The organism is Accumulibacter sp. (assembly GCF_029255145.1).
Taxonomy (GTDB): Bacteria; Pseudomonadota; Gammaproteobacteria; order Burkholderiales; family Rhodocyclaceae; genus Accumulibacter.
This window is the reverse complement of sequence record NZ_JAPUVQ010000127.1, coordinates 56826-108126: the sequence shown is the minus strand read 5'-3', so window position 1 is coordinate 108126 and position 51301 is coordinate 56826. Positions and strand designations below refer to the sequence as shown.

The following is a 51301-nucleotide window of genomic DNA, read 5'->3' as shown; positions in this document are numbered from 1 at the left end:
GTCGAAGCCAACCGCGTGTACACCGAAGGCAAGGGCGAGAAGCAGCCGGTTACCAAGCCTGGCCAGTGCGCGGGTCCGAAGAGCAAGAAGGTCATCGAGTGCCTGCAGCCTGACCGTCGTGTCGACATCGAACTGATCGGCACCAAGTAATCCGTCAGTCTTACGGGAGGCCCTGCTTCGGCAGGGCTTTTTCGTTCTGCCAGCCCAGACCGTGTGCGTCGGTGGGCGCTGACCGCCACCCCGGCTCGCAGTCCGCTGATCGCCCGGTGCGCACGTTCGATCGACTGCACGGTGTGCAGCACGGCGGCGGGCAGACGGTGGACGGGAGTCTGCCTGTTGCGCACCATTTGCCATGGATACCGCCAGGATCATGATCAACGCCGACCAGCACGAACTCGACAAATTCAGTCAGCTTGCCCACCGCTGGTGGGATCCGAACAGCGATTTCAAGCCGCTGCACGACATTAACCCGCTGCGCCTCGACTGGATCGATGGCCACTGCCAACTCGCCGGCAAGGCCGTGCTCGACGTCGGTTGCGGCGGCGGGCTGCTGGCCGAAGGAATGTGCGAAAAAGGCGCGGCGGTGACCGGCATCGATCTTTCCGAAAAAGCGCTGGCCGTTGCCCGCTTGCACCTGCTGGAGAGCGGCCGAGAGCTTGACTACCGCCAGATCTCGGCCGAGGAGCTGGCGACTCAGGAAGCCGGCCGCTACGATGTGGTGACCTGCATGGAAATGCTTGAACATGTTCCCGATCCGGCCAGCACGGTCGCTGCGTGTGCGGCGCTGACCAGACCCGGAGGGCATGTCTTTTTCTCGACCATCAACCGCAACCCGAAGGCCTACCTGCTGGCCGTGGTCGGCGCCGAGTACGTCCTTCGGATGCTGCCCAGGGGCACCCACGACTATGCCCGGTTCATCAAGCCGTCGGAACTCTCGCGCTGGGTGCGAAATGCCGGTCTCGATCCGGACGAACTGCGAGGGATGACTTACAACCCCTTGACCAGACACTGCGCGCTCGGGAAAAACACCGACGTGAACTACCTCCTGCATGCGTTCAAGGATGTTTGAAGCGGTTCTTTTCGACCTCGACGGGACTTTCGCCGATACCGCGCCAGATCTTGCCGCGGCGCTCAATCGATTGCGTGCCGACCTGGCACTGCCGGGCGTTCCGCCCGGACAGCTCCGCTCGCTGACCTCGCAGGGGGTTCGCGGGATGCTGAAAGCCGGACTGGACATGCGTCCGGGGGACGCGCGCTACACCGAGTTCTACGAGCGCTTCCTGCGCTACTACAGCCAGGACATCTGCGTCGAAACGACGCTGTTCCCCGGCGTGGATCAGCTTCTCGGGGCTCTGGAAGAGAGCGGGTCGCCATGGGGGATCGTCACCAACAAAGCGCAACGGTTTACCCTGCCGTTGCTGGCCCGCCTCGGCTACGCGAAACGAGCGGCCTGCGTCGTAAGTGGCGATTCCGCGCCGCGCGCCAAGCCAGCTCCGCAACCGATGCAACTGGCGTGTACGCTGATCGACCGGGAGCCCGGGCGTTGCCTGTACGTTGGCGACGATTTGCGCGACATCCAGGCTGGGCGGGCAGCAGGCATGGTCACCGTGGCGGTACGCTACGGCTATCTGGGCGACGGCGACCCGATCGAGGCGTGGGGTGCCGATCATCTGGTTGACCACGCCCACGACATTGCCGCCCTGGTCGGGATCGATTGAGGACTACCCCACGGCCGGCTGGCTCCGGCTGCGCCGCTGCCCGTGGCCGTCAAAGCGAAGGTCGCGCCCTGAGCTGGCGATGGGTTAAAGTGTAGGCATGAGCAAAACCGCCCTAATTCTTTTCGCCCATGGTGCGCGTGATCCCGAATGGGCCGAGCCGATGCGTCGTCTGCGCACGACCCTGCGCGAACAGGCACCCGGGATGCGCGTCGAACTGGCTTTTCTCGAGTTCTTGAAGCCCGAGTTGGGCGACTGCGTCGAGTCGCTCGTCGGTGAAGGTTTTCGACGTGTCGTCGTGTTGCCGATGTTTATTGCCCGTGGCGGACACCTTAAACGCGACTTGCCGCTGCTGCTCGAGGAACTGCAGCAAAGGCATCCGCAGACACGCTTTGAGCTGGCCGGGGCGATTGGCGAAGCTGAGAGTGTGCTGCAGGCCATGGCCAGGCATGCCCTGGACCTACTCGCCACTGGCTGAGCAAGGTGCGCCGCCCGGCATCGCGCGAGGCTCCGGCCGGCCGGCTTCGGCGCTTGCCGGTGCAAGCCTGGCGGCGCCTGGACCAGGATCGTGCCTGACGCCGCCTTTTCGCCGATCGGCTACCTGGCAACGCCGTTTCGCGACCGGTTCGGGATTCCACGGCAGCCGCGGCTGGCACCGCACGCACGTGGTCAGCTACGCCTCCTGCGCCCCTACGACCGCGAGGAGGCAGTGCGCGGGCTGGAGGCGTTTTCGCATGTCTGGCTCAGTTTCGTCTTTCACCGGACAGCGGGTCGTTGGAGCCCGACAGTTCGTCCGCCGCGGCTCGGGGGTAATGAGCGGGTGGGCGTGTTTGCCAGCCGCAGCCCTTTTCGCCCGAACCCGCTGGGCTTGTCGCTGGTCGAGTTGCTGAGTATCGACACTCGCGACGGCGTGCTGCTGACTTTTGGCGGCGTCGACCTGCTCGACGGCACACCCGTTCTCGACATCAAACCGTACCTCGCCTTCATCGAAAGCGAGCCGGCCGCGCGCGGCGGTTTCGTCACTGCGCCGCCGCCGCTGCGGACCGTCTGGTTCACTGCCCGGGCGGCCAGCCAGGCCTCGCGGCACGAAGAGCGGTGGCCCGACCTGACGGCGCTGCTGCGCGAAGTGCTGGCGCAGGATCCGCGTCCCGCTTACGCCGACGACCCCATGCGGCGGTACGGCTTTCGTCTTTACGATCTCGAGATCAAGTGGCGTTGTACGGCGACGCTAGTGATCGTCGAAGAGGTTCGTGGGCCGCTTGTCGACGGCGGGCGATGACCGGCACGACCTGCCCCGGATGCGCACCAACTATCGGCTGTGGTCGGCCGGCGTGTGCGCCGGCAGGGTGTCGGCGTAAGCGGCGCTGCTGCGTTACTATGTGATCGTCGGCACGACTCTGATCGCGCGCAGCGCCGAAGCGGTCGCGATGCGGTCGAAACACTGACTGGTGCCCGCTGCCTATCGCCCGAGAGAGTCCTCACCTTGGAGAGAAGCCCATGAACAAGTCGATCATCATGCTGCTGGTGCTGGCTCTCTTCGAAGCGCCCGGCGCTTTGGCGGACGGTGCGCCGCGCGGCGCGTATCAGGGGGCCGGAACGGTCGTCGTGGGTGGCGGTTATCGATACGGTTACGGTCCCCGCGGCGGCTATCGCGGCCCGGGATGGGGCTACGGTGGCGGCTCCAGCGTCGGCGTCTATCTTGGCGCGCCGATCTTCTGGGGGTGGCCGGGACCTCCTGCGTACTATCCGCCGCCGGTGATCTATCCACCCGTGGTCGCTGTGCCACCGCCGGTGGTCTATGTCGAAAGGGCTGAGGTGACCGCGCCGTCCGCGTCGGGCGGCGAGCAAACGCTGGAGCCGGGGTTTTGGTACTACTGCCGGGAACTGGCCGCGTACTACCCGGCAGTCATGCAGTGTCCAGGGCCCTGGACGAAGGTTGCGCCGCGCGCCGAGTAGCGGTCGGCGCGAACGTGGGGGTCGCGCGTCACGGCGCGAGTCGCTCACGGATCCAGCGCTGGTCGCTACCCTGCCGGTAGCGCAAGCGATCGTGCAAGCGGCTCTTGCGGCCTTGCCAGAACTCCCAACGGTCCGGCTGCAGGCGGTAGCCGCCCCAGTGCGGAGGGCGAGGCGGGTTCAGCAGGAACCGCGCGGCATAGCGAGCGGCGTTGGCCAGCAGCACCGCGCGGCTGGCAATGACCTGGCTTTGCGGACTGGCCCAGGCGCCGATTCGTGAATCGAGCGGACGGCTGGCGAAGTAGGCATCGCTTTCTTCGTCGCTGACCAGGTCTACCCGGCCTTCGATGCGCACCACCCGCTCCAGTTCCACCCAGTGAAATTGCAGCGCTGCCCAGGGGTTGACGGCCAGTTCCCGGCCCTTGCGGCTGTCGCGGTTGGTGAACCAGGTGATGCCGTTTTCATCATAGCCCTTGATCAGCACCACCCGGGTCGACGGGCGCAGGGTATTGTCCACCGTCGCCAGCGTCATCGCGTTCGGTTCGGGCACCTGAGCGGCAATCGCTTCCGCCAGCCAGCGCGCAAACTGCGCAAGGGGGTCGACGTGCGACGCGTCCTCGCTGAGTTCGGCTCGTTCGTAACTTTTTCGGAGGTCGGCGAGAATGGTCATCGTGGATCAACGGTCAACGTAGGGGCGGTTAGGGCCTGCTGGCTGCCGGCGCGCCTACGCGGTACGGTGGCCAGAGTTTGATTATCGTTCACCGGGAAGCGGGTATGTGACGATTCCTTTGCGCGGAGCGGCCCTTACGCTTGCAGCCAGTCCTTGCGCAGCACATTGCTCTTCTTGTCCAAGAGGAGTTGGTGTTTGCCGAGGGTGGGCGACCCGAGTTGGACCGAAAACTCCATCAGCACGTCACCCCTGAAGGCCAGCACGCTGGCTACTTCGCCGGCCTTTCTCCGGGACAACAGGCGGTCCACGGTGGCTGGCATGACACGCAAACCGTCGATCGCTACCAGCAGGTCGCCGGCCGACAGCCCGGATGTTTGTGCGGGGCCGCCGTGATAGACCGTGCTCAGTCTCAGCTCGTCGCCAGTCGCTTTCGTCGTTACGCCGAGCGTCGGTGTTCCCGATCCCTCTGCACGCTGCAGCCGGATACCGAACGGCTTCAATAGTAGGGCCAGCGGCAGCTCCGCGGTGCCATCAATCGCGTTGGCAAAGAAGCGATCGAGGTCGAGGCCGGAGAGTTCCTCGGCTAGCAGCCGGATGTCATCGTCGCCGACGCCAACGCTCCGGTGCTGATCGTACTCGCCGTGGCGCTGCCAGAGCGTCCGCATCACCGCGTCAAGTGAGCAATGGTTTCTGGTCGCGGCGCGCAGGGTGAGATCGAGTGCCAGCGCTACCAGCGATCCCTTGGCGTAGTAACTGACGACGGCATTGGGCGTATTCTCGTCTGGCCGGTAGAACTTCGTCCACGCGTCGAAGCTCGATTCGGCCAGCGTCTGCCGATGCCGGCCGGGGTCACGGTCGACTTTGTCGATGGTCGCGGCGACCAGGGCCAGCCAGTCCTCCACCGGGATGACCCCGCAGCGCAGGAGCGCCAGGTCGTCGTAGTACGAGGTGAAACCCTCGAAAGCCCAGAGCAGGGTGGTGTAGTTCTCGACTGCGAGATTGCAGGCGGTGAACGCGGCCGGCTTGATCCGTTTGACATTCCAGCTGTGAAAGTACTCGTGGCTGCACAGACCCAGCAAGGTTCGGTAACGCTCCGGTGTGCCGGTCATGCCGGGGTAGGGCAGGTCGTCGCGCGCGCAGAGCAACGCCGTCGAGGCGCGGTGTTCGAGGCCGCCGTAGCCATCGCCGACGGCAGTGATCAGAAAGACGTAGTGCGGCATTGGCGCCGGTTCACCGAAGAGCCGGATCTGCCATTCACAGATTCGCGTGAGGTCGGCTGTAAGGCGCGTCAGGTCGCAGTCATGGTGGCCGCTGATCGCGACTTCATGGAGCACGCTGCAGGCGGTGAAGCTGGCCAGCGTGAGGACGCCCATTTCGACCGGGTGGTCGATCAGTTCGTCGTAACAGCTGGCGCCATGGAGGCCGAAGCCATGGTCTTCGGCGCAGCCCCTCTCGCCGTGCGCTGGAGCCATGGCGGTGGCCACCCGCCAGTCCCGATATCGCGTGCCGACTGGTGGCTGAATGTCGAGCAGGCACGGCCGTTGTTCGTGACCGAGCGGGCACAGGAAGACGCTGCTGCCGTTGAAGAAGGCGTGCGTCTGGTCGAGGTGCGCGCCGCGTACCGAGAGGTCCCAGGCATAGACCTCGCAGATGACGGTCAATGGCGCAGCCTCGTCGACCGGTGCCGCTCGCCAGGTGTGCTTGTCGATTTTGTCGAGGGCGATGCGCTGGCCGGCGGCTTCGGCGCGGATTGACACGATGTGCCGTGCGAAGTCCCGGATCAGGTAGCTGCCGGGGGTCCAGGCCGGCAGCGCAAAGCGCTGGCCCGTCGGGTCGGCTGCGGCAAGCGTGCAGCGTACTTCGAAAAGGTGCGCCTCGGGATGGCTCGGGCGGATGCTGTAGAAGATCGGCGCGGCTGTCATCGGCGGCTGTTTCTGGCAAATTGGCGGCAAGGGTGGAATTGTACGGCTTCCAAGCTGTCCGATAAGCTGTGGTCCCAGCCGGACGGGCGTTCCCGCGAGCAGGAATGGGCCCACCCATTGCTGGTGCCCTCGGCGTCGTTGCGCCACAGCGTCATGACTCGATCATCGCTAGGATTCACCCGCAAGTCATGCCACAATGCTCTGATCGGGCGTAGACCCGACAACAAGTTCAGACCACTAGAGAGGAAGGAGACATGATGGTGATTGGAAATTCAAAGCGCTTGTTGTTCGCCGCGACGCTGGCCACGGCATTTCTGGCGGCGCCCGCCCTGGCGAAGGAACTGACCGGCACCCTGAAGAAGATCAAGGATACCGGCGGAATATCGCTGGGGCACCGGGAGTCGTCGATTCCCTTCTCGTACTATGATGACAAGCAACAGGTCATCGGCTATTCGCAGGATCTGATGATGAAGGTCGTCGAAGCGATCAAGGCCGACCTGAAGATGGCCAAGATCGACATCAAGATGTTGCCCGTCACCTCGTCGAACCGAATCACGCTGATCCAGAACGGTTCAATCGACATCGAGTGTGGCTCGACTACCAACAACACCGAGCGCCAGAAGCAGGTCAGCTTCTCGAATACGATCTTCATCATCGAGACGCGGCTGTTGACCAAGACCACCTCGGGGATCAAGGATTTTCCTGATCTGGCCGGCAAGAACGTGGTCACCACCGCCGGAACGACCTCGGAGCGGCTGCTGCGCAAGATGAACGAAGACAAGAAAATGAACATGAGCATCATCAGCGCCAAGGATCACGGAGAGGCATTCCTGACCCTTGAAACGGGCCGTGCGGTCGCTTTCATGATGGACGACGCCCTGCTCTATGGGGAAATGGCCAAAGCCCGCCGCGCCAGCGATTGGGCCGTGGTTGGCACGCCACAGTCGTTTGAGGCCTACGGTTGCATGCTGCCCAAGGACGACGCACCGTTCAAGAAAGTCGTCGATGCGGCCCTGGCCAAGGCGATGACCTCGGGCGAAGCGGAGAAGATCTACGCCAAATGGTTCCTGCAGCCGATCCCGCCGAAAGGCCTGAACCTCGATTTTCCGCTCTCGGATGCCATGAAGGCGCTGTACAAGGCGCCGAACGACAAGGCGTACGAGTAGTCGCCTGATCGTCCAGGGGCCGCCGGGCGGCCCCTGGCTCCTGCATTGCCTTTAAGTGGAGGACTCCCCATGTTGAAGACTACCGTTACGCGCTGGTTGGTTGCCATGCTTGCGACGCTCCTGGTGAGCGGTGCTGCGCTGGCTGCAGACAAGCCGAATGTCGTGATCCTGGCTACCGGTGGCACGATTGCCGGTGCCGGCGCCGATGTCACCAACAGCGCGACCTATCAGGCGGCGAAAGTCCCGGTCGACAAGCTGATTGCCGGTGTTCCGCAGTTGTCGGCGATCGCCGATGTGCGCGGCGAGCAGGTTTTCCAGATTGCTTCGGAAAGCTTCACCAACGACAACCTGCTGATCCTGGGCAAGCGCGTCGCGGCGCTGGTCAAGCAGAATGACGTCGATGGCGTGGTGATCACGCACGGCACCGACACGCTCGAAGAAACCGCCTACTTCCTCAACCTGGTGGTGCACACCGAGAAGCCGATCGTTGTCGTCGGTTCGATGCGCCCCGGCACCGCCATGTCGGCTGACGGCACCCTCAACCTGTACAACGCGGTGAGTGTGGCAGCCAGCAAGGATGCGCGCGGTAAAGGGGTGCTGGTGACGATGAACGACGAAATCAACAGTGGCCGCGACGTCGCCAAGACGGTCAACATCCGCACTGAAGCCTTCAAGAGCCCCTGGGGCCCTTTGGGAATGGTCGTTGAAGGCAAGAACTACTGGTTTCGCCTGCCCGCCAAGCGGCACACCATGAACTCCGAATTCGACATCGAGAAGATCGACACGCTGCCTGCGGTCGAGATCGCGTATGGCTATGGCAACGTCCCGGATACCGCCTACCGGGCCTTTGTGGCGGGCGGTGCCAAGGCGATCGTCCATGCCGGCACCGGCAACGGTTCGGTGAGCAAGGCGGTGGTGCCCTTCCTGGTCGAGGCTCGTGGCAAGGGCGTGCAGGTCATTCGTTCGTCACACGTCAATGCTGGCGGTTTTGTCCTGCGCAACGCCGAGCAACCGGACGACAAGTACGACTGGGTGGTGGCGCACGACCTCAATCCGCAAAAGGCGAAAATTCTTGCCACAGTGGCATTGACCCAGACGCAGGACAGCAAGGAGCTGCAGCGGATGTTCTGGGAGTACTAATCACCGATCGCTGTTTGTAGCCGATCGCAGGGCGGGCGCCGACCAGGCCGCTCGCGTCTTGCTCCGAGGAGAAGCACCGATGGCTTACAACTGGAACTGGGGCGTTTTTCTGCAGCCGACGGCGACCGGCGACGACACCTACCTCGGCTGGATGTTTTACGGCTTCAAGATGACCATCACCTTGTCGCTGTCTGCCTGGCTGATCGCGCTGGCGATTGGTGCGGTGGTCGGCGTCTTGCGGACGGTTCCGAACAGGTGGTTGTCGGGTTTCGCGACGGCCTACGTCGAGGTCTTTCGCAATATCCCGCTGCTGGTGCAGCTGTTCCTCTGGTATTTCGTGATGCCCGAGTTGCTGCCCGTCGCTTGGGGTGATGCCTTGAAGCAGACCAACCCGATCGTCCAGCAGTTTCTTGCGTCGATGGTCTGTCTGGCTCTGTTTACCAGTGCGCGGGTCGCCGAACAGGTCCGCTCGGGGATCAACTCGCTGCCGCCGGGGCAGAAAAACGCCGGTCTGGCGATGGGCTTCACCTTGCCGCAAACGTACCGCTTCGTTCTGCTGCCGATGGCCGTCCGCCTGATCGTGCCGCCGCTGACGTCCGAATTCCTTAATATTTTCAAGAACTCGGCGGTCTGTTCGACGATCGGCTTGCTGGAGCTGGCGGCCGAGGGCCGGCAACTGGTGGATTACACGGCGCAGCCCTACGAATCGTTCATCGCGGTGACCCTCGCCTACCTGCTGATCAACGTGGTGGTCATGTTCGGGATGCGCTGGGTTGAAGCGCACGTCCGCGTTCCCGGTTACATCGGAGGCAAGTGAGATGCATGAATTCGACTGGTCTTCGATTCCCGGTGCGCTGCCGTTTCTCTGGGACGGCATGGTGATTTCCTTGCAGATCACGGCGACCGCCGTTCTCGTCGGGATCGTCTGGGGTACGCTGCTGGCGCTGATGCGGCTGTCGTCGATAACGCCGCTGTCGTGGCTCGCCGCTGCTTACGTGAACCTCTTTCGGGCGGTGCCACTGGTGATGGTCCTGCTGTGGTTCTTTCTGATCGTGCCGAGCCTGCTGGAGAGTCTTCTCGGTTTGCCGCGCGGATCCGACGTTCGTCTGGCCTCGGCGATCACCGGTTTTGCGCTGTTCGAGGCCGCCTACTACTCGGAGATCATCCGCGCTGGTATCCAGTCGGTTTCGAAAGGCCAGATGGCGGCGGCCAGCGCACTCGGCATGACCTACGGCCAGTCGATGCGCCTGGTGGTCCTGCCGCAAGCCTTCCGGAACATGGTGCCCTTGCTGCTGACGCAGGGGATCATCCTGTTTCAGGATACCTCGCTGGTCTATGTTTCGGCGCTGGCCGACTTCTTCGGTGCCGCCTACAAGGTTGGCGACCGCGACGGGCGGCTGGTCGAGTTGCTGCTCTTTGCCGGCGCGGTTTATTTCGTGATCTGCTTTACCGCGTCGCGAATCGTTCGCCACTACCAGAACAAGCTCAAGGTGGCCTGAGGCCGCTTGCGGTAATGACTTGAGGAGATTTCCGATGATTTCGATGAACAAGGTCAGCAAGCATTACGGTTCCTTCCAGGTGCTCGCCGATTGCACCACGCAGGTGCAGAAAGGCGAAGTGATCGTCGTCTGCGGTCCGTCGGGTTCAGGAAAGTCGACGCTGATCAAGTGCGTCAATGGCCTCGAGCCCTTTCAGAGTGGCGAAATCATCGTCAATGGCGTTTCCGTCGGCGATCCGAAGACCAATCTTTCGAAGCTTCGTTCGACGGTCGGCATGGTCTTCCAGAACTTTGAGCTGTTCCCCCACATGAGCATCATCGACAACTTGACTATTGCCCAGCTCAAGGTGCTCGGGCGCAACCAGGAAGAGGCTCGCGCCAAGGGGGCGAAGCTGCTCGAACGAGTTGGTCTGAGCGAACAGGCGGGCAAGTTCCCGGGGCAACTTTCCGGCGGACAGCAGCAGCGGGTGGCGATCGCCAGAGCGCTGGCCATGGACCCGATCTGCATGCTTTTCGACGAGCCGACCTCGGCGCTCGACCCGGAGATGGTCAACGAAGTGCTCGACGTGATGACCGAACTGGCGAAGGAGGGGATGACCATGATGTGCGTGACGCACGAAATGGGATTTGCGAAACGCGTCGCGACGCGCGTGATCTTCATGGACCAGGGCCGGATCGTCGAGGACGACAGCAAGGACGCCTTCTTCGAGGCGGCTCGTTCGGAGCGCGCACAACAGTTCCTGGCCAAGATCCTGCATCACTGAAAGCTTCGTCACAAGTCGATCGGCCGCTGGCCGGCCCACCGGCGATCAGCGTCCACACGGGCGATCAGCGTCCACCACTGCGCCTGCACTGGTAAAGCTGCCCACCTGGCTTCACATCACACCAGGGATCCAGAACGAGGAGAGTTGCATGGTCATGCTTACAGAAACCACCCTTAACCTGCGCCGCAATCTGCGCGAGATCGCCGAGGAACAGAATCTGCCGGCGCGCGTAGACGAGTTCCTGGAGTGCTATTTCGGCGACGTCGAACTGAACGACGCGCTTGACGCCAGCCCGGAGGAGCTTCTTGGCGCGGCCGTCCAGCATTTCCGGCTGGGCGAGTCGCGACTGCCGCAAAAAGCCGCCATCGCTCTCTATACGCCGGACTTCGACCGTCACGGCTGGCACTCTCCGCACACCGTGATCGACATCGTTACCGACGACATGCCCTTCCTGGTCGATTCGATCACCATGCTCGTCTCGCGTCATGGCCTGGTCATTCACCGTCTGCTGCATCCGGTACTGAGTGCCGAGCGCAGCGCCGAAGGCGGCTTGCAGCGTACGCAGGCGCGTGGCGCCGCCGGCAGCCGTGCGGAATCCTGGATTCACCTGGAGATCGATCGTGTCGGCGATGCCGCGCTGCTGGCGCAGTTGCGTCAGGAAGTCGCGGGCGCTCTCGCAGATGTCCGCGCTGCGGTCGAAGATGTGTCGACCATGCATCAGCGCATGCGCGAGGCTTACGACGAGATGGTCGCCGCGAAGACCGCCGACAGTGACGAAGTGGCGGCCTACCTGCAGTGGATCGGCGTCAATAACTTCGTTTTTCTCGGTTACGCCGACTACCGCGTCGCTGCCGGCGAGAACGTCCTGGCGCGCGTTGCCGACAGTGGCTTGGGGATCCTGCGGCACGCCGACCACCCGGGCTTTGGCCGGTGCCTGGCTGGAATTCCGGGCGCCGTCGTCGAACTGGCGAGAGACCCGCTGCCGGTGATTCTGGTCAAGACCGACGCCCGATCGACCGTTCATCGCTCGGCCTACCTCGACTTCATTGGCGTCAAGCGCTACGACGGCACTGGCCAGCTGGTCGGCCTGCGGGCTTTGGTTGGCCTGTACACGGCGCACGTCTACCACGTTGCCGCGACCGACATACCGCTCCTGCGGCGCAAGATTGCCGCTGCCAGGGAAGCGATCGGCTTCGCCGCGCGCAGCCACCGCGACAAGACGCTGGTCAACGTCCTCGAGACCTATCCGCGCGATGAATTGATCGAGATCGGCGAAGAGGATCTGGTGTCGATCATGCGCGGCATCGTTTCGGTGTACGAACGCGAGCAGGTACGCGTCTTCATGCGCAACGATGCCTGGGGACGCTACGTCTCGGCGATGGTCTATATGCCGCGCGACCATTTCGATACCAAGCTCCGCAAACGGATATCGGCGCTGCTGCACGAAACACTGGCTGCCGACCACGTCGAATTCTTCGTGATGCTCGGCGAGTCGCGGCTGGCTCGGCTCCATTTCATCGTCCACACGCCGGTCGGCACCAGTTATAGCTACGACGCCGATGCGATCGAAAGGCAGGTCGCGCGCATCGTTCGTGGCTGGGCTGACGAGCTAAAGCACAACCTGATCGGGCATTACGGCGAGGAGCGTGGCAACGTCCTGTTGCGTCGCTACGCGCCGGAGTTGCCGTTGTTCTATCAGGAGCGGGTTACCCCGGCGTCGGCGGTTTCCGATCTCGAGCGCCTCGAAGTCGCCGAGCACAGTGGTCGCGTCGAAGTCAAGCTGAGCGCGGCGCAAGGCGACGACGGTGCCCACCAGCACCTGAAACTGTTCCGCCGCGGCCGCCCTCGGCCGCTGTCGGCGATTCTGCCGATTCTCGAAAACCTCGGGTTGACGGTGCTTTCCGAGCAACCCTTCAACCTCCCCCAGAGCGACCTGCATATCGCCGATTTCGCTGTGCAGTTGCCGGATGCGGCGGCGCTGGACGACGATACCACCCGGCAGGCCTTCATCGAGCTGCTCGAAAGACTGCTGCGCGACGAGGCCGAGAATGACGGTTTCAACCGCCTGGTGTTGCTGGCCGGTCTCAACGGCCGGCAGATCAGCATCCTGCGTGCCTACCGGCGTTACCTGCGGCAGGCCGGGCTACCGTTCAGCCAGGTCTATATCGAGCAATGCCTGGCAAGTCATTTCCGGATTACCCGCGGACTGGTCGACCTGTTCGAAGCGCTGTTCTCGCCGGCGGCGGACGACGCGCGTGCGAAAGCGATTTCCGACGAACTGAGCGCGGCCTTGTTGCAGGTCAGCAATCCCAACGACGACCGCATCCTGGCCGCCTTGCAGACGGTCATTGAAGCGACCCAGCGGACCAATGCCTATCAGTCGGCGATTGACGGCAAGAGCCGGGACTACCTGTCGTTCAAGCTGTCGTCGAGAGACATCCCGTTCCTGCCCGCACCGGTGCCGCTGTACGAAATCTTCGTCTATAGCGAGCGTGTCGAAGGCGTGCACCTGCGCGGTGCGAAGGTCGCCCGCGGCGGCTTGCGCTGGTCCGACCGGATGGAAGACTTCCGCACCGAGGTGCTCGGTCTGGTCAAGGCACAGATGGTGAAGAATGCGGTGATCGTTCCGCTGGGCTCGAAGGGCGGTTTCGTCTGCAAGCGCTTGCCACCCGTCTCCGAGCGCGAAGCCTTCCAGGCCGAGGGCATTGCCTGCTATACGACCTTCATTCGCGGCCTGCTCGACCTCACCGACAATCTGGTCGATGGCCAGGTGGTGCCACCGCGCGGCGTCCGTCGTCGTGACGGCGACGACGCCTACCTGGTGGTCGCCGCCGACAAGGGAACCGCGACTTTCTCGGATATCGCCAACGGGATCGCCATCGATTATGGTTTCTGGCTCGGCGATGCCTTTGCCTCGGGTGGTTCGGTCGGTTACGACCACAAAAAGATGGGGATCACCGCTCGCGGCGCCTGGGAGGCGGTCAAGCGGCACTTCCGCGAACTGGGCCTCGATATCCAGACGCAGCCGTTCAGCGTCGTCGGTATTGGTGACATGTCCGGCGATGTCTTTGGCAATGGCATGCTGCTGTCGCCGGTGATCAAGCTGCGCGCCGCCTTCGATCACCGCCATCTGTTCCTTGACCCGGACCCGGATCCGGCGCGCAGCTTTGCCGAGCGGCAACGGCTCTTTGAACTGCCGCGTTCGTCCTGGGCCGATTACGATGCGACGCTGATTTCCAGCGGCGGCGGGGTGTGGTCGCGCGCCGCCAAGACTATTCCGCTCTCGCCCGAAGTGCGCACCTGGCTGGGGACCACAGCGATCCAGTTGCCGCCCCACGAACTGATCAAGATCCTGCTGCAGGCGCCGGTCGATCTGCTCTACAACGGCGGCATAGGCACCTACGTCAAGTCCAGCAGCGAGAGTCATCAGGAGGCCAACGACCGCGGTAACGACCTGTTGCGGGTCGATGCCAGCCAACTGCAGGCACGGGTAGTTGGCGAAGGTGGCAACCTGGGGCTGACACAGCCGGGCCGGATCGAGTTTGCGCTCGCTGGCGGCCGGATCTTCACCGATGCGATCGACAATTCGGCTGGCGTGGATTGCTCAGACCACGAAGTCAACATCAAGATCCTGCTGGCCGGGCTGATCCGTCGTGGCGACGTCACCGGCAAGCAGCGTGACGCCTTGCTGGCGTCGATGACCGACGAGGTGGGGCGCCTGGTCCTGGCCGACAATTACCACCAGACGCAGGCCATTTCGCTCGAAGTCGCGGCCGGTGCCGAATTCATCGAAGCGCATGCGCGCTTCATCCGCGCTCTGGAGGCCAAGGGCTCCCTGCACCGCAGCATCGAATCGCTGCCCGATGACAAGCGCCTTGCCGAGCGGGCGCAGCAGCAGCGCGGCCTTACCGCACCGGAGATCTCGGTCCTTCTGGCCTATGCCAAGATCACGCTGAAGGAGGCCATTCTGGCTTCCGCACTACCCGATAGCGAAGATGTTTACGAACTGCTGGTGAATTACTTCCCGGCCGCCGTCCTGGGTCAGTGCCGTGAGCTGTTGCCGACGCACCCCCTGAAACGGGACATCATTACCACCCAGCTGGTCAATCGGCTGGTCAACAGGATGGGAACGATCTTTGTCATGCAGCTCGGTGACGAAACCGGCGCGTCGCCGGCACAGGTCGCCGGCGCCTGGTACGCCGCCAGCAGCGTGCTGGACGCCGAAGCGCTGTGGCACGATGTCGAGTCCCTGGACCTGCTGGTCGACGCCAGCTCCCAGATCGCGCTGATGACCGGCCTGCGGGTGATGACCGCGGAGGCGACGCGGCAGTTGTTGCCGCAACATGTCGGCGGCGCATCGATTGCGCGGATGGTCGCCGATTACCGGGCGGCGGTGGTCGACAGCATGGACCGCATTCGCGCCGGGGGCAGCGGCGCGGAGGTGGTTTCGGCACTGATCGAGGGGCGTGCCGAGATCGTCGCCGCTTTTGAGCTGGTCAATCTGGCGCGCGCCTGCGCTCGTCCCCTGGACCAGGTCGCACACGCGCTGAGTGGGCTCGCCGAGCACCTCGATCTGAACTGGCTGGGCGGCGCCGTCGAGCGTCTGCCGGCCGGCAACCGCTGGCAGGCGAGGGCGCGTGCGCAGCTTGCCGCCGAGCTGAACGCTCTTCGGCAGCACCTCTTGCAGCAGCTGCTGGGCGGCAGCTTGCCGCCGGTGGTTGACGCCGCGGCGGTGCTCGACGAACTGAAGAGCAACGTCCCGCAGGACCTGGCGATGATCTCGGCCGGTCTGGCCGAGATCAGGCGCGTGCTGGCGTCCTGACGCGGCTGGCGAACTGCCCCTTGCCCCGGCCGGAGAATGGCCAGGGCAGCTCTTGCGCAGGCGGGGGCAACAGATGAGCACTCGAATCGATCCTCGCGACTTGCTGCAGAAGATGCTGGCGGCGGCCATCGAAAGCGCGCAGCCTGCGCGTTGCGTTCCCCCGCACTTGCCCGGGGCGCCGGCCGGCCGCCTGCTGGTCATCGGCGCTGGCAAGGCATCGGCGGCGATGGCCAGAGCCGTCGAGGATCACTGGCATGGGCCGCTGTCGGGGCTGGTGGTCACCCGTTACGGCTACCGCGTGCCTTGCCAGCACATCGAAATTGTCGAAGCGGCACACCCGGTGCCGGACGCGGCCGGTTTTCGTGCCGCCGGCCGCATCCGTCACCTGGTCGCGCAGTTGTCCGCCGACGACCTCGTGCTGTGCCTGATTTCAGGGGGAGGTTCCGCCTTGCTGGCGCTGCCGCTCGACGGCATTACGCTGGCTGACAAGCAGGCGCTGAACCGCCAACTCCTCGCGTCGGGTGCCAGCATCGGCGAAATGAACTGCCTGCGGCGCCACCTTTCGGCGATCAAGGGTGGGCGCCTGGCGGCGGCCTGTCATCCCGCCAGGGTGCTTACCCTGCTGATTTCCGACGTGCCGGGGGATCTGCCCCGCGACATCGCCTCCGGTCCGACGGTCGGTGACGCCAGCACCTGCGACGACGCGCTGGCCATTGTCCGTCGTTACGGCATCGATCTCCCGACGCAGGTCAGGGCCCTGCTGGCGAGCGGCCGGGGAGAATCGATCAAGCCCGACGATGCACGCCTGGCAGGCAGCGAAACGCGGCTCATCGCGACCCCGCAGATGGCCCTGGAGGCGGCGGCGAAAGTCGCCCGCGCCGCCGGCGTCGTGCCGCACATCCTCGGCGACAGCATCGAAGGCGAGGCCCGTGAGGTCGGCAAGGTGATGGCCGCGATCGCTCGTCAGGTGGCCGTGCACGGGCAACCTTTTGCGACGCCCTGCGTCCTGCTCTCCGGTGGAGAAACGACGGTGACGGTGCGTGGCCACGGGCGTGGCGGGCGCAATGTCGAATTCCTGCTGTCGCTGGCGGTGGCGCTCGACGGCCAGCCCGGCATCCACGCTCTGGCTGCAGACACCGACGGGGTCGATGGGCAGGAAGAAGTCGCCGGCGCCTGCCTGGCGCCCGACTCGCTGGCGCGCGCCTGGGCTCAGGGCATCCGGCCTCGCGACAGCCTCGACAACAACGATGGCCATGGGTTTTTCGGAGCTTTGGGTGACACGATCGTGACCGGTCCGACGCTGACCAACGTGAACGACTTTCGCGCCATCCTGATCGAGTCGCTCTGACCGATGGCCGAGCAGTCGCGGCGTACCACGAGCCGGTTTGGCGCCCGGCGTGGGTTACTGCTGGAGCGCGAGCGGGCGCGCGGATGGCACCCGGACTGGCCGTGAAAGCGGCGCACCGGGCGGCATAATTATGAATTTCGCGGGGGTGGCGAGACATTCTGGTGTACAATTGCGTGCCAGCTGCGAAGCCTTGACGGGCTCGCCAATCCCCTCTGGATCCTTGATGCCGCTGCCCCCACCCACTGCCCTACGCACCCGCATGCACGTTCGAAACGTCCAGCTTGACGGTTACAAGCGCGACGACGGCTGCTGGGATATCGAGGCGCGCCTGGTTGATGTCAAGGATCACGACTACCCCTTGTCATCGGGCCTGCGGCTGCAGGGCGAGGCGGTGCACGAGATGTGGGTGCGGGTGACCATCGACTACCAGATGAACATCCTGGACGCTGCCGCCAGCATCGATGCCATGCCCTACGTCGGCTATTGCGACCGGATCGTCCCCGACTACGCGCAGTTGATCGGCCTCAATCTGTTCCATGGCTTCCGCACGGCAGTCAAGAATCTGTTCCGCAGTACGCACGGTTGTTCGCATCTCAGCGAACTGGTGATGTTCCTGCCGACCGCAGCGCTGCAAACCTTCGCCAGTGACGTACGCGACAACGACGATAGCGGGCACAAGCCCTATCAGCTGGACCGTTGCCACGCGCTGGAGTCGCATTCGGACGCGGTCCAGCGGTTCTACCCGCGCTGGTACCGTGGCCAGAAGCCAGGGTAGGAAGGCCTGCTCGTGGTTCCTTACGTCTGGTACGTTTCGCAACCTTAACTCAAGCAAGGAAAGCGCATGAAAATTCACGAATATCAGGGCAAGCAACTCCTGAAGAAATTCGGCGTCGTAGTTCCGCGCGGGGTGTTCTGTCAATCCGTCGATGAAGCGGTCAAGGCAGCCGAGTCCCTGGGTGGCAAGCTCTGGGTGGTCAAAGCCCAGATTCACGCGGGTGGTCGCGGCAAGGGCGGTGGCGTGAAAGTCGCCAAGTCGCTGGACGAAGTTCGCCAGTACGCCGGCCAGATCCTCGGCATGCAGCTGGTCACTCACCAGACCGGTCCGGTCGGCCAGAAAGTGCGCCGGTTGCTGATCGAAGAGGGTGCGGACATCCGCAAGGAATACTACGTCGCCGCGCTGACCGATCGCACGACGCAGACGGTGGCCATGATGGCGTCGTCCGAAGGCGGCATGGACATCGAGAAGGTTGCCCACGATACCCCGGAAAAAATCCTCAAGGTCTTCGTCGATCCCGAGGACGGGCTGTCCGATGCGCAAGCGACCGAGCTGGCGACCGGTATCGGCGTTCCAGCCGAGTCGGTGGGACGCGCTGTCGCGGCGCTGCAGGGCCTTTTCAAGTGCTACATGGAGACCGATGCGTCGCTGGCCGAGATCAACCCGCTGATCCTCGAAGGCGACGGCAACATCAAGGCTATCGACGCCAAGTTCAACTTCGACTCGAACGCACTCTATCGCCAGCCCGAAATCATGGCTTTCCGCGACCTCGACGAAGAGGACCCGGATGAGCTCGAGGCCTCCAAGCACGATCTGTCGTACATTTCGCTCGACGGCAACATCGGTTGCCTGGTCAACGGCGCTGGCCTGGCCATGGCGACCATGGACACGATCAAGTATTTCGGTGCCGAGCCGGCCAACTTCCTCGACGTCGGCGGTGGCGCGACCACCGAGAAAGTGACCTCGGCGTTCCAGATCATGCTCAAGAATCCCAAGGTCAAGGGGATACTGGTGAACATCTTCGGTGGCATCATGCGTTGCGACACGATCGCCACTGGCGTCGTCGCCGCGGCCCGCGAGACGCATCTCTCGGTGCCGCTGGTGGTTCGCATGAAGGGGACCAATGAAGACATCGGCAAGAAGATCCTGAGCGACTCGGGTCTGCCGATCATCACCGCGGATTCAATGGCTGACGCCGCCACCAAGATCGTTGCTGCGGTCAAGTAAGGAGCCAACATGTCGATTCTGATCAACAAAGACACCAAAATCATCACCCAGGGCATGACCGGCAAGACCGGACAGTTCCATACCGAGAAGTGCCAGGAATACGCCAACGGCAAGAACTGCTTCGTTGCCGGCGTCAACCCCAAGAAAGCCGGCGAGAGTTTGCTGGGGATCCCGATCTTCGGCACGGTGAAGGAAGCCGCCGCCGAGACCGGCGCCACCGTCTCGGTGATCTACGTGCCGCCGCCAGGCGCCGCCGCGGCGATCTGGGAAGCCGTCGAAGCCGACCTCGACCTGGTGGTGTGCATTACCGAGGGAATTCCCGTTCGCGACATGCTGGTCGTTCGCAACCGGATGAAGAAGCGCGAAGCCGCCGGCGGCAAGAAGACCCTGCTGCTCGGCCCGAACTGCCCCGGCGTGATCACCCCGGATGAAGTCAAGATCGGCATCATGCCCGGTCACATCCATCGCCAGGGGCGGATTGGCGTCGTTTCGCGTTCGGGAACACTTACGTACGAGGCGGTCGGCCAGTTGACCGAAATCGGTCTCGGCCAGTCGACGGCAGTCGGTACCGGCGGTGACCCGATCAACGGGCTCAAGCATATCGACATCATGCGCATGTTCAATGACGACCCCGATACCGACGCGGTGATCATGATTGGCGAAATCGGCGGCCCCGACGAAGCCGACGCGGCGGTGTGGTGCAAGGCCAACATGAAGAAGCCGATCGTTGGTTTCATCGCCGGCGTCACCGCTCCGGCGGGCAAACGCATGGGTCATGCCGGCGCGCTGATCTCCGGCGGCGCAGACACCGCCGACGCCAAGCTGGCGATCATGGAAGAGTGTGGCTTCACAGTGACCCGTGATCCGTCGGAAATGGCCAAGCTGATCAAGGGCCTGATCTAGGCGCGCCTGGTCCTCGCTGAGGGCCAGGCAGGAAGGGCAGGCCGCGGCCTGCCCTTTTTTGTTGGCCATGCGCAGTCGCCGATTGCTGGTCATTTGCCGGTAGAATCGTCGGTGCGGTTCAGCGCGTCAGCTGGGCAGGCATGCCGGTCGTTTGACGGGAGTTAGATCGAGAAAGAAATGGCCCTTTTCCTGACTGAAAAAGACGTTGCGCAACTGCTGACCATGCCTTTGGCCCTGGAGGCGGTCGAAGCGGCACATCGTCAGCTCTCGGCGCCGGACGCCTGCGACGTGCCGCGGCAACGGACGCGCTTGCCGCAGACGACGCTGCATCTGCTGCAGGGTGCCTTGCCACAGCTCGACGCCATCGGCTACAAGGCCTACACCAGCAACCGTTCGGGCGTGCGTTTTCTGGTGCACCTGTTCCAGGCATCGACCGGTCGCCTGCGGGCGGTGTTCGAAGGAGACCGGCTGGGCATGATGCGTACCGGCGCGGCATCGGGTCTTGCCACGCGCTGGCTGGCCAGACCCGATGCGCAGGTGGCGGGGGTCTTCGGCGCCGGCTGGCAAGCCGAGGGACACCTTGAAGCGCTGGCTGCGGTACGGCCGCTGCGGCGGGTGAAGGTACATGCGCGCCACGCCGAGCGCCTGGCGGCCTTCTGCACGCGGATGTCCGAACGGCTGGGCATCGACGTCGTCCCCTGTGCCTCACCCGAGGAGGTCGTGCGTGGCAGCGACATCGTCAGCACCGTCACCACCGCGGCGACGCCGCTGTTCAGCGCTGACTGGCTATCGCCCGGCACCCATCTCAATGCCGCCGGATCGAATTCGCTGATTCGCCGCGAACTGGGTGAAGACGTCCTCAAGCGCTGTTCGCCGATCGTCGTCGATAGCGTCGAAACGGCGCTGCGAGAGGCTGGCGATCTGCTGCCCATGCTCGAGAAAGGGCGCTTGCAGCCGCGCGGCCTGGTCGAACTCGGCGATGTGATCTGCGCTCGCCGGCCGGGGCGTACGACCGACGACGAGATCACCTTGTTCGAATCGCAGGGCATGGCCGTGCAGGATCTGGCGGTCGCTGTCCGCCTCGAAGCGCTGGCCCGGGCGCGTGGTCTGGGCGTCGAATTGCCTTATGGCGACTAGTGTTGGCAGAATGCACCAATGATGCGGCGATTGACCGGTCGCGTCCGGGAGTTTTTCCGGGAAGGTGACGCCGGCAAAGTGCGACCAGCGTGCGTCGGCGACTGCTGCGGCAAGCGCTTGCGGCCTGATGGCGAGCTAGTCATGGGTCGCTGACGCATCGCGCTGGTGGTCAGCGAGGATCGGCTCCGCGCCGGCCGCGATGGTCAGGGGCCGGCAACAGCAGCCGCTTCGGCCCGTTGGGCAGTTATCTGGAGGATATGTGGCAAACAGTCTCTTGGGCGCGCTGGAAATCGCCATCCGCACCGACCCCGGGCAGGTGCGGGGACAGAACGAAGATTCGGTATTTGCCGACGCCGACCACGGCATGGCCATTCTCGCCGATGGCATGGGCGGCTACAACGCTGGCGAAGTGGCCAGCAGCATGGCGACCAAGATCCTGGCAAGCGGCCTGGAAGACGCTCTCCAGAGCGCTACGGCAGACGCAGCCGACGGCCAGACCGGACTGCTGTGCGCGCAGCGCTCGCTGGTCGAGCATATCGCCGAAGCGAACGCGGCGATCTATCGGGCGGCCGAGGAACAGTCGCGCTTCGGCGGGATGGGCACCACCCTCGTGGCGACGGTATTTTGCGACAACCAGCTGATTGTCGCGCATATTGGCGATTCGCGTCTGTACCGTCTGCGTGGTGAGGAGTTCGTGGCCTTGACTCACGATCACTCGCTATTGCAGGAGCAGATCGACAGTGGGGAAATCTCGCGGGAGGACGCGCGCTACTCGGTCAACCGCAATCTGGTGACGCGAGCCGTTGGAATCGATCCGCAGGTGGAGGCCGAGGTGCACGTTCATCCAGTGCGTCCGGGCGACGTCTATCTGCTCTGTTCGGATGGCCTGTACGACATGGTTGACGATGCCGACATGCAGCACGTGCTGGAAATGTCCGCCGCCAATCTTGAGCTTGCCGCAACGCAGTTGATCCAGATGGCCAATGACAATGGCGGCGACGACAATATTTCGGTGGTAGTGGTCAAGGTACTGCACGAATTCCCGGCAAGCCGGGGACGCTGGTCGAAACTCTGGTCATGGTTTAGATAAGGACGAAAACGGCGATGGCAAAGCTCATACTCAGCATGGACGGTCTGGTTCTCAAGGAAATCCCGCTGCTCAAGGAGCGCATGAGTATCGGCCGCAAGGCGCATAACGACATCCAGATCGACAACATGGCGATCAGCGGCGAGCACGCGGCGGTGGTGACCATTCTCAGTGATTCCTTCCTCGAGGACTTGAACAGCACCAACGGCACGCTGGTCAACGGGCAGTCGGTCAAGAAGCATTTCCTGAAAGATGGCGACGTCATCGAGCTTGGCAAGTACAAGATGAAGTATCTGGCCGTGCCGGTGGCTCCGGGAGAATCCTCGGACTACGACAAAAGCATGATGTTTCAGTCTGGCCCGTTGCCCGACGTGGCCAGGCTCGGCGGCCCCATGGCGGCGGCCGTGGAGTCGGTGCCTGCGCCGGCAAGCGTGCTGCCGGCGGCGGCCATCCAGTTGCTTACCGGCTCCAATGCCGGCCGCGAGCTGCAGCTCACCAAGACGCTGACGACACTCGGCAAACCTGGCGTGCAGGTGGCGGTGATTGCCCGGAGGCCGCACGGGTATTTCCTGACGCATGTCGAAGGGAACCGCTTTCCGCTGGTGAACGGCAGGTCTCTTGACGCGCAGGCGCACTGTCTTCAGGACCACGACGTGATCGAGTTGGCGGGGGTTAAGATGGAATTCTTTTTGAAGAGCTGATGAACGTGCACCTTCGCTTCCGATGGCGTCGGCGGCGCTGTCGCCCGTGCTCCGGCCAGGCACCAGGCGGTAGCGGCGAGGATCGGGCGGTGTGCTCATGAAAGTCAGGATACTGGGCTGTAGTGGCGGAATCGGCGGGCCTCATCTGCGGACCACGGCGATGCTGGTTGACCATGACCTCCTGGTCGATGCGGGAACCGGCGTGGCCGACCTGTCGCGTGACGAACTGGCCGGCATCGACCATGTCTTCCTGACCCATTCCCACCTCGACCACATCGCCTCGCTCCCCTTGCTGATCGACTCGGTGAGCGACCTGCGCGAGCAGGCACTGACCGTCCATGCGACGGCCGCGACCCTCGAAATCATCCGCAAGCACATCTTCAACTGGGCGATCTGGCCGGACTTCACGCTGATCCCGAGTCGCGAAAAGCCGCTGATGCAATATCGGCCGATCACTCTCGGGCAGTCGGTCTGCCTTGGTCAGCGGATGATTACCGCATTGCCAGCCGAGCATACCGTGCCGGCGGTCGGTTATCAGCTTGACTCGGGCGCTGCAAGTCTGGTGTTTACCGGCGATACGACGGTCAACGATGCCTTCTGGCCGGTGGTTAATCGCATCGGTAATCTGCGTTACCTGCTGATTGAAACCGCTTTTGCCAATCGTGAACAGCGGCTCGCTGAAATCTCCAAACACCTGTGTCCGAGCATGCTGGCCAGCGAATTGCGCAAACTGGCGATCGACGCCGAGATCTATATCAGTCACCTCAAGCCTGGACAGGCCGAGCTGACCATGGCTGAAATCCAGCAGAGCGCTGGTGATCTTGCGCCGAAGATGCTGCAGAACAATCAGGTTTTCGAGTTTTGAGCAGCCGACAGTGCACTTGATCGCGACCATCAGCGCGGACTTGCCGACCGCGGGTTTTACTTCGCTGGCCGAAGTTCGGCGCCGCTGCGCCCCTTGGTCAATGACGGCCTGGACATGAGCACCTCCTGGTCTCTCGACAACAATCTCGGCGACATGAGTCGTCGGCTCGGGTTCTTCAAGAACCTGCAGCGGCTGACCAACAAGATCCACGGAACCGACAACGCCGACGAGATCGTGTTCGAGCTGTCCGAGGACATCTGTGGCCTGTTTCACTGCGAACGGCTGACCATCTACCTGCTCGGAGACGACCGGCAGAGCATCGTCGCCAAGGTAAAGACGGGGCTTGCAGCGGAGCACGAAATCCGCCTGCCGATCTGCGAGCAGAGCATCGCCGGCTACGTGGCGGCGACCGGCAAGACGGTCAATATCCGCGACGTCCACGATCAAGCCGAGCTGCTTCGCCACAGCCCGAGCCTGCGCTTTCTCGATGCGGTCGACCGGCGCACCGGTTACCGGTCGCGGCAGATGCTGGTTGCGCCGATCTGCAGCGCTGCGAACGGCGAGTTGCTGGGCGTCGTGCAACTGCTCAACAGCCGCTCGGATGCGCCGTTCCCGGTGGTCGCCGAGGAAGGCGTGCAGGCGCTTGCGCAAACCCTGGCGGTGGCCTTCGCGCAGCACCAGAAAGCACGTCCGACACTCCCGGGCAAGTACGATGCACTGGTCAGCGACGCCGTGATCTCGACCGCTGAACTCGACCGCGCCAGGCAGCTGGCCCGCCAGCAGGACGTCGAGCTTGAGGAACTGCTGAGCAGCCAGTTCGCCGTCAAGCGGCCGGCCATCGGCGCGGCGCTGGAGAAATTCTTTGGCGTCCCGTATGAGCCCTTCCGGGCGGGTCGCGTCCGGCCGTTGAAGCTGCTGAAAGACCTCCCGGTCGATTCTCTAGCAGCGAATCGCTGGCTGCCTATCGGTGAGACTGCCGAGGGGGTGGTCGTCATGGCCGTCGATCCCGAGCAGCTCAGGCGCTCGCGAGCGGCCAGCGCGGTCTTCCCCGATCGCCCGATCGCCTACCGGGTGACTACCCAGCGCGAGTTCGCGCAGTCGCTTGGCCAGTTCTTCGGCGCTCCTTCGCCGATCGATGCGGTCGCTGGATTCTCGTCCAAAGGCGACGCCGACGACGCGAGCGATGACGGCAGCAACGCCGAGGCGCCCAGCGGCGCTGCCGACACCGAACTGGCCCGGCTGGTGAACAAGGTCATCGTTGACGCCTGCCAGCAGGGCGTTTCCGACATCCACATCGAGCCCCGGCCGGGCCTGGAAAAGATGCTGATCCGCTTCCGTCGCGGCGGCGCCCTGGCGCGGTACAGCGAAGTTCCGGCAGCGTACCGCAGCGCACTGATTGCCCGTATCAAGATCATGTCCGACCTCGACCCCGCCGAGCATCGGCGGCCGCAGCACGGCGAAATGAAGTTCAAGAAGTGGGGGCCGCTGGACATCGATCTGCGGGTCGCGACGCTGCCGACCGCCGGCGGCATCGAGGACGTCGTGCTGCGCATCGTCGCTGCCGGCGAGCCGATCGGGCTCGACGATCTCGGCATCACGGCGCATGACCTCGAACGGCTGCAGGCGCTGATCGACAAACCGCATGGGCTGTTCTTCGTCTGCGGCCCGGCGGGGTCTGGAAAAACGACCACCCTGCATGCGATCGTGAGTCACCTCAACCGGCCGGAAACGAAGATCTGGACCGCCGAAGACCCGGTCGAGATCACCCACAAGGGACTGCGCCAGGTGCAGGTCGACCAGCCGGCCGGGCTCGATTTCGCGGCCGTGCTGCGCGCCATCCTGCGCGCTGACGCGGACGTGATCATGGTCGGCGAAATGCGCGACCGGGAAACCTTGGCGGTCGGCATCGAAGCGTCGCTGAGCGGCCATCTGGTACTCGCCGGGCTGCACACAGGCGGCGCAGCGGAATCGATCCGGCGGCTGCTGGACATCGGGATCGATCGCTTCAGCCTTGCCGATGCACTGCTTGGCATCCTCGCCCAGCGCCTGGCCAGGCGCTTGTGCAAGGCCTGCAGGGAGGCCTATCAGCCGACCCCGGAAGAGTTCCGGCAACTGCTCGTGGAGTATGCCGACGAAGTCGGGCAGACGACTCTGTGGCAGAGCGACCCGCAGGCTGCCGCAGAGCGCGTCCACGCCGACTGGCTGCAGCATTACGCCAGCAACGGCCGCTTCACGCTGTACCGCGCGCGCAGCTGCGACGCCTGTGCCGGCAGTGGCTACCAGGGTTGGGTCGGCGTGCACGAACTGCTGACGGCCAGCGAGGCAGTCAAGCAGCAGATTCAACAGCGCGCGCGGGTCGCCGAATTGCACGCCGGCGCGCTCAACGAAGGCATGCGCACGCTCAAGATGGACGGCATCGAGAAAGTCCTGGCCGGAATCATCGACCTCAAGCAGCTGCGGGCGGTCTGCAGCAGGTAGGGCCGGCGCGCCGTCCAGCCGACGACAAGTCTCCGCCAGCCCACGACGCCGTCACGCCGCCGGCGTGCGCGTTCCCGGCGCGCTGGCGGTCAGGCGTAAGCCTCCGCCGCGCGCAGTGGCGCTCCCGCCTGGTCTTTCGCAGACAGCGCCGGCTCGCCGTCGAGTGGCCAGCGAATGCCGATTTCCGGGTCGTTCCACAGGATGCAGCGCTCGTGCTCCGGCGCATAATACTCCGTCGCCTTGTAAAGAAAATCGGCCGTTTCCGAAAGCACCAGGAAGCCGTGGCCAAAGCCCGGCGGAATCCACAGCATGCGCTGATTGGCGTCGGAAAGCTCGACGCCTTCCCAGCAGCCGAACTTCGGCGACGACCGGCGCAGGTCGACGGCGACATCGAATACCGCACCACTGGTTACCCGCACCAGCTTGCCCTGCGGCTGGTGCAGCTGATAGTGCAGGCCGCGCAAGACGCCCTTGCGCGACCGCGAGTGGTTGTCCTGAACGAAATCGACGTCCAGGCCACGGTCGGCAAAAGCCTTGCGATTCCAGCTTTCGAGGAAGAAGCCGCGGGCGTCGCCGAAAATCCGGGGCTCGATGATCAGGACATCGGGGAGCTGCGTCGTGGTGATCTTCATGGGCAAGGCCTCGGCATTCGGGATTTGGCAAGGACCAATGGGCGATCAGGAGCGATCACCAGCGATCGGTGGCGGTCGTCGCGAGGCGGCTTCCCGCCCGCCAGGCTGCGGCTATTCGCTCAGCAGTCCCAGCAGATATTGTCCATAGGGGTTCTTCTGCATCGGCAGCGCCAGCGCCGCGAGCTGCTCGGCGGTAATGTGACCGCGGTGGAAAGCAATCTCCTCCGGGCAGGCGATCTTCAGCCCTTGCCGCTTCTCGATGGTCTGGATGAACATGCTCGCTTCCAGCAGTGACTCGTGGGTGCCGGTATCCAGCCAGGCATGGCCGCGGCCCATCATCGAAACGCCCAGTTCGCCCCATTCCAGGTACTGCCGGTTCACGTCGGTGATTTCCAGCTCGCCCCGGGCGGACGGCTGCAGGCGGCGCGCCACATCGACCACCCGGTGATCGTAGAAGTACAGACCGGTCACCGCGTAGTGCGATTTCGGTACGGCCGGTTTTTCCTCCAGGCTGACGGCCCGCCCGCCGTGGTCGAACTCGACCACCCCGTACCGTTCGGGATCATTGACCCGGTAGGCGAACACCGTGGCGCCATGCTGCTGGGCATTGACCGCCTGCAAATCCCGAGCCAGCTCGTGTCCGTAGAAGATGTTGTCGCCCAGTATCAGCGCCGAAGGCCCGTCGCCGAGAAAATCCGCGCCGATGATGAAGGCCTGCGCCAGGCCATCCGGGCTGGGCTGCACGGCGTAGCGGATGTCCAGCCCCCACTGCCGGCCATCGCCGAGCAGCTGCTCGAAGCGTGGCGTATCCTGCGGCGTCGAGATGATCAGGTACTCGCGAATCCCTGCCATCATCAGCGTCGTCAGCGGGTAGTAGATCATCGGCTTGTCGTAGATCGGCAGCAACTGCTTGGAGACCGCCAGTGTTGCCGGGTACAACCTGGTGCCGGAGCCGCCGGCGAGGATGATCCCTTTTCTGGGTGGACGGCGGCTGCCAAGCGGTGCCGGGGTGTGGACAACTGTCATTTCGAGATTCTCCGGAGAGGGCGGGGACAAGCCTGGACGCTTGTTGACCACCCGGGCCCCGGATGTTAGCCCAAACACGGCATTCCGGGAAATGCCGGTCGAGCCGGGTGGTGCCATCGACCCGCGCAGAACGCCTGGCCGGTGCCGCTGTTTCGTCGTGTGCGCCGCGGGACGAGGTGCAAGGCTGGGGCGGCAAGCGCAGCCCAAGCGAAATCAAGACCGACCAGACCGATGCGAGACGGCTTACGCGTCTTGCGTCAAGTGGCGGTGTGGTCCGGATCTACCGCATCGGCTGCCCGTCCAGGCTGATCAACTTTGCAGGTGCTGGCGCCGCCGCAGCAAGGCGGCGATCCCGATCAGCCCCGCAGCCATCAGGGCAGTCGTTTGCGGCTCGGGAATTGTTCCGGAAGTCGTCTGTTTCTCGGCGAAATAGACATTGTCGAGGCCGATTCCCAGGTCGTTACTGAGAGCGCCGTTGGCGCGGCCCAGAAAACTGAACTGCGCGGTGCTGGCGTCCGCCAGCCAGTCCAGCGAAAAGTGCGCCCAGTTCATTGGCGAGGTGGCGGTGCTGGCCAGCGACAGGTTGGTGAAGGTCTGCTCGTTGCCGCCGTTGATGCTCATCCCGAGCGTGCTGAAGCCAAACGGCAGATAATTGCCGACGTCAAATGACAGCGTGTAGACCTTGCCGATGGCTGTATCGACGGCGTCGGATCGCAAGCCCTTGTTATAGCCGGTAATGCCGGTCAGGTCGATCCACTGCCGCCCGTCGCTGGCTTTCAGCCCGAGGTAGGTGTCGGGCGTATTGTGTACCTGGCCGCCAAGCACCGTCCAGCCCGTAATCTCGGTCGATCCCGGGTTGTAGAGGTGGTAAATGTTGGTCCCGACAATGTCGGGTGTTTCGAACGATCCGTTATTCAGCAGGTTCGCGGCGCTGGCCGGAACCGCGGCGCAAACCGTCAGTGCGGCGAACAGTAAACTATTTGTCACAGAGGATTCTCCCTGGTTGTTGATGGTGAAAGGCTACCGTGAAGCGTGCGTCCGGTCTGGAACGCCGAGCGCGCACGCTGCCCGCCAGCGACAGCGGCGCCGGCACAGCGTTCGTGCAAAGCAAATTTCGCGCCCATGCCTGAGTGTCCTGCCGATGGCAATGCTCCATGGTGAATTATCAAGCACTTGCCGACGCAGGCCCTTGCCGCGGATTCCCAAAACGCGTCATCTCCGCGACATTGACACTGCGCGCTGTCAAGTTTTCCGACAATCATGTCGGCGACGGGCGGGCTGCTGCGACCGGGCGCCGAGTGCGAACCTGCAGGCGGCCGCGGCGGTCCGGGCAGGTGTCGGTTGCCGAGGCTCTATCGAGATCTGCGGATGCGCTACTCTAGCGCATCGCAAATGCCTCCTGATGGAAGCGCAGCTTGCCGTGCCAGGCGTCACGCAGTCCTGCGTGCAGTCCATCGGCGAGGCCCTGGGGACCGCAGAACCAGACCTCGACCGGGCGCGAGCGGTCGTGTTCGGCGGCGAGTTGCTCCGCGCTGAGCCGGTGACCCTGCATGGCGCCATGGATCCGCAGGCGGATTGCCGGCAGGCGCTCGCACAGTGCCGCCAGCTTCGACACGAAAGGATCGGTGTCGCGATCACGGCTGCAGTAGTGCAGATCGGCTGACAGCGCGTCGCCGGGCCGGTTCTGCAGTGCTTCCAGCCAGGCCAGGAAGGGCGTCACGCCGATGCCGCCGGCGATCCAGATCTGCTGCGCTCCGCGCTGGCGGTGAGCGAGGTCGAAGCGCCCGTACGGCCCTTCGACTTGCACCGGCTGGCCAGCCGTCAGGCGTCTGGCGAGGGTCCGCGTGTAGTCGCCGATGGCCTTGATCTGGAACGAAACCTCGCGCTTGCCGCAGTCAGCGCTGGCAATCGTGAAGGGATGCCGGCCCTCGCCCTGATCGAAGCTGACGAAGACGAATTGGCCCGGTCGATGCCCGCGCCATCCCTCGGCCAGGCGGCAGCGTACGGCGAGGACATCGGGGGCGGTGTGGGCGACGTCGATTACCTCGCCCGGTACCTGCCGCGAGCGACCGATCCGTCCGCCCAGCGACAGCACACTGCCGTAGACGCCGCCGACGATCAGCGCGGCCAGCAGCACCCCTACCGGTCGACTCCAGTACGCCCAGGGCGCCAGCAGCAGCGCGTGTACGGCGAGCATCAGGTAGAGCACCGGCATCACCCGGTGCAGGAGACGCCACGGCCGGTACGGGAAACGCTTCCACAGGGTGATCGCCAGCATCGCCAGGAGGACGTAGATCGCCCATTCACCGAAGTCTTCCGCCAGGTCGCGCAGGACTTCCAGAAAGCCGCTGTAGTTCTCCTTGGCTGGCCGGCCCTGGCGACCGACGATCGCTTTCAGGAGCTCGCTCGAGGCCTCGATCAGCCAGTGCAGCGCAGCGAATCCGCCGGCCAGGATGCCCGCCCACTTGTGCGTGCGGTACACACGGTCCATGCCGCCCAGCGGCGTTTCGAGCCACGCCGGCCGGGTGGCCAGCAACATCGCCACCGACAGCAGCGAGATCGATAGCAGGCCGCTCAGGTACAGCGCCTCCTGGCGTAGCACCCACGGCGCTGCGCCGCCGGCTGGCGCGCCGGCGATCAGAGCCTCCCAGCCCCAGGCCAGCGAGACGATGGCAATGATCAAGGTGAGAAGGGTGTGCATGGTCGGTACCTCGCTCGCTTCGCCAGTCGGCACGATCCGGACCGGCTAGTCCTCGTAGTAGCCGCGTTCCGCGGCGGCGTGGCAGGCGACGCAGTTGGCCTTGGTGCGGACGTCCTGGTGCTTCCACTCCCAGGCGGGAACTTCACGGTGCTCGCGTACCCATTTCCGCAGCTCGGTAATCCGCAGCGGCGCGTTGGTCGTCGACGTGCCGCGCAGCAGCTTGTCGCCGTAGCGCCGACCGCCGGCATCGCCGGCGTTGGCCAGCAGATAGTCGGTGATCCGCCTGGCGGTCGCCGGATCGACGCTGGCATCGTCGCCGAAATGGTTCTTGAGATCGCCCATCATCCGTTGCCACGAACTGGCGGGAAGCATCGAAGGCGGAAAGGCGAGGTGGCAACTGCCACATTCCTCCTTGACCACAGGGTCGCCGACTGGCGCGAAATAGTGGCTGCCGCCAGCTTGCGCCCGTTGGAAAAGGAGCGCCGAAAAGGCGACGGTGACCAGGCCGATGGCAAGCGGGCGGAAGGGTATGTTCATGGGGTCCTCCGGGGAGCGGGATTGAAGGGAGTTGATGACCGATGCTGCCTACCGGCTGAGCATGAAGCTGAGCCAGTCGCCTTTTTCCTGCGGCGTGCATTCGCGGCCGAGCACGTCATGACAATTGCGCTTGAACCATTTTTCGACCTTGGCCGGATCGCCGTAGCGGCCAGGGCTCGCCGACACGGCTACCGGCTCGATGGTTTTGCCGGCGGGTGTACGGCCGGCTGTGCGCGGGTCGTTGGCATGGCAGCTGGTGCACGCCGGCGTATCGGCCTTGCCGCCGGCGAACGACTTGCGGTGGAAGGCTTCGCCGCGCGCCGCCGAGAACCCGGCGAAGGCCGGGTCGGCCTTGTTCGCCGCCACGCCATAGCCGGCAACCATGTCGTCGCGTGGCGCGGCCTGGGCCGCGGCGCTGGCCAGCGCCAGCGTGAGCCCCAGCAGCAGCGTTTTTTCCTTCCTGTTCATGGTTGATTCCTCACCGGTCGGTTTCGACATGACGCCACTTTGCCTGGCTGACCCTGAACGGATGATGAAGCGCCCGTTAATCCTGCGTTCAGCCATGCGGGCGTAAAAACAAGGCTCGGGGGCGGGCTGCAACCAGCCGGCGCGGCGGCTCGGAAAGTCTCTGCGGGAAAGGTCGCGTCCGTTACACTCTGGAGATGATCCGCGTGAACAAAACCTGGCGTGGCGCCGTTGCCCGGTGCCTGTTGTCCGGCCTGATCGCCGCGGCGCTGCTGGCCTGGGTCGACATCGGGCTGGCCGGCGACGGACACGGCGGCGACCATGAGCGTGCGCGTCAGGCGCTCGAAGCCGGCGAGGTCCTGCCGTTGCGGACGATCATCGAGCGCGTCGAGCGCGACTACCCGGGCCAGGTCATCGAGGTCGAACTCGAGCGTGAGCACGGCCGCTGGGAATACGATATCAAGCTGCTGCGCAGCGGCGGATCGCTGGTCAAGCTCAGGATCGACGCCCGCGACGGCCGCATTCTCGGCGTCAAGGGGCGTCAGGCCGTCGGGCAAGGCGAGCGCAGCCGCCGCGCAGGAGACGAGCACTGATGCGCATCCTGATTGTCGAGGACGAGCCCTTGCTGCAGACGCAACTGGCCGATTCCCTGCGGGCGGCGGGCTATGCCGTCGATACGGCGAGCAATGGCGTCGACGCCCTGCACCTTGGCGACAGCGACTCGTACGATGCGGTCGTTCTCGACCTCGGCCTGCCGCAGATCGACGGCATCACCGTTCTCCGGAAGTGGCGCACCGCGGGGCGGGCGATGCCGGTGCTGATCCTGACGGCGCGCGACGGCTGGCACGAAAAAGTCTCGGGCATCGACGCCGGCGCCGACGACTATCTGACCAAGCCATTCCACATGGAAGAACTGCTGGCCCGCCTGCGCGCGCTGATCCGCCGCGCTGGCGGCCACGCCAGCGCCGAACTGGTCTGTGGGCCGCTGACGGTAGACACCCGCAACAGCCGCGCGACGGTGAACGGTCAGGCCTTGACGCTGACCAGCCACGAGTACCGGGTGCTGGCCTACCTGATGCATCATCGCGAGCAGGTGATTTCTCGCGCTGACCTGGTCGAGCACATCTACGCACAGGACTTCGATCGCGACTCGAATACCGTCGAAGTGTTCATCGCCCGCCTGCGCAAGAAGCTCCCGTCGGGCCTGATCGAAACCGTCCGCGGTCTCGGCTATCGTCTGACTGCTCCGGGATGACGTCGCTGGTGCAGCTTCCTCCACTCGCCGGGCGCGGGTCGCTGCGCATCCGCCTGCTTGCCGGAACGTTGTTCTGGATCGCCACGTCGATCGCCGTCGCTGCCTGGGGGTTGAGCAGCCTGTTCCGGCAGCACGTCGCGACGCAGTTTCACGCCGAGTTGAAGACCCACCTCGACCAGCTGACTGCCCACCTGACGGTCGACGCGCAGGGGCAGCCGAAGCTGGCCCTGGCCCTCAGCGACCCGCGCTTCAGCCTGCCCTACAGCGGGCTCTACTGGCAGATCGACGACCTCGCGGCAGCCGGTGGTACAGAAGCGGCTGTGGCAGCCGGCACAGCTGTGGCCCGGGTGGCGACCGGACGCCTGCGCTCGCGTTCCTTGTGGGATGCCGTGCTCGCCGTACCGCCCGACGCTCCCGCCGACGGCGAGATTCATTCACACCGGGTCGCAGGCCCGGCAGCGACCATGCTCGGGATGGCCGAGCGCGTCGTGCGCTTCAACGAGCCACTCGATGAGCAACTCGACCATCGCCCCGACGGGCCGCCGAGATCGTTCCGGCTGATCGTCGCCGCCGACGAGCGACTGCTGGTCGAACCGGTGGCAAGCTTCAATGGCGCGCTGTGGCTTGCTCTTGGCGTACTCGGTGTCGGTCTGCTGATCGCCGCGCTGGTGCAGGTGCTGATCGGGCTGGCACCGTTGCGCAAGTTGCGCACCGCGCTCGGTCGTGTGCGCAACGGCGCCGCGCAACGTCTCGAAGGCGAGTTTCCCGCCGAAATCATGCCGCTGGTCGACGAGTTCAACACCGTCCTGGCGCAGAACGCCGAGGTTGTCGAGCGCGCCCGCACGCAGGCGGGCAATCTGGCCCACGCGCTGAAAACGCCGCTGAGCGTTCTCGCCAATGCCGCCGCCGGCAACGACGAAGCGCTCGCCCGCCTGGTCGTCGGCCAGGTCGACACCGCGAAACGGCAAGTCGACTATCACCTGGCGCGTGCCCAGGTCGCCGCTGCGGTGCGCGTCCCAGGCGCGCGAACACCGCTGCAACCGGTACTCGAAGGACTGCTGCGGACGATGCGACGCCTTCACGCCGCGCGGCCACTCGAACTGGTGCTGCATCCGCTGGCGGAAAGCCTGACTTTTCGCGGTGAGCAGCACGATCTGCAGGAAATGCTTGGCAACCTGCTCGACAACGCCTGCAAGTGGGCCAGCAGCCGCGTCGCGGTCGCCGCCCACCTCGACCGGGGGAGGTTGATGATCTGCGTGGATGACGACGGGCAGGGCATCGCTGCCGGCGACCGCGATGCCGTACTCCGCCGCGGCGTTCGCGCCGACCAGCAGGTGCCCGGCACCGGCCTGGGGCTGTCGATCGTCGACGATCTCGCGCAACTCTACGGCGGCGAACTCACCCTCGCCGCTTCGCCGCTGGGCGGCCTGCGGGTGCTGCTGCAGTTGCCGGCAGCCGGCGGCGCTGCGGGTGAACTGGGGCCGGGCTAGGGGCACAAATTCGCCCGCGTGGCCGGCGCCCTGCAGCTTGACCGCACTGGAGCGAACCGCACATACTTCAGGCCATGCTGCCGGGTTTCCCGCGCTTCGCTCCTTTGCTGCCTCCTGACTACCGCTAAACTGGCGGCGGATTTCCGGAGCAAGACCAACAATGATCGACATGAAGACCATACGTGCCGCCGCCGCCAGACTGGTAGCTGCCGCCAGCTCGCCCGCCCGCGTCATCCTGTTCGGATCCTACGCGCGCGGCACGGCGGACGAGGGTTCGGACCTCGACCTGATGGTTATCGAACGAGAAGTGCCGGATAGGGCGGAGGAATACATGCGCTTGATGGATGCCGTGGGTCGGCTTGCGCCAGGTGTAGGCCTGGACTTGCTGATTTACCCTCTGAGTGAATTCGAGCGGCGTGGCCAGGTGCCCGGCACGGTGTTGTTTGAGGCACGCAGCCAAGGTCAGGTGTTGCATGACGCCCTCCCTTGAGGAAGCACTCCGGTTGCTGCGCCTTGCCCAGCGCGATCTGCAGACCTACCGTATCCTCGCCACCCATCCCGATGCCTCCTTGGCCGCCACCTGCTTCCATGCCCAGCAGAGCGTTGAGAAGGCGCTGAAGGCGGTCCTGACGGCACGTCGCGCGACCTTTCCCCGCACTCACAACCTCGAAGAACTCGGCTTGCTCGTGACAGAGAGCGGTATCGGCCTGCCCGCTCCCGGGAGGGATTTGCGACGGCTCACTCCATTCGCGGTGGACTTTCGCTATGACGAAGAGACCGTCGGGCTGATCACCACGGAGGCGGCTGGACTTCTCGCGGAATCAGTATTCCAGTGGGCAAGAGTGTTGATCGAGGCGACCAGGCAATGAGCGGCATTGCCGCCCTGGTTGAGGAGAAATTCAGGAGTCGGCTGGAAGCCTACCGCATCGTCCAGGCCGATATGCGGGAGCATGCCGGGATCGAAGAGGCCGTGCTTTCGGGTGGTTACGGCTATCGTCAGATCCTGGAGTTGGTACAGAACGGCGCGGATGCGATCCTGGAAGCAAACGAGCAAGCCGACGCCCAGCGGCAGACCGCACGTATCGAAGTCGCCCTGCATGGTCAGCATCTTTACGTCGCCAATTCCGGCGCACCCTTGAGCACGGAAGGGGTCGACGCCCTGCTGCAATCGCATTCCTCGCCGAAACGCGGCAACCAGATCGGCCGTTTTGGCCTCGGCTTCAAGTCCTTGTTGCGCCTCGGCGGGCGGCTGGATATTCTCAGCCGCAGTGGCTCACTACGCTTTGACCCGGAGCACTGCAAGAACCAGATACGCCGGGAATTGGCGCTGGACGACAGCACGCCCGTGCCTGGCTTGCGCCTTGCCTGGGTCTTGGAGCGGCACGCCGAGGAGGCGACCGACCCGGTCCTCGAAGGGTATTCCTGGGCTACGACAATCGTCCGGGCGGAGATCCGGAACGTAGCCATCACTCCGCACTTGCAAGAGGAAATCCGCAAATTTCCTGCACCTTTCCTTCTGTTCTTGCCGGTAGCCGTCTCGCTGGGACTGGACGCGGGCGATGGCGCCAAGCGCCAACTCAAACGGGAGCCGGATGGCCCGGACTTCCTGCTCTTCGACGGCGACGAAGAATCCCGGTGGCGGTTTGTCGAGAATGCAGAGGTCCGTATCACCGACGCCGCCGCCAAGGCCGATGCCACCCATCTACACGCCCGTGAGCTGGTGCCCCTTGCCTGGGCCATGCCACTGGATGCGAAGCGCGAGTCTGCGGGTCGGTTCTGGGCTTTTTTCCCAACCGATACCGCTACCCGCCTGCCGGGCATCCTGAACGCTCCCTGGAAGGTCAACAATGATCGTAATGCCCTGATTGCAGGCGAGTGGAACAACGCCTTGATGCGCGAAGCCGCCGAACTGATCGCGCGCACGCTATCCGAACTCGCTACCGAGGCTGACCCCGGCCGGCCACTTGACGCTTTCCCTCGCCAGCTGGAACGTCTGGACGAGTTCGCCGCGCCATTGGTCGAAGCGTTATGGGACAGAATCATGGCAGCTGTGATCATCCCGGATGGTCGCGGCACACCGCGACCATTAGTGGAACTAGAACGACCTCCCGTGGACGATGCGGACTTGCACGGTCAGTGGCGCGACTTGGCGCCAGTGGAGGCACGGGGACGCTGGGTGCATCCCGCTTGTCTCACAGGTGACCGGCCGAAACGGCTCGAAGCGCTGGCGGAGCGGCTTCGCAAGGCTAAAGCAGACGGCCTGGCCAGGGCCAAGGCGTTGGACTGGCTTGCCGAAATCGCCACCAACGACCCTGGATCGGCAGGGCAGGTGTTGGCGCTTGCCGGACACTACGCAGGGAAATTGCAGCAATGGCAGTGGTCCAAGGAGAGCTCTGAGCTAAGGATAATTCCAGCGGATAGCGGCCGGCTTTGTTGCCCCGCGGAGATTGTCCTCGCACCGGAGGGAATCCCGTTGCCGCCGGGGCGCGAAAGCGTGGCCAACGTGCTCGCGAGTGACGCGGAGACACTCAGGCTGCTGACCAAAGTACTCGGTGTAAAACGGCTGGATGATGAAGGCTGGCGGGAATTGCTCGCGCAGGACCTGGCGAGTGCCACCAGGCAGGATTGGCGGTTCAAGCCAAGGAATAATGACAAGGAATGGCGCGCGTTCTGGGAAATCCTTCGCCGTGCGCCATGCACTGCGCGCACTGCGTTCGTCGAGCAGAATCGCTGGCGAATTCGGGTGCTCCGCCGTGATGGCGACTGGGTGTCGCACGATGAAGCCTTACTGCCGGGAGACATCGTTGGAGTAGATGATCCTGACAAGCGCAATCTCCGCGTCCTGTTCGACGAAAACGCCCATGCGGACGACCAAGAACTGCTCGCAGCCCTCGGGGTCCGCGAATCCCCGGCCGGGGTGGTTGGACCGCACCCCTACAGAAACGTCGTCGGCAACGAACATCGACAGCAACTGAGCCCGTGGTTGAGTGCCGTCGAGGGCGGCTACCGGACAAGACTGGACAGCAGCAGCCCGCGATCCGACTATCTCCTCCCCCTTTCCCTAGTGATGCCGCACGGCTGGATGCTGCTTGCTCAGTTACAGAGGCAGCCCAATGCCAGGCTGACGAAACGATTTCTCGATTCCCTCGGCAGTCTGGCTGAAAAGGTGGACTTCGGGCACAGCACGCGGCGGGATGCTTATCCCCAAGTCGAGGTAGCCCACCCGATGCTCTGGTTCATCCGGCAACACGGCACGGTTGCCATCGCCCAGCACGCCATCCCACTTTCAACGCTGCTGGCTCGTCGCGACATTGATGTGCTCCGCCGGATGGCTGGCTGGAGCCATATCAAGGTAGCGATGGGCAGACTCGTCGATCTGATCGGCGCTCCCGCCCTTGACCAGCCGAAAGCAGCCCAAATTGGCACCTTGTGGCAGGCGCTGTTCGAGCACCTCGGCACTCCCGATGCGATTGCCACCGATGGCCTTCACGGCCTGTGGACGGCGGCGGCCGCGGATGAGCAGGTTCCTGAAACCGTGCAGACTGAGAAGGGTGCGATTCCGCTGAGCGCCGTCTATGTCAGCGGTTCGGCAAACCTCACCCAGCGCGCCCGTGCGCAAGGGATGACCGCGATCACGCTGGAGAGCCTGGCGCTGAGACGATGGCTGGACAAGGGTGCGCGTAACCTGGATGCGCTTTTTCATGCGGAGTGGTCTGAAGTCCTGACCGCGCCGGCGTTGCTCGAAGTGATCGTGCCGGAACTCACCGAAGTCCTGAGCACTGAAGCAAGGGATGACGCCGCGTGCTTGTCGGTGCGAGGCTTGCGGCTGGTCATTGAAGGGCAGGAGCAGGCCATCCCTTGCGTCTTGTGGGAAGGGTTTCTTCATCTCGACCCGGCACAGCTGGAAGCCATGTCGCGTGTCGAGCGTCTCGCAGCCATCCTGCACGAAGCCGACGCAGCCGGATGGCTGGAACATCCGATCGCCAAAGCCCGGCGAAAAATCGCAGATGCTCAGTTGCAGGCCAATCGGGAACAGGTCGCGGCCGGCGTTTCTTTGGCGGATCGACTGCTGCGAGCGGTGGGGGACAAGACCCAAGCCCTGATCCAGGTATTGGGGGAAACCGTCGGCAAAGCGCTACCCAGCGACTGTTCGCCTCACGAGATTGCCGAACTCGTTCTGGCGATGCAGGGGCCGACGATTCTCCAGGACATCCGGAGCACTCTGGCGGCGGAAGGTTTGTGTCCGCCCAGCCGCTGGGGTGGCGATGAGGCGCGCGCCTTTGTCGCGGCCATCGGCTTTCCAGATGCCTTTGCCGCCGCGCCGCAGGCAAGACGGGAAGCGGAAGAAAGGATCAGCGGGCCGATCCGACTCCCTCCCTTGCATGACTTTCAGGACGAGGTGTTCTTCAGGCTACGGCAACTGATCGAGAGCGCCAGTGGGCGCCGCCGCGCCGTGGTCAGCCTGCCCACCGGCGGCGGCAAGACGCGGGTGACGGTGCAAGCCGCTGTCGACCTGGTTTTGAAGCCCGAGAGCGGCAAGCGCAGCGTGTTATGGGTGGCGCAAACCGACGAGCTCTGCGAGCAGGCTGTCCAGGCGTTCAGACAGGTCTGGCTGAATCGGGGCGCCGAGAGAACGGACCTGCGTATTGTTCGCTTCTGGGGTGGACACAGAAATCCCTCCCCATCGCCTACGGGACGGCCCACGGTAGCCATTGCCTCGATCCAGACCTTGAACAGCCGGATCGGACGGGAAGGATTGGACTGGTTGAGCCATCCCGGCCTGGTGGTGGTCGACGAGTGCCACCATGCCCTCACACCCAGCTACACCGGCCTCCTCAAGTGGCTGGACGCGGAGGCGCCCCGCTCGGGCACAGCAGCAAGGGCTGAGCCGCCAATCATCGGCCTGAGCGCGACGCCTTTCCGGGGTGCAAACGACGACGAAGAAAATCTGCGCCTGGCCAAACGCTTCGATCAACGTTGGCTGCCTGCCGATCAGCAGTCTCTGCACGACAACCTGACCAGCCAGGGAATATTGGCCATTGCCGAGCATGTGCCTCTGCAGTCCCCCTCGAAATTCCCGCCCGCGCTGATCGAAAGGATGGGTGCCCACTCAGATGCGGAAGGCATACAGCTCGAAAACCTGCTCGAAGAACTCAATCGCTGGCTCGCCGACGATGACGATCGCAACCGGTTGTTGATCGACACCATTGTCGAGTGTCAGCAAGAGAGCATCCTGTTTTTTTCTAACTCGGTCCAACACGCCGAGGAAATGGCGGCGCGCCTGAACATCGAGGGAATTCCCGCGCACGCGGTCAGCGGCAACACCCCGGCTTCGGCCAGGCGCTATTTTCTCGAACGATTCCAGCAGGGGGAGGCTCGCGTGTTGTGCAATCATAGCGTGCTGACCACCGGCTTCGACGCTCCCAGGACCGATATGGTATTGATCGCCCGTCAGGTGATGAGCCCGGTGCGCTACATGCAGATGGTCGGACGTGGTTTGCGCGGAGAGAAGAACGGCGGCACTGCACGCTGCCGGATCGTCACCGTTCTCGACAACCTGGGGAGATTTGGCGACAAACACCCTCATCATTTCTGCGCAAAGTTCTTTCCCCCACCGAACGTGTGATCTCCGCCGATTCACGTTATATCCTCCTGCGGCCTTAGTCGAAGTCACCATGAACTGCCCCTTGATGCGCACACGAATTGACCGGCATATTGCTCCCCAACCGGAGCCATCGCCTACCAACCCCTCAAGGCAGGGCGGCGATTCTTGATCGGGATTGCCAGCCGGCGCGGACAACAGACTTCCTGGTGCGAAGAACTCAGCTCCGAAAAGCACTGCTTTGACAGCCCCTGGTTCGGCGCTGACCGCAGAAGTCCACGCGTCCATGGACGGCCCTCACTGGAGTATCCCGCACGATAAAGTCATGGCCGGGATGAACTTCGGCACGGCCACCCTGCCTGCGGTCAGGCGCCAAAGCGCGTGGCAGCGAGGCACTGCCGCATCGACTGGCGGCCGAAGGCTCGCGAGGGCTTGCGCACGATCGTCCGGTATGTCGGCAAGGGCAATCTGGCGCGAGCCGGGGACATCGCCACTCAATTGCGCGATAGGACCAGGGCACCCGCGCAGCATCCCCAAGCGGGCCATGCCGGCGGGTGGGCTTACCCGGCTGCCGGCGCGAACCAGCTTGTGTATTCCAAGTCCGTCGTTTCCATGGCGTCCTGGCCGAGAACCGCACCATGCCGGTATCGAGAGCGAGGCATGCGGCCCGCGAGGTGACAGGTGCCGTGATTGCCGATGACAGTGGAGGGCAGGCACGCCGGTCGGTGCGAAGCCAGGCAGACTTGTGCTGAAGAATAGATGGCCGGCGTGGCTGGCGTCGTGCGGGAGATCAGTTCACCCGCATGAGGCATTACACGGGCAATCAGACGCGCTGCGACTGTCAAGGAAGCGGTCGAGGATCTTGCGGGTCGCCGCCGACATCCTGCCGCTGAGCGTCAGGTCGTCCTGATCGAAGTACTGCAAGGCCACGGCGTCGTCGCCGGCGAGCGGTGTTCCGGATGCGGAGGCGTGGAAGACGTGGTGCCAATTGGTCTGCGACTCGTGGCTGAACAGGAATTGCAGCGCGTCCGCGGTCAGGCAGGTTTCTTCGGCGAGTTCGCGGGCGGCGGCCTGCAGGCCCGATTCCTGCGGGTTGATGCCGCCTCCGGGCAGCAGGATCAGCCCGCCGCGGTTTTCGACCAGCAGGATTTTTCCGTCGACCTCGACGATGATGGTGGCTCGTTGTCGCTTCATGTGGGTACTCTCTTGGGGCGGGAGGTGTTCCGGAAGGGTGGCGCTCGCGGTCGCCGCCGCGGCGCCTGCCGGGAACGGTCAGAGCGGCCACGCCGCCGCCGGTGGGCTACGCCATCAGCCGCACGCCAGAGCCTTGCTATCGACCGCGACCAGCGCTTGCGCCTGGTTGACGTCGCTGGCACGGCCGCAGGCGTAGAGGCAGCAGGCGAGCTGATCGGCGATCGGGGTCGGCAGCGGCGCCTCGCCGGCGAGCACGCGGCGCATCCAGGCGACTGTCGCGCTGGCGTCACAGGTCTCGGGCAGTTGCGGCAGCACGCGGAGGCTGTCGCGCTCGGCTTCGAAGAGGACTTCGCTGATGCCGTCGTGCAGGTGCTCGATCACCGGCCGGCGTTTTGGGTTGGCAAAGGGCTCGCCTTCGGTACCACGCAGTAACAGCGCATGCGCGCCGCCGATGGTCAGGATGGTGCGCATACTGGTGATGTAGTCGGGGTGGGTCGCTGCCGCGAGCAGCAGCGAGTTCCCGTGGAACGGGTCGAGCATCTTGACCAGACTGTGCGCGCTGTTGCGCAGGCCGAGGCGGCTGCGCAAGGCGAGCTGTCGGTCGAGACCCGGAGCGAGCAGTGGCAACGGCAGGTAGGCCAGACCGCCGTCATCGATCGCCAGCTGCGCCTGCGCAACGCTGGTGCAGGGGGGCACGCCGAACGCGGTGAAAATCTGCTCGCTGGTGACCCGCCCATAGTCGTCGCTGAGGCCGTGCACCAGCACCGGCACGCCGAAGCGCTGCAGCAGCAGGGCCAGCAGAGGCGTCAGATTGGCGCTCCGGCGGGCGCCATTGTAGGTCGGGATGACGATCGGGCGGAGCGGGCCGGCCGGGCGTTGCAGCGTCGGCAGGCGTTCGTTGGCTGCGGCCAGGAAGCCGGCCATCTCGTCTACCGTTTCGGTCTTCATGCGCAGGGCGATGGCAATGGCACCCTGTTCGAGGTCCGGCACCTGGCCGTCGAGAATCGCGCCGTAGAGCTGCTGTGCATCGGCCCGCGAGATGTCGCGGGCGCCTTCGGCACCGCGCCCGATTTCCCTGATCAACGTTGCCAAATCCATGCAGTCCCTGCCTCCTTCGGTGCGCTGCTCAGGCTGGCTGCGCGCTGGCGGCAGTCTCGGCCTGACTGGCGATGATCTGCCGCAGTTGCGGCAGACACGAGCCGCAGAAGGTACCGCATTTCCGCTTTTCCTGCAGCAGCGCCAGTGTCGCGCCGGCGCCGACGTCGGCGATGATCTGCGCTTCGCTGACGTCGGCGCAGTTGCAGACGGTGCGGCTGCGCTGCGGCAGCTTGCCGGGTCGCCTGCCGATCGGTGCGACCGCCCAGCGGATCAGCGCGGGGTCGAGCCCGGAGTCGCCATCGTTGGCCTCGTCGGCCATCACCTCCTTGAGCCAGGACTGCGCCTGCGTCTCGCCGGCCAGACGAACGCCGATCAGCTTGCCGTCCGGGGCGACCGCGCGCTTGCTGATCTGGCGGCGTTGATCGGCATAGACGATCGCCGCCTGCTCGGCGCCGAGACCGAACAGGGCGTCGATCTCCAGCAACCGGTTTTCCGGTAACGCTTCCGCATGCGCCGCGCGGAAGACCACCAGCGGCTGATCGCGGCCGTAGAGGCCGACGGTGGCGAAGGTGAATTCGGGCAGCAGCTCGCGCGCCTTGGCGAGCAGGCGAAGCGCTGCCAGTTCGCCGGCGCCGGTCTTGCGGAGAATCACCAGTTGCCACGGCAGATCGGCCTTGTCGACGGCGACCGCAGCGTGCTTGAGTTCGGGTTGCTGCGAGAAGGGGTCGCAGGTCGACAGCGTCAGCGCGTTGACGCCGGCGCTGTTCATGAATTGGCTGCCCCAGTGCATCGGCAGCCACGCGCGGCCACGCAGCAGACCGGCGTCCGCTTGGACGCGCACGTGCACGTCGCCGCGCGGGTTGGCCACCCGTACCAGGTCGCCGCCGGCGAGGCCGCGCTGGCGCAGGTCGGCGGGGTGCATCGAGAGCAGCGGTTCGTCGTCGAGATTGAACAGTCGGGCGACGGTGCCGGTGCGGCTCATGCCGTGCCACTGATCGCGCAGGCGGCCCGACAAGAGGCCGATCGGGTGGGCGGCGTCGGTGGCTTCGGCGGTCGGCCGGTGCTCGACCTTGACGAAGCGGGCGCGGCCGCCAGGTGTCGGGAAGACGCCGTCGGTGTACAGGCGCCGACGGCCGCTGCTGGCGCCTTCGGGCAGTGGCCACTGCTGCGGGCCGGCCGCGTCGAGCAGGGCATAGCTGATGCCGGTGATGTCGAGGTCGCGCCCGCGGGTGCTTTCGCGATGCTCGTTGAAGATCGCCTCGGGTCCGCTGTAGGGGAACAGCTGCACGGTCAGCGGGTGTTCGAGCCGGGCGCCGAGCCGGCGCGCGAAGTCTACGACGATCTCCCAGTCGGGTCGCGCCTCTCCCGGTCGGGCGACCGCCGGCGTCAGGTGGGTGATGCAGCGCTCGGAGTTGGTGACCGTCCCTTCCTTTTCTCCCCAGGTCGTCGCCGGCAGCATCAGGTCGGCGTAAGCGGCGGTGTCGGTATTGCCGTAGGCCTCCTGCAGGACGACGAAATCGGCGGCCTGCAGCGCCGCGCGAACTTCGTTTTGGTCGGGCAGCGATTGCGCGGGGTTGGTGCACGCGATCCACACGGCCTTGATTTCGCCTCGCTTGAGCGCCGCGAAGAGTTCGACCGCCGCCTTGCCGGGCTGCGCCGGTACCGACGGCACGCCCCACAGGCGTGCCACTTCGGCGCGGTGTTCGGGGTTGGCCAGGTCGCGGTGCGCGGAAAGCAGGTTGGCCAGGCCGCCGACTTCGCGGCCTCCCATCGCGTTCGGCTGGCCGGTCAGCGAGAACGGGCCGGCGCCCGGGCGACCGATCTGTCCGGTGGCCAGATGCAGATGGATCAGCGCCGCGTTGTTGTGCGTCCCGTGCGCTGACTGGTTGAGCCCCTGGCAGTACAGCGACAGCGCCGCTGCGGCCTTGCCGAACCAGCGTGCGGCCTGGACGATCTCGGCCTCGGCGAGTGCGCAGATTTCGGCAACGACCGCTGGCGGGTAGGCGGCAACGCTCTCTTCGAGCGCGGCAAAGCCCTCGGTATGGGCGGCGATGTAGTCGCGATCGACAAGTTTCTCGGCCAGCAGCACGTGCAGCAGGCCCATGTAGAGCGCGATGTCGGTGCCCGGCTTGAGCGGCAGGTGCAGGTCGGCGATCTCGGCGGTTTCGCTGCGGCGCGGATCGATGACGATGATCCTCAGATCCGGATTGGCGGCACGTGCATCCTCGATGCGGCGGAAGACGATCGGATGCGCGACCGCCGGGTTGGCACCGGCGATCAGCAGGCAGTCGGTGAGCGCGATATCCTCGTAACAGCAAGGCGGCGCGTCGGCGCCCAGCGTTTGCTTGTAGCCGGCCACCGCCGAAGACATGCACAGGCGCGAGTTGGTGTCGACATTGTTGGTGCCGATCAGCCCCTTGGCCAGCTTGTTGAAGACGTAGTAGTCCTCGGTGAGCAGCTGCCCGGAAATGTAGAAGGCGACGCTGTCCGGACCGTGCGCGGCGATGATCTCGGCAAAGCGCTCGGCGGCATGCGTCAGCGCCTCGTCCCAGCCGACACGCTGGCGCGGCAGATGGCGTTGCCGGCGCAGTTCGGGGAACAGCAGGCGATAGTCGGGACGCGCCGTGAGATGCAGCGACGCGCCCTTGGTGCACAGACGGCCGGCATTGGCCGGATGGTCGGGGTCGCCACGCACGCCGACGATCTGCCCGCCGTTGGTTTCGATCAGCAGCCCGCAGCCGACGCCGCAGTAACAACAGGTGGACTTGACTGGCTTGTTCATGGTTTTTTTGCTCCGCTCCTGCTGTTGCGAAGCAACAGCCGTGCCAAGAGGAAAGATCGGCCACTTGGCGGGTGGCCCCGGGGTGGCGTCTGGCAATGGTGCCTTGTCTTGGTGCGCCGCCAGGCGTGGCCGCCTCAATGCGGGGCGGCGGCCAGGCGCGTGGCGGGCGATGCGCGAGGCTGTCCACGGCGTGTGGAGAGAAGGCGTCCGCCGCGCGGAGCGTGGTTCGATCGTCGGCTTCGTTCCTCTGATGGCGGCGGCGACCCGTGAAAAGTGTTTCGAGGCGCGAAAAAAACCCCCTGCTGGAAGTGCTCAGACTATCATTGCCGAATTCAGCCGCCGCAAGCATGGGGGGATCCATGAAAGCCGGAAAGGACACCGGCAAGGCCGGGACATCGCTGCCGTCGCCACTCGCCCGGGCCGATCCGGACGAAAGTGCCGCGGACCAACCCTTCCCGATCGTCGGCATCGGCGCGTCGGCTGGTGGTCTGGCGGCGTTCGAGGCCTTCTTTTCCGGATTGCCCGGCGCTACCGACCCGGGCATGGCTTTTGTGCTGGTCCAGCACCTGGCGCCGGACCACAAGAGCATCCTCGCCGAGCTGGTCCGGCGGTACACGCGGATGCAGGTCTTCGAGGTCGAGGATGGCATGCGGGTGCAGCCAAACTGCACGTACATCATCCCGCCCAACCGTCACATGGCGTTCTTGAATGGCCGGCTGGAATTGCTCGAGCCGTCGGAGCCGCGCGGCCAGCGCCTGCCGATTGATTTCTTCTTTCGTTCGCTTGCCGACGACCAGCACGAGCATGCGATCGCGATCGTGCTCGCCGGTACCGGCAGCGACGGTACCCTGGGCGTGCGGGCGATCAAGGCCGAGGGTGGGATGGTGATGGCGCAGGACCCTGCTTCGACCGAGTTCGACGGCATGCCGCGCAGCGCCATTGCCACCGGTCTGGTGGATTGGCAGCTGCCGCCGGCCGAGATGCCCGCCCGGCTTATCGCCTACGCCGCACACGCCTTCGGCAAGCTGCACCACCTCGCCGCCGACCCGCACCCCAAGGTCGAGGGCGCGCTGAAGAAGATATTCGTCCTGTTGCGAGCACAAACCGGCCACGACTTCTCCCAATACAAGCCAAGCAGCATCCACCGCCGCATCCTGCGCCGCATGAGCGTCCACCAGATCGAGGCGCTGGACGCCTACGTCAGGTTTCTGCAGCAGACGCCGACCGAGGTCGAGGCGCTGTTTGGCGACCTGCTGATCGGGGTCACCAATTTCTTCCGCGACCCGGAGGCTTTCCAGATCCTCGAGGACCAGCTGCTGCCGGTGCTCTTCGACGACCGACCGGCAGGCAGCGTGATTCGCGCCTGGTCGGCCGGATGCTCGAGCGGCGAGGAAGCCTATTCAATCGCCATCCTGCTGCAGGAGCGCATGGAAGCGCTCAAGCAAAGGTACCCGGTGCAGATCTTCGCCACCGACATCGACCGCCGGGCGATCGCCACCGCCCGCGCCGGGCTCTATCCGGCCAGTATCGCGGTCGACGTTTCGCCGCAGCGGCTGGCGCGTTTCTTTAGCGCGGAGGCGGGCGGCGCGTACCGTATTCACAAGAGTATCCGCGACCTGCTGATCTTTTCCGAGCAGGACCTGATCAAAGACCCGCCGTTCTCCAGGCTCGACCTGATCAGCTGCCGGAACCTGCTGATCTATCTGGGCGCGGAGACGCAGAAGCGGCTGATGCCGATGTTCCACTACGCGCTGAATCCGCGCGGCGTGCTGTTCCTCGGCACCTCCGAAAGCATCGGCGACTCGACCAGTCTGTTTGCCGTTCTCGACCGCAAGGCGAAGCTGTACCAGCGCAGGGAAGACGTCACTGGCATGCAGCGCGTGGTGATGAGCCGCTTGCTGCCGCCGCGGACGGCGATCGCACGCGGCGCCGCAAAAACCGCATTGCCGGTGCCCCCGTCCTTGCGCGAGCTGACCGAGCAGGCGCTCCTGCAGCGCCTCGCTCCAGCCGCGGCGCTGGTCAACGGGCAGGGCGACATCCTATACCTGCACGGTCGCAGCGGCGCCTACCTGGAGTTGGCACCGGGCGAGGCGGGCATCAACAACGTCGTCAAGATGGCTCGCGAAGGGCTGCGGCTGGAGCTCAGCACGAGTCTGCACAAAGCTGTTTGCAGCAAGGAGAGCGTCCGGGTCGAGGGGCTGCGCGTCAAGAACAACGGTCACTTCGCGAAGCTGGACCTGAGCATCCACCCGCTGACCACAGACTTGACCGCGCCGCCGATGTCACCGCTGTATCTGGTGATCCTGGAGGAGGCGCGTACCCCCGTTCCAGAAGCCGAGCAGCGCCTGCCAGGCGCCAGCGGTGGCGTCGATGTCGACGCCAGCGACAGCGCCGATGCGCGGCTGGCGGCAGTCACCGAAGAACTGCGCGCCAGGGACGAGTACCTGCAGAGCGCCCATGAGGAACTCGAGACCGCCAACGAGGAACTCAAGTCCTCCAACGAGGAAATGCAGTCGGTTAACGAGGAGTTGCAATCGACCAACGAAGAGCTCGAGACCTCCAAGGAGGAGTTGCAATCGGTCAACGAAGAACTGACCACGGTCAACGTCGAGTTGCAGACCAAGGTCGCCGACCTGTCACGCGCCAATAACGACATGAACAACCTGCTGGCTGGCACCGGCATCGCCACCGTCTTTGTCGATCATCAGTTGCGCATCCTGCGCTTCACCCCCTCCGCTACGCAGATCATCAACCTGATCCCCGGCGACCTTGGTCGGCCGGTGGCCCACATCGTGTCCAACCTGGTCGGCTACGATGGCCTGCTGGCAGACCTGCAGGCCGTGCTCGATACCCTGGAGCCCAAGGACGCGCAGGTACAGAGCAAGTCCGGGCTGTGGTACATGATGCGCATCCGGCCGTATCGCACCCTGGACAACGTCATCGAGGGCGCAGTCATTACTTTTGCGGACATCACCGAGATGAAGCGGATGGAGGATTCGCTCGACAGCGCCAACAAGCTGCTTCGTCTCGGCGTTGTCGTTCGCGATGCCTTTGATGCAATCACCATGCAGGACCTGGACGGCCGGAGCCTGGCCTGGAACCCGGCCGCAGTCAGGATGTACGGCTGGAGCGAAGCCGAGGCGCTGCTGATGAACGTGCGCGCGCGGATTCCGCAGCCCCTGCAGGACGAGGCCGTGATCCGGGTCGATCAGCTTGGCCGGGCTGAGGTTCTGGAGCCGCACCTGACGCAGCGGCTGACCAGCGATGGCTCTGTGGTGGACGTTTGGGTGACAGCCACCGCTTTGCTGAACGAGGCCGGACGGGTGTACGCGATTGCCACCACCGAGCGGTTGAAGGAGGCGGCGGAGGTGGCCTCTCCAGGTCGATACGCCCGGTGACCAGCCTGGGCAAACGCCCTGACCTGGCCGCGCCGGCGACGCGGAACAAACCTCCGGGTGCCGCCTCGGCGCTGCGCCGAAAGGCGGAGAAGACGTTGCTGCAAAACGCCGGCCAGTCCCCGGACGAGACCGAGACGATGGCGCCCGAAGCGATCCGGCAAACACTGCATGAACTGCGCGTGCATCAGATCGAGCTCGAAATGCAGAACGACGAACTGCGCCGGGCGCAGGTCGAACTGGACGTCGCGCGGACTCGCTACTTCGAGATCTACGACCTGGCGCCGGTCGGTTACTGCACCTTGAGCGAGCGCGGGCTGATCATCGAGGCCAATCTCACGGCTGCCGGCTTGTTGGGCGTCGCCCGCGCCGCGCTGGTCAAGCAAAGGATCAGCAGCTTCATTCTCAAGAGCGATCAGGATCTCTTCTACCTGCACCGCAAGCAACTCCGGGAAAGCGGTGCGATGCAGGCGTGCGAGTTGCGGATGGTACGGCACGACGGCACGCCATTCTGGGCGCGCCTGGAAACCGTCGGCGCGCACGAGGCCGATGGCGCATCGGTGCTTCGCCTGGTGATCAGCGACATCAGCGAGCGCAAGCAGGCCGAGGCCGAGCTGCGGATCGCTGCCGTCGCCTTCGAGTCACAGCAAAGCATGATGGTCATCGACGCCGCAGGCGTGATCCTGCGGGTCAACCGGGCGTTCACCGAAATCACCGGCTACGGCGCCGAGGAAGCCGTCGGACAGACTCCCCGCTTGCTCGAATCCGGTGTGCACGGCGCCGATTTCTTTCGCAGCATGTGGCAAACGATCGATCGTACCGGCGGCTGGCAGGGAGAAGTCTGGGACCGGCGCAAGGACGGAGAGGTGTACCCGAAATGGCTCAGCGTCTCGGCCGTGAAAGCTGGCGACGGCAGCATTAGCCATTACATCGCGACGCATTACGACATTACGGCGCGCAAGAAGGCCGAAAAGGAGATCGAGGCCCTAGCCTTCTTTGATCACCTTACCCATTTGCCCAACCGCGCACTCCTGCAGGACCATATCAAACAGGCGATGATCGCCAGTCGCCGCAATCGAACTTTCGCTGCCCTGCTGTTCATCGACATCGATCGCTTCAAGGCGCTCAACGACACTCACGGTCATGACAAAGGCGATCTCCTGCTGCAAAGCGTTGCGCAACGGATCAGCGCCAACGTTCGTGAGGGCGACACGGTGGCGCGGCTGGGCGGCGACGAGTTCGTGGTGCTGCTGGTCGGTCTGGGCGCGAACCAGGACGACGCCGCCAGGCAGACCGAAGGCGTCGGCGCAAAGATTCTCGCCGCGCTCAATCACGTGCATCAGCTTGGAGGTATCGAGCATCGCAGCTCGGCGAGCATCGGCGCCACCTTGTTCCGCGGGCGTGAAACGTCGCTTGACGAGATGTTGAAACAGGCCGATCTGGCGATGTACGGGATCAAGAAAAGCGGCCGCAACCGCTTCGCTTTCTTTGACCCGGCGATGCACGGTGTCGCTCTCGGGAAAGCCAAAATGGAGGACTTTCTGCGCCGAGCGATTCGGGAAAACCAGTTCATGCTTCACTACCAGCCGCAGGTGACCGTCGATGGCAGCGTCACCGGAGGCGAAGCGCTGCTGCGCTGGTCGCGCCCCGGGCACGGTTTGGTGCTTCCTGGCGAGTTCATCCCGCAGGCTGAACGAAGCGGCTTGATTCTTCCCTTGGGCCGCTGGGTTCTGGAAGCTGCGTGCAGCCAGTTGGCACTCTGGGCCAGTCGAGCAGAGCTGGCGCAGCTCTCGATCGCGGTGAACGTCAGCGCTCGGCAATTCCACGAACCTCACTTCGCCGACGAGGTCCTGGCGATCCTCGCGCAAACCGGTGCCAATCCCAAGCGGCTGACGCTCGAACTGACCGAAAGTCTGCTGGTTGACCACGTCGACGACCTGATCGCCAAGGTCTTCAAGATGAAAGCTGCGGGCTTCAGCTTCTCGCTCGATGACTTCGGCACCGGCTATTCCTCTTTGTCTTACCTGAAGCGGCTGCCGCTGGATCAGTTGAAAATCGACCGGTCCTTTATTCGCGACGTGCTCAGCGACGCCAACGACGCGGCAATCGCCAGGAGCATCGTCGCGCTGGCTCACTGCCTTGGACTCGGCGTGATCGCCGAGGGGGTGGACAGCGCAGGCCAAAGGAACCTTCTGGCCAGCGCCGGGTGCGATACCGGTCAGGGCTATTTCTTCAGCCGACCGTTGGCGATCGATGATTTCGAACGGTTCGCGCTGCGGAAACGAGGTGTGGTCGAGGACGGCTGGATTGGCGACCAGTCGCTTGGTCGGCCGCAGGTGTAGGGCAGCAGCAGCCTTGCCAGCACACGGCCGACGGCGACTCCCGGCACGCTTGGAAGACAGGGCGGTCGTCGGCGAAGCGCAGACAGTGCACCGCAACCCGGCACTTTGCCCCTGGGCCAGGGCGCGCGATCGCCGGTGGGCTGGCGCTGTTCATGCTGGCAGAGGTGGCGGCATGAAGGGAATGCGGCCGCTTGCGGCACAAAGCTCGCCAGTCGCTCGCCGGCCGTCATCACTTGTGACCAGACGTCGAAAATGCCGCCGTCGCTGCGCAGCGTTTCGGTCTTGAGCCTAACCGCTCTGGCGAAGTCGCGAATCGGTGCTTCGACGCTTGCGAAAGCCGGAATCCGGGTGAAGCTGCCGATGATCGCCTCGGCGATCCGGTCGATGTCGCCCGTACTCTGGCCAATCTTGACGTAACGGCTTTCGTAGAAAGCCTCGACCGGAATCGAGAACGCGCGAAATGGTTCGCCCCACAATTCGTCGCTCCCTTCCTCGCCGCTAAGGTGCAGGAGGAAGCGACCGAGTTGCATCGCTTCGAGCAGGCATTGGCCGCATGCCCGCATCAGCGCATTGTCGCTGCGAGTCGACGATTCCGCCGGCCCGCAAGTCGA

General features: G+C 64.6%; 42 protein-coding genes and 1 pseudogene (1 of these 43 running past the window's edge). 31 read left to right on the top strand and 12 right to left on the bottom strand.

Going from position 1 to position 51301, the window contains the following annotated elements; translation table 11 throughout:
* The 6 genes and pseudogenes from Q1L50_RS15230 to Q1L50_RS15205 form a co-directional block, all read left to right on the top strand.
* Positions 1–150, top strand: a pseudogene (locus tag Q1L50_RS15230) (OmpA family protein); the annotation flags it as partial.
* Positions 151–370: 220 nt separating this feature from the next.
* Complete coding sequence (ubiG, locus tag Q1L50_RS15225; protein ID WP_300340150.1) at positions 371–1069, top strand: bifunctional 2-polyprenyl-6-hydroxyphenol methylase/3-demethylubiquinol 3-O-methyltransferase UbiG; 699 nt, start codon at positions 371–373, stop codon at positions 1067–1069.
* Positions 1062–1718: an HAD-IA family hydrolase gene (locus Q1L50_RS15220; protein ID WP_300340149.1), complete on the top strand. Its 657-nt coding sequence runs from the start codon at positions 1062–1064 to the stop codon at positions 1716–1718. The genes ubiG and Q1L50_RS15220 overlap by 8 nt, the downstream gene beginning before the upstream one ends.
* Before the next feature lie 97 nt (positions 1719–1815).
* Positions 1816–2193 (top strand): CbiX/SirB N-terminal domain-containing protein, encoded by a 378-nt coding sequence (locus tag Q1L50_RS15215; protein WP_300340147.1) that lies wholly within the window; start codon positions 1816–1818, stop codon positions 2191–2193.
* 90 nt (positions 2194–2283) lie between these two features.
* Entirely contained in the window at positions 2284–2994 is a 711-nt protein-coding gene (gene tsaA, locus Q1L50_RS15210) for a tRNA (N6-threonylcarbamoyladenosine(37)-N6)-methyltransferase TrmO (RefSeq protein WP_300340146.1), read from the top strand.
* Positions 2995–3212: 218 nt separating this feature from the next.
* Positions 3213–3671 carry a hypothetical protein gene (locus tag Q1L50_RS15205; protein WP_300340144.1) on the top strand — a complete coding sequence of 153 codons (459 nt, stop codon included), beginning with the start codon at positions 3213–3215 and terminating at the stop codon, positions 3669–3671.
* A gap of 28 nt (positions 3672–3699) precedes the next feature.
* Here Q1L50_RS15205 and pdxH read toward each other — a convergent pair whose 3' ends face one another.
* Both pdxH and Q1L50_RS15195 read right to left on the bottom strand, forming a co-directional pair.
* Positions 3700–4338, bottom strand: coding sequence for a pyridoxamine 5'-phosphate oxidase (gene pdxH, locus Q1L50_RS15200; RefSeq protein WP_300340142.1), 639 nt, complete (start codon positions 4336–4338; stop codon positions 3700–3702).
* A 134-nt stretch (positions 4339–4472) separates the two neighbouring features.
* Positions 4473–6260, bottom strand: a complete 1788-nt coding sequence (locus tag Q1L50_RS15195) for a PDZ domain-containing protein (protein WP_300340140.1) — start codon at positions 6258–6260, stop codon at positions 4473–4475.
* Positions 6261–6514: 254 nt separating this feature from the next.
* Between Q1L50_RS15195 and Q1L50_RS15190 the strand changes: the two genes are divergently transcribed.
* The 15 genes from Q1L50_RS15190 to Q1L50_RS15120 all read left to right on the top strand — a co-directional run bounded on the left by Q1L50_RS15190 (position 6515) and on the right by Q1L50_RS15120 (position 26171).
* The gene (locus Q1L50_RS15190) at positions 6515–7426 is read left to right on the top strand and encodes a glutamate/aspartate ABC transporter substrate-binding protein (protein ID WP_300340138.1); all 912 of its coding nucleotides are present in this window, start codon (positions 6515–6517) and stop codon (positions 7424–7426) included.
* Between the two features lie 105 nt (positions 7427–7531).
* Positions 7532–8566, top strand: coding sequence for an asparaginase (locus tag Q1L50_RS15185; RefSeq protein WP_300340165.1), 1035 nt, complete (start codon positions 7532–7534; stop codon positions 8564–8566).
* Between the two features lie 79 nt (positions 8567–8645).
* Positions 8646–9383: an amino acid ABC transporter permease gene (locus tag Q1L50_RS15180; RefSeq protein ID WP_300340136.1), complete on the top strand. Its 738-nt coding sequence runs from the start codon at positions 8646–8648 to the stop codon at positions 9381–9383.
* A gap of 1 nt (position 9384) precedes the next feature.
* Positions 9385–10065, top strand: a complete 681-nt coding sequence (gene gltK, locus Q1L50_RS15175; protein ID WP_300340134.1) for a glutamate/aspartate ABC transporter permease GltK — start codon at positions 9385–9387, stop codon at positions 10063–10065.
* Between the two features lie 34 nt (positions 10066–10099).
* Complete coding sequence (locus tag Q1L50_RS15170; protein ID WP_300340132.1) at positions 10100–10828, top strand: amino acid ABC transporter ATP-binding protein; 729 nt, start codon at positions 10100–10102, stop codon at positions 10826–10828.
* Between the two features lie 148 nt (positions 10829–10976).
* Positions 10977–15650, top strand: a complete 4674-nt coding sequence (locus Q1L50_RS15165; protein ID WP_300340130.1) for an NAD-glutamate dehydrogenase — start codon at positions 10977–10979, stop codon at positions 15648–15650.
* Between the two features lie 73 nt (positions 15651–15723).
* On the top strand, positions 15724–16998 hold the full coding sequence (locus Q1L50_RS15160) for a glycerate kinase (RefSeq protein ID WP_300340128.1): 1275 nt from the start codon (positions 15724–15726) through the stop codon (positions 16996–16998).
* A gap of 223 nt (positions 16999–17221) precedes the next feature.
* Entirely contained in the window at positions 17222–17773 is a 552-nt protein-coding gene (locus tag Q1L50_RS15155) for a DUF2889 domain-containing protein (protein ID WP_300340127.1), read from the top strand.
* A 66-nt stretch (positions 17774–17839) separates the two neighbouring features.
* Positions 17840–19000 carry an ADP-forming succinate--CoA ligase subunit beta gene (sucC, locus tag Q1L50_RS15150; RefSeq protein WP_300340125.1) on the top strand — a complete coding sequence of 387 codons (1161 nt, stop codon included), beginning with the start codon at positions 17840–17842 and terminating at the stop codon, positions 18998–19000.
* A gap of 9 nt (positions 19001–19009) precedes the next feature.
* A complete protein-coding gene (sucD, locus tag Q1L50_RS15145) occupies positions 19010–19903 on the top strand; it encodes a succinate--CoA ligase subunit alpha (protein ID WP_300340124.1) in 894 nt (297 codons plus the stop codon).
* Between the two features lie 177 nt (positions 19904–20080).
* Entirely contained in the window at positions 20081–21040 is a 960-nt protein-coding gene (locus Q1L50_RS15140) for an ornithine cyclodeaminase family protein (protein WP_300340123.1), read from the top strand.
* Positions 21041–21299: 259 nt separating this feature from the next.
* On the top strand, positions 21300–22130 hold the full coding sequence (locus tag Q1L50_RS15135) for a Stp1/IreP family PP2C-type Ser/Thr phosphatase (RefSeq protein WP_300340121.1): 831 nt from the start codon (positions 21300–21302) through the stop codon (positions 22128–22130).
* Between the two features lie 14 nt (positions 22131–22144).
* A complete protein-coding gene (locus tag Q1L50_RS15130; protein WP_300340120.1) occupies positions 22145–22828 on the top strand; it encodes an FHA domain-containing protein in 684 nt (227 codons plus the stop codon).
* A gap of 97 nt (positions 22829–22925) precedes the next feature.
* Entirely contained in the window at positions 22926–23693 is a 768-nt protein-coding gene (locus Q1L50_RS15125) for a 3',5'-cyclic-nucleotide phosphodiesterase (protein ID WP_300340118.1), read from the top strand.
* Positions 23694–23807: 114 nt separating this feature from the next.
* Complete coding sequence (locus Q1L50_RS15120) at positions 23808–26171, top strand: GspE/PulE family protein (protein WP_300340116.1); 2364 nt, start codon at positions 23808–23810, stop codon at positions 26169–26171.
* 89 nt (positions 26172–26260) lie between these two features.
* Here Q1L50_RS15120 and rfbC read toward each other — a convergent pair whose 3' ends face one another.
* The 6 genes from rfbC to Q1L50_RS15090 all read right to left on the bottom strand — a co-directional run bounded on the left by rfbC (position 26261) and on the right by Q1L50_RS15090 (position 31667).
* Positions 26261–26803, bottom strand: a complete 543-nt coding sequence (gene rfbC, locus Q1L50_RS15115; RefSeq protein WP_300340114.1) for a dTDP-4-dehydrorhamnose 3,5-epimerase — start codon at positions 26801–26803, stop codon at positions 26261–26263.
* Positions 26804–26914: 111 nt separating this feature from the next.
* Positions 26915–27829, bottom strand: a complete 915-nt coding sequence (gene rfbA, locus Q1L50_RS15110) for a glucose-1-phosphate thymidylyltransferase RfbA (protein ID WP_300340112.1) — start codon at positions 27827–27829, stop codon at positions 26915–26917.
* Between the two features lie 309 nt (positions 27830–28138).
* Entirely contained in the window at positions 28139–28816 is a 678-nt protein-coding gene (locus Q1L50_RS15105) for a DUF642 domain-containing protein (RefSeq protein WP_300340110.1), read from the bottom strand.
* 391 nt (positions 28817–29207) lie between these two features.
* Positions 29208–30530, bottom strand: coding sequence for a ferric reductase-like transmembrane domain-containing protein (locus Q1L50_RS15100; protein ID WP_300340109.1), 1323 nt, complete (start codon positions 30528–30530; stop codon positions 29208–29210).
* Positions 30531–30575: 45 nt separating this feature from the next.
* On the bottom strand, positions 30576–31067 hold the full coding sequence (locus Q1L50_RS15095) for a diheme cytochrome c (RefSeq protein WP_300340108.1): 492 nt from the start codon (positions 31065–31067) through the stop codon (positions 30576–30578).
* A gap of 48 nt (positions 31068–31115) precedes the next feature.
* Positions 31116–31667 carry a DUF1924 domain-containing protein gene (locus tag Q1L50_RS15090; RefSeq protein WP_300340107.1) on the bottom strand — a complete coding sequence of 184 codons (552 nt, stop codon included), beginning with the start codon at positions 31665–31667 and terminating at the stop codon, positions 31116–31118.
* 122 nt (positions 31668–31789) lie between these two features.
* On the opposite strand from Q1L50_RS15090, the gene Q1L50_RS15085 reads away from it, so the two are divergent.
* From Q1L50_RS15085 to Q1L50_RS20065, 7 genes are all read left to right on the top strand, one after another.
* Positions 31790–32125 carry a PepSY domain-containing protein gene (locus Q1L50_RS15085; RefSeq protein WP_300340163.1) on the top strand — a complete coding sequence of 112 codons (336 nt, stop codon included), beginning with the start codon at positions 31790–31792 and terminating at the stop codon, positions 32123–32125.
* The gene (locus Q1L50_RS15080) at positions 32125–32787 is read left to right on the top strand and encodes a response regulator transcription factor (RefSeq protein ID WP_300340106.1); all 663 of its coding nucleotides are present in this window, start codon (positions 32125–32127) and stop codon (positions 32785–32787) included. Before Q1L50_RS15085 ends, Q1L50_RS15080 begins: the two co-directional genes overlap by 1 nt.
* An 8-nt stretch (positions 32788–32795) precedes the next feature.
* Positions 32796–34277: a sensor histidine kinase gene (locus Q1L50_RS15075; protein ID WP_300340105.1), complete on the top strand. Its 1482-nt coding sequence runs from the start codon at positions 32796–32798 to the stop codon at positions 34275–34277.
* 160 nt (positions 34278–34437) lie between these two features.
* The gene (locus Q1L50_RS15070) at positions 34438–34767 is read left to right on the top strand and encodes a nucleotidyltransferase domain-containing protein (RefSeq protein WP_300340104.1); all 330 of its coding nucleotides are present in this window, start codon (positions 34438–34440) and stop codon (positions 34765–34767) included.
* Positions 34751–35146, top strand: coding sequence for a HEPN domain-containing protein (locus Q1L50_RS15065; RefSeq protein ID WP_300340103.1), 396 nt, complete (start codon positions 34751–34753; stop codon positions 35144–35146). The genes Q1L50_RS15070 and Q1L50_RS15065 overlap by 17 nt, the downstream gene beginning before the upstream one ends.
* Positions 35143–39903, top strand: coding sequence for a DEAD/DEAH box helicase (locus Q1L50_RS15060; protein WP_300340102.1), 4761 nt, complete (start codon positions 35143–35145; stop codon positions 39901–39903). The genes Q1L50_RS15065 and Q1L50_RS15060 overlap by 4 nt, the downstream gene beginning before the upstream one ends.
* Before the next feature lie 357 nt (positions 39904–40260).
* Complete coding sequence (locus Q1L50_RS20065) at positions 40261–40557, top strand: type II toxin-antitoxin system RelE/ParE family toxin (RefSeq protein ID WP_366145247.1); 297 nt, start codon at positions 40261–40263, stop codon at positions 40555–40557.
* A 117-nt stretch (positions 40558–40674) separates the two neighbouring features.
* On the opposite strand, the gene Q1L50_RS15055 is transcribed toward Q1L50_RS20065, so the two are convergent.
* The 3 genes from Q1L50_RS15055 to Q1L50_RS15045 form a co-directional block, all read right to left on the bottom strand.
* Positions 40675–41073 (bottom strand): NUDIX domain-containing protein, encoded by a 399-nt coding sequence (locus tag Q1L50_RS15055; RefSeq protein ID WP_300340101.1) that lies wholly within the window; start codon positions 41071–41073, stop codon positions 40675–40677.
* A gap of 114 nt (positions 41074–41187) precedes the next feature.
* Positions 41188–42171: a DNA-binding protein YbiB gene (ybiB, locus tag Q1L50_RS15050; RefSeq protein ID WP_300340100.1), complete on the bottom strand. Its 984-nt coding sequence runs from the start codon at positions 42169–42171 to the stop codon at positions 41188–41190.
* A gap of 28 nt (positions 42172–42199) precedes the next feature.
* A complete protein-coding gene (locus tag Q1L50_RS15045) occupies positions 42200–44953 on the bottom strand; it encodes a nitrate reductase (protein WP_300340099.1) in 2754 nt (917 codons plus the stop codon).
* Between the two features lie 359 nt (positions 44954–45312).
* Between Q1L50_RS15045 and Q1L50_RS15040 the strand changes: the two genes are divergently transcribed.
* Together Q1L50_RS15040 and Q1L50_RS15030 are read left to right on the top strand one after the other, a co-directional pair.
* Complete coding sequence (locus Q1L50_RS15040; RefSeq protein WP_300340098.1) at positions 45313–48351, top strand: chemotaxis protein CheB; 3039 nt, start codon at positions 45313–45315, stop codon at positions 48349–48351.
* Positions 48352–48446: 95 nt separating this feature from the next.
* Positions 48447–50690 (top strand): EAL domain-containing protein, encoded by a 2244-nt coding sequence (locus Q1L50_RS15030; RefSeq protein ID WP_366145246.1) that lies wholly within the window; start codon positions 48447–48449, stop codon positions 50688–50690.
* On the opposite strand, the gene Q1L50_RS15025 is transcribed toward Q1L50_RS15030, so the two are convergent.
* The gene (locus Q1L50_RS15025) at positions 50573–51253 is read right to left on the bottom strand and encodes a hypothetical protein (RefSeq protein WP_300340097.1); all 681 of its coding nucleotides are present in this window, start codon (positions 51251–51253) and stop codon (positions 50573–50575) included. The genes Q1L50_RS15030 and Q1L50_RS15025 overlap by 118 nt on opposite strands.
* Positions 51254–51260: 7 nt before the next feature.
* Between Q1L50_RS15025 and Q1L50_RS15020 the strand changes: the two genes are divergently transcribed.
* A protein-coding gene (locus tag Q1L50_RS15020) for a hypothetical protein (protein ID WP_300340096.1) crosses the window boundary here: on the top strand, positions 51261–51301 show its 5' portion. The gene runs 304 nt beyond the window's last position; 41 of the gene's 345 nt are visible here — the first part of the coding sequence; the start codon lies at positions 51261–51263; its stop codon lies beyond the right edge, outside the window.

Bases quoted from the DNA above. Each gene is read 5' to 3' on its own strand.
- ubiG (WP_300340150.1), top strand. From the start codon at position 371: ATGATCAACGCCGACCAGCACGAACTCGACAAATTCAGTCAGCTTGCC.
- Q1L50_RS15220 (WP_300340149.1), top strand. From the start codon at position 1,062: ATGTTTGAAGCGGTTCTTTTCGACCTCGACGGGACTTTCGCCGATACC.
- Q1L50_RS15215 (WP_300340147.1), top strand. From the start codon at position 1,816: ATGAGCAAAACCGCCCTAATTCTTTTCGCCCATGGTGCGCGTGATCCC.
- Q1L50_RS15205 (WP_300340144.1), top strand. From the start codon at position 3,213: ATGAACAAGTCGATCATCATGCTGCTGGTGCTGGCTCTCTTCGAAGCG.
- pdxH (WP_300340142.1), bottom strand. From the start codon at position 4,338: ATGACCATTCTCGCCGACCTCCGAAAAAGTTACGAACGAGCCGAACTC.
- Q1L50_RS15195 (WP_300340140.1), bottom strand. From the start codon at position 6,260: ATGACAGCCGCGCCGATCTTCTACAGCATCCGCCCGAGCCATCCCGAG.
- Q1L50_RS15190 (WP_300340138.1), top strand. From the start codon at position 6,515: ATGATGGTGATTGGAAATTCAAAGCGCTTGTTGTTCGCCGCGACGCTG.
- Q1L50_RS15185 (WP_300340165.1), top strand. From the start codon at position 7,532: ATGCTTGCGACGCTCCTGGTGAGCGGTGCTGCGCTGGCTGCAGACAAG.
- Q1L50_RS15180 (WP_300340136.1), top strand. From the start codon at position 8,646: ATGGCTTACAACTGGAACTGGGGCGTTTTTCTGCAGCCGACGGCGACC.
- gltK (WP_300340134.1), top strand. From the start codon at position 9,385: ATGCATGAATTCGACTGGTCTTCGATTCCCGGTGCGCTGCCGTTTCTC.
- Q1L50_RS15170 (WP_300340132.1), top strand. From the start codon at position 10,100: ATGATTTCGATGAACAAGGTCAGCAAGCATTACGGTTCCTTCCAGGTG.
- Q1L50_RS15165 (WP_300340130.1), top strand. From the start codon at position 10,977: ATGGTCATGCTTACAGAAACCACCCTTAACCTGCGCCGCAATCTGCGC.
- Q1L50_RS15160 (WP_300340128.1), top strand. From the start codon at position 15,724: ATGAGCACTCGAATCGATCCTCGCGACTTGCTGCAGAAGATGCTGGCG.
- Q1L50_RS15155 (WP_300340127.1), top strand. From the start codon at position 17,222: ATGCCGCTGCCCCCACCCACTGCCCTACGCACCCGCATGCACGTTCGA.
- sucC (WP_300340125.1), top strand. From the start codon at position 17,840: ATGAAAATTCACGAATATCAGGGCAAGCAACTCCTGAAGAAATTCGGC.
- sucD (WP_300340124.1), top strand. From the start codon at position 19,010: ATGTCGATTCTGATCAACAAAGACACCAAAATCATCACCCAGGGCATG.
- Q1L50_RS15140 (WP_300340123.1), top strand. From the start codon at position 20,081: ATGGCCCTTTTCCTGACTGAAAAAGACGTTGCGCAACTGCTGACCATG.
- Q1L50_RS15130 (WP_300340120.1), top strand. From the start codon at position 22,145: ATGGCAAAGCTCATACTCAGCATGGACGGTCTGGTTCTCAAGGAAATC.
- Q1L50_RS15125 (WP_300340118.1), top strand. From the start codon at position 22,926: ATGAAAGTCAGGATACTGGGCTGTAGTGGCGGAATCGGCGGGCCTCAT.
- Q1L50_RS15120 (WP_300340116.1), top strand. From the start codon at position 23,808: ATGAGCACCTCCTGGTCTCTCGACAACAATCTCGGCGACATGAGTCGT.
- rfbC (WP_300340114.1), bottom strand. From the start codon at position 26,803: ATGAAGATCACCACGACGCAGCTCCCCGATGTCCTGATCATCGAGCCC.
- rfbA (WP_300340112.1), bottom strand. From the start codon at position 27,829: ATGACAGTTGTCCACACCCCGGCACCGCTTGGCAGCCGCCGTCCACCC.
- Q1L50_RS15100 (WP_300340109.1), bottom strand. From the start codon at position 30,530: ATGCACACCCTTCTCACCTTGATCATTGCCATCGTCTCGCTGGCCTGG.
- Q1L50_RS15095 (WP_300340108.1), bottom strand. From the start codon at position 31,067: ATGAACATACCCTTCCGCCCGCTTGCCATCGGCCTGGTCACCGTCGCC.
- Q1L50_RS15080 (WP_300340106.1), top strand. From the start codon at position 32,125: ATGCGCATCCTGATTGTCGAGGACGAGCCCTTGCTGCAGACGCAACTG.
- Q1L50_RS15070 (WP_300340104.1), top strand. From the start codon at position 34,438: ATGATCGACATGAAGACCATACGTGCCGCCGCCGCCAGACTGGTAGCT.
- Q1L50_RS15065 (WP_300340103.1), top strand. From the start codon at position 34,751: ATGACGCCCTCCCTTGAGGAAGCACTCCGGTTGCTGCGCCTTGCCCAG.
- Q1L50_RS15060 (WP_300340102.1), top strand. From the start codon at position 35,143: ATGAGCGGCATTGCCGCCCTGGTTGAGGAGAAATTCAGGAGTCGGCTG.
- Q1L50_RS15055 (WP_300340101.1), bottom strand. From the start codon at position 41,073: ATGAAGCGACAACGAGCCACCATCATCGTCGAGGTCGACGGAAAAATC.
- ybiB (WP_300340100.1), bottom strand. From the start codon at position 42,171: ATGGATTTGGCAACGTTGATCAGGGAAATCGGGCGCGGTGCCGAAGGC.
- Q1L50_RS15045 (WP_300340099.1), bottom strand. From the start codon at position 44,953: ATGAACAAGCCAGTCAAGTCCACCTGTTGTTACTGCGGCGTCGGCTGC.
- Q1L50_RS15040 (WP_300340098.1), top strand. From the start codon at position 45,313: ATGAAAGCCGGAAAGGACACCGGCAAGGCCGGGACATCGCTGCCGTCG.
- Q1L50_RS15025 (WP_300340097.1), bottom strand. From the start codon at position 51,253: ATGCGGGCATGCGGCCAATGCCTGCTCGAAGCGATGCAACTCGGTCGC.